The organism is Agrobacterium tumefaciens (assembly GCF_031801495.1).
Taxonomy (GTDB): domain Bacteria; phylum Pseudomonadota; class Alphaproteobacteria; order Rhizobiales; family Rhizobiaceae; genus Agrobacterium; species Agrobacterium tumefaciens_K.
Map to the genome: position 1 here is coordinate 2,215,774 of NZ_JAOEGC010000002.1, position 55,188 is coordinate 2,270,961.

A 55,188-nucleotide genomic window follows, 5' to 3' on the forward strand; every position below is an offset into this window, starting at 1 on the left:
CATGGTCGAACTTCTTTTCCCGCCTCACCCACAGCCACCCCGGCCGCGTCGTCTGGCTGGTATTCAACGTGGCGATCGCGCTGCTTTTGATGGAACTCGGCATCTACCGGCTGCTGGAAGAAACACTCGGAATCTTCTCCATCATCGCCATGGCTTGGCTCTGCACCATTTCAGCCGATCTGTTCATCAACAAGCCGCTCGGCCTTGCCCCACCCGGCATCGAGTTCAAGCGCGCCCACCTTTACGATATCAATCCGGTCGGCGTCGGCTCCATGACGCTGTCGGCCACCATCGCGCTGATGGCGCATTTCGGTTCTTTCGGCGAACTGGCCGCCTCGCTCGCGCCCTATCTGACGCTGATCGTCGCCTTCATCGCCTCGCCGCTGATCGCATGGGGTACGAAAGGCAAATTCTATCTCGCCCGCAAGCCGCGCCAGAAGTGGCATGAGGAAAGTTCCATCACCTGCTCGATCTGCGAACACCCGTTCGAGCCGGAAGACATGGCGTGGTGCCCGGCCTATGCCGCCCCCATCTGTTCGCTCTGCTGTTCGCTGGACAGCCGCTGCCATGACATGTGCAAACCGAAGGCGAAGCTGAATTATCAGGTTGCCACCGTCGCCAGATCCTTCCTGCCGGATCAGCTGGTGGCGAGGCTTGCAACACGCCTTGGCCGATACGCCATGGCGGCGGCTGTTGCGATCACCATCATCGGCACCATTCTGGCGCTGATCGCCCATCAGGTCAGCAATGCCTCGCCTGAGACGGCGGATGTGGTGGATCGCACCATCCTCATCGTCTTTTTCGTGTTCGCCGTCATTGCCGGCATCGTCTGCTGGTTCCTCGTTCTAGCCCATGACAGCCGGGTGGTGGCGGAAGAGGAATCTTCCCGCCAGAACACGCTTTTGCTGAAAGAAATCGCCGCCCACAAGAAAACCGACGCCGCCCTTCAGGATGCCAAGGAAACCGCCGAAGCCGCCAACCGCGCCAAGAGCCGTTATGTGGTTGGCCTCAGCCACGAATTGCGCACGCCGCTCAACGCCGTTCTCGGTTATGCGCAGATTTTGGAACGCGACGAGACGATCCCGCCGCCCCGGCAATCGGCCATCAAGGTCATCCGCCGCTCGGCCGATCACCTGTCGGGCCTGATCGACGGGCTGCTGGATATTTCCAAGATCGAGGCGGGCCGGTTGCAGGTCTATTCCAACGAAATCAACATTCAGGATTTCCTCGACCAGATCGTCGACATGTTCCGACCGCAGGCACAGGCCAAGAGCCTGGAATTCCGGCATGAGCGTGCGCGCAGCCTGCCGCAATATGTCCGCACCGATGAAAAGCGCCTGCGCCAGATCCTCGTCAACCTGTTGTCCAACGCCATCAAGTTCACCGATACGGGCACCGTGTCCTTTGATGTCGCCTATCGCAACCAGGTTGCCACCTTCACGGTCGCTGATACCGGACGAGGCATCGCAGAAAAGGATCTCGCCCGCATCTACGAGCCCTTCCAGCGCGGTGAGGCGGACAGCATCCGCCCCATGCCGGGGCTTGGCCTTGGCCTCACCATCACCCAGCTTCTCACCAACACGCTGGGCGGCGAGATTTCCGTAGCCAGCGAAAAGGACAACGGCTCCACCTTCCGCGTCCGCCTCATGCTGTCTGCGGTCGACCGCCCAAGCACGGCACCGGCGGCGGAAAAGACCATCCGTTCCTATTCCGGCCCCCGCCGCACCATCGTCGTGGTGGACGACAACGAGGACCATCGCGAACTGATGCGGCAGGTGCTGGTTCCGCTGGATTTCGTGGTGCTGACCGCCCAGAGCGGCCCGGAATGTCTGACCCTTATAGAAGGTATCAAGCCGGACCTGTTCCTCATCGATATTTCCATGGCCGGCATGACCGGCTGGCAGCTGGTATCGAAACTGCGCGAAGCCGGACAGACTGCGCCACTCATCATGCTTTCGGCCAATATCGGTGATGGCGCGATCGCGGGCGCTGGCGAGGACAACCACAACGACGCCATCGCCAAGCCTGTCGATATTCGGCAGCTCTGCGACAAGCTTGCCGTCCATCTCGGCCTGAAATGGGTCTACGAAACGGACGCCCTGTCCGTGCGGGAAAAACCGGAGAATGCCCCGGTCCTCAACCCCGGCGCGATCCACATTCAGGATTTGCAGCGCCTCGGTGAAATCGGCTACATACGCGGCATCGAAGCAAAGCTTGCCGATCTTGCCCGCAACGAAGACAACCGGCCCTTCACCGAGGAGCTTGGAGCCTATGTGCAGGCGTTCGATCTGGCCGGATATGCGGAATTCCTCAGCGGCTTCGAGGACGCGGACATGAACAGGAAAGAACGCGAGGCATGAGCGGACCGCAGGCGGCGCCCCCCAGAGATATCGTGCTTCTGGTCGATGACAGCCCGGAAGCGTTGGGTTTCCTGACCGAAGCGCTGGAACAGTCCGGTTTTTCGGCGCTGATTGCCACCTCGGGACAGGCGGCGCTGAACATCGCCGAGCGCATCACGCCCGATATAATTCTGCTTGATGCGGTCATGCCGAACATGGACGGGTTTGAGACCTGCCGTCGCCTGAAAGCCAATGCGTCCGTGGCGCAGGTGCCAGTCATCTTCATGACCGGCCTGACGGAAACCGAACATGTCGTGCGCGCCCTCGAATCCGGCGGCGTCGATTACCTGACCAAGCCCATCAACATCGATGAGCTGCGCGCCCGCATCCGCGTGCACCTTTCCAATGCCCGCTCGGCGCAAAGCGCCCGCGTGGCGCTGGATGTCGCAGGCCGCCATCTGCTGGCTGTGCGCGCCAGCGGTGCGATCCATTGGTCGACCCCGCAGGCGACTCGGCTCGTCAACGCCGCCACCGGCCGCGACGACGGCATGGAAATCGTCGTCAGCCATATTGCAGGCTGGCTTGCGGAAAAGGCAGCAAGCGATACCGGCCGTGATACGCCGCTGACGATCACGCAGGCCGGGCGCCCCGCCCTGCAACTGTCCTTCCTCGGCGCGATGGGACCGGACGAACACCTGTTTCGCCTGACCGCCGCCAACGAGAAATCCGGCGATCATCTGCTGAAGGAACACTTCGCCCTGACGGCCCGCGAATCGGAAGTGCTGTTATGGATCGCCAAGGGGAAATCCAACCGCGATATCGGCGATATCCTCGGCCTTTCGGCCCGCACCGTGAACAAGCATCTCGAACAGATCTACGTCAAGCTCGGCGTCGAAAACCGCGCTTCGGCCGCGGTCAAGGCCGCGCATATCCTGCATCAGGGGTAAATCAGCCGGATATCTTCAGGCGGTCATGCCCTCGGCGATGAAATCGGGGTTGGCAAGCGCGTCTTCCCCTTCGCCCTTCACCTCGTAAGCCAGCGGACGGCCGGAACAGTCCAGCGTCCTGCCGCCAGCCGCGCGCAGCACCGCGTCACCCGCCGCCGTATCCCACATCATGGTGCGGCTGAAACGCGGATAGATATCGGCCACACCTTCGGCCAGCATGCAGAATTTCAGCGACGAACCGACGGAAAGACAATCTTTCAGGCCATGCTCGGCCACGAAGGCTTGCGTTTTTTCCGTGCAATGTGAACGGCTTATCAGTGCAACGGGCGACGCGGCCCGCATACGGGCGCGAATGGCGCGGCGGGTTTCAATGACACCCTCCGCCGAAACCGTCAGCTTTTCGGCGCCGTCATCCTCGCCGGTCCACACCTGCCCGCGGCAGGGCGCGTAAACGACGCCAGCAACCGGCACACCGTTACGGATCAACGCAATGTTGACGGTGAAATCGTCCTTTCCGGCAATGAATTCCTTGGTGCCGTCCAGAGGATCGACAAGAAAAAACTCCTCGGCGGTTTCCGGCACCACGCCCTTCGACACCGCCTCCTCGGCGATCACCGGAATATCGGGAAAATGCCGCGCCAGCGCGTCCAGAATGATCGTTTCGGCCCGTTGATCGGCTTCCGTTACCGGCGAGGAGTCGTTTTTGTAAGAGACGTGCGGCCCGGCCCTGTGCACCGCCATGATGGCTTGCCCGGCATCCAGCGCGGCCTGCGTCAATATCTCGATCATTCCTGAGCCCTTGCCCGATACGCTCTTGCCGGTTCCTTGCGCGCAGAGGTCTGAAGCGGTCTGTACCGTCCGCCCATCGTTCATCACCCCTGACACTGCCACTTTCGCTACCCCTTTGCAGGCACCCCGTCAAATAACGGTATTGAAATTTAAATAAATAAGCATCTGCACGCCATTTTTTCAGCATTTCCTGCCGAAATCATGACCCTTTTGATCTGGAAGCAGGCAGACGGCGTGGAAATTCTAAATATTGTGCAGAAACGCGGGTTTTTGACTTCACATTTCCACCGAACACGATAAGGGTTTGAGTATGGGGGTGGCGAAATAAGTTCCCCTGTAAGTAACATAAACGAGGCGTGACCCAGTCGAGGTCATACCCGGGGGAAAGACATGGAGTACTTTATCCAGCAGCTCATAAACGGGCTGACTCTGGGATCGATTTACGGTCTCATTGCCATTGGCTATACGATGGTCTACGGCATCATCGGCATGATCAACTTCGCCCATGGCGACATCTTCATGCTCGGCGGCTTTGCTGCACTTATCGTTTTCCTGATCGTCACATCTTTCGTCGCCGGCATTCCGGTAGCGCTTCTGCTGCTGCTGATGATGGTCGTCGCCATGCTGATGACCGGATTGTGGAACTGGGCAATCGAACGGGTGGCCTATCGCCCGCTGCGCGGTTCGTTCCGCCTGGCGCCGCTGATTACCGCAATCGGCATGTCCATCGCGCTGTCCAACTTCATCCAGGTCACGCAGGGTCCGCGCAACAAGCCGATCCCGTCGCTTGTGACAGACAGCTATCATTTCGGTGCGATCACCATTTCGCTGAAGCAGCTTATCATCGTGGTCGTCACCTCGGTTCTGCTGTTTGCCTTCTGGTACATCGTCAACAAGACGCCGCTGGGCCGTGCGCAACGAGCGACCGAACAGGACCGCAAGATGGCGGCGCTGCTCGGCGTGGACGTTGACCGCACCATTTCGATCACCTTCATCATGGGTGCCGCACTCGCCGCCGTGGCTGGTACGATGTACCTGATGTACTATGGCGTGGCCTCGTTCAACGATGGCTTCATTCCAGGTGTCAAGGCGTTCACCGCAGCGGTTCTGGGTGGCATCGGCTCGCTGCCGGGCGCGGTTCTCGGTGGCCTGCTGATCGGCCTCATCGAGTCGCTCTGGTCGGCCTATTTCTCCATCGCCTACAAGGATGTCGCGGCATTCGCGATCCTTGCTTTCGTACTGATCTTCAAGCCGACCGGCATTCTGGGTCGTCCGGAAGTGGAGAAGGTTTAAGTCATGGCCAATACTGTTTCAGACAACGAAACGCCGAACGGCAGCGTCATGGCTGCGGCGGTGAGGGAAGGCATCTTCGCGGGCGTCGTGGCGCTCGGCATGTTCATCCTTTACGTCGGCATCGTCACCTATCAGGACATCAACAACCAGCTGATCTGGGGCACCCGCTGGGGGCTTCTGGCGATCTTCGTCGCCGTTGCCGCCGTCGGACGCTTCCTGATGGTAGGCTTCATTACGCCGCATCTGGACCGCCGCAAGCTGGCCAAGGCAAAGAAGGGCGTTCTGGAAATCTCCGAGGACAAGGGCTTCTTCCACAAGCACTTCCTCAAGATAGCCCTCGTTCTCCTGCTGCTTTACCCGATCATCGCCGTCCAGCTCTTCGGCTTTCAGGGTTCGCTGAAATTCGTCGACAACTTCGGCATCCAGATCCTCATCTACGTGATGCTGGCCTGGGGACTGAACATCGTCGTCGGCCTCGCCGGCCTGCTCGACCTCGGTTACGTGGCCTTCTACGCGGTTGGCGCCTATTCCTACGCGCTGCTGTCCAGCTATTTCGGGCTTTCCTTCTGGGTGCTTCTGCCGATGGCGGGCATTCTGGCGGGCTTCTGGGGTATCATCCTCGGCTTCCCGGTCCTGCGCCTGCGCGGGGATTATCTCGCCATCGTGACGCTGGCTTTCGGTGAAATCATCCGACTTGTGTTATTGAACTGGACCGAAGTGACCAAGGGCACTTTCGGCATCTCGGGCATCGCCAAGGCTTCGGTCTTCGGCATCTGGTCCTTCGATGTCGGCGCTCCGAACAACTTCGCCAAGGCGTTCGGCCTGTCTATGTCCTCCGCCTACTACAAGATCTTCCTGTTCTACGTGATCCTGCTTCTGTGCATGCTGACCGCCTATGTGACGATCAAGCTGCGCCGCATGCCGATCGGCCGTGCCTGGGAAGCGCTGCGTGAAGACGAGATTGCCTGCCGCTCGCTCGGCATCAACACCGTCATCACCAAGCTCACCGCCTTTGCGACAGGCGCGATGTTCGGCGGTTTCGCAGGCTCGTTCTTCGCCGCACGCCAGGGTTTCGTATCGCCGGAAAGCTTCGTCTTCCTCGAATCCGCGGTCATCCTCGCCATCGTCGTTCTCGGCGGCATGGGGTCGCTGACGGGTATCGCGATTGCGGCTCTCGTCATGGTCGGCGGCACCGAGCTTCTGCGTGAAATGGAATTCCTGAAGCACGTTTTCGGTCCTGATTTCACGCCGGAGCTTTACCGCATGCTGCTGTTCGGCCTCGCCATGGTCATCGTCATGCTGTTCAAGCCACGCGGCTTTGTCGGCTCACGCGAACCCACCGCCTTCCTGAAGGAACGCAAGGCCGTCTCCGGCAGCTTCACCAAGGAAGGTCACGGCTGATGGCTTCCGGAAACACTGCAATGACATCCAATACCATGGGCAACACGACTGGCGACACGATCCTCAAGGTCGAGCATCTCTCGATGAAGTTCGGCGGCCTTATGGCCATCAACGACTTCTCCTTCGAGGCAAAGCGCGGCGACATCACCGCTCTGATCGGGCCGAACGGCGCGGGCAAGACCACGGTCTTCAACTGCGTCACCGGCTTCTACAAACCCACCATGGGCATGATCACCATGCGTCGCGCCAATGGCGAGACGCATCTTCTGGAGCGCCTGCCGGACTTCGAGATCACCAAGAAGGCCAAGGTTGCGCGCACGTTCCAGAACATCCGCCTGTTTTCCGGCCTCACGGTTCTGGAAAACCTTCTGGTGGCCCAGCACAACGCTCTGATGAAGGCGTCCGGTTACACGGTGCTCGGCCTTCTCGGCCTGCCCGCCTACCGGCGTGCGGCTGACGCAGCCATCGAAAAGGCAAAATACTGGCTGCAAAAGGCCGACCTGATCGAGCGCGCCGACGATCCGGCGGGAGACCTGCCTTACGGTGCGCAGCGCCGTCTGGAAATCGCCCGCGCCATGTGCACCGAACCGGAACTGCTCTGCCTCGATGAGCCTGCCGCCGGTCTGAACCCCAAGGAATCGCTGGCGCTCAACGCGCTTCTGCGCGGGATTCGCGATGAAGGCACATCGCTGCTCCTGATCGAGCACGACATGTCCGTGGTGATGGAGATTTCCGACCACGTCGTCGTTCTCGAATACGGCCAGAAGATTTCCGACGGCACGCCGGAGCATGTGAAGCACGACCCGAAGGTCATCGCCGCCTATCTCGGTGTCGAGGATGATGAAGTGGAAGAAGTGATTGCGGAAGAACTCGACGGGGGAGCGGCCTGATGACCGGTGAACCCCTTCTCAAAGTTCAGGGTGTTGAAACCTATTACGGCAACATCCGGGCGCTGGCTGGCGTCGATGTCGAGGTCAACAAGGGTGAGATCGTCAGCCTGATCGGCGCCAACGGTGCCGGCAAGTCGACGCTGATGATGACCATCTGCGGCAGCCCGCAGGCCCGCACCGGCCAGATCACCTTCGACGGTGAGGACATCACACGCGTCCCCACGCATCTGATCGCCCGCAAGCGTATCGCCCAGTCGCCGGAAGGCCGTCGCATCTTTCCACGCATGACCGTGCTGGAAAACCTGCAGATGGGCGCCAACCTCGACAACCTGAAATACTTCAAGGAAGACGTGGAGAAGATCTTCGTGATGTTCCCGCGCCTGAAGGAACGCCAGAGCCAGCGTGGCGGCACGCTTTCGGGAGGTGAGCAGCAGATGCTGTCCATCGGCCGCGCGCTGATGGCCCGGCCGAAACTGCTTCTGCTCGACGAGCCGTCGCTCGGTCTGGCGCCTCTGATCGTCAAGGGTATCTTCGAGGCAATCAAGAAACTGAACCAGGAAGAAGGCCTGACGGTCTTCCTCGTGGAGCAGAACGCGTTTGCCGCGCTCAAGCTGTCAGACCGCGCTTACGTGATGGTCAACGGCAAGGTGACGATGAGCGGTTCGGGCAAGGAACTGCTCGCCAATCCCGAAGTCCGCGCCGCCTATCTCGAAGGTGGCCGTCACTGAAAGATTTTACTTGCGCCGGAGATGCTGCGGCGCAAGACTGCAAACGGTGTCCTGCAAATCATCAACGGGCTGCGGGACGTAAACAACAAAAAAGCCTGCCGGAAAAACGGTGGGGCCGGGCGTCGTACCCGGTGCTGATGGGGAAAGAAATGCAGGGCCTTTTTTTCGAGACCGATAGCGGCGTCCGTTATGTTCTGCGCGCTCTGGTTGTCATCCTTGGTTTCTGGACGGCCTGGAGAACGGGCAAGTCCGTGGCCGACAGCTGGGGCAGTTACACACGGGTGGTCATCTACACGCTGGCGCTTGGCCTTGCCCTGCGCTTTCTGCACCACGCGCTGTTCAACGGGCCGTTCCTGAACGGCTTCTACTACGTATTTGACGTTGCTCTGTTGCTGGTCTTTTCCAGCGCCGGGTTCCGCGTCCGCCGGACGAGCCAGATGGTGAACAATTACTACTGGCTCTACGACAGAAGTTCGGCATTTTCCTACAAGAAGAAAGATTGACAGCCGGTTTTTTCTGGCTGCACAATACCCGTTAGAGTGGAACCGTTTCCTGTTCAGTTAAGGTGGGTACTGAACAGGTTCATGCGATCAACCCATCCAAAGGAACTGGGAGTACAGTAATGAAGAAGTCTCTTCTTTCCGCCGTTGCGCTGACCGCCATGGTCGCCTTCAGCGGTTCGGCCTGGGCCGATATCCTGATTGGTGTCGGCGGTCCTCTGACCGGCCCGAACGCTGCTTTCGGCGCTCAGCTTCAGAAGGGTGCAGAACAGGCTGCGGCAGATATCAACGCTGCTGGCGGCATCAACGGCGAACAGATCAAGATCGTGCTCGGCGACGACGTATCGGACCCCAAGCAGGGTATCTCTGTCGCCAACAAGTTCGTCGCTGACGGCGTAAAGTTCGTTGTCGGTCACTTCAACTCCGGCGTTTCCATTCCGGCGTCTGAAGTCTATGCCGAAAACGGCATTCTCGAAATCACCCCTGCCGCCACCAACCCGGTCTTCACCGAGCGTGGCCTGTGGAACACCTTCCGCACCTGCGGTCGTGACGACCAGCAGGGCGGCATCGCTGGCAAGTATCTGGCTGACAACTTCAAGGACGCCAAGATCGCCATCATCCACGACAAGACCCCGTATGGTCAGGGCCTTGCCGATGAAACCAAGAAGGCTGCAAACGCCGCTGGCGTCACCGAAGCCATCTACGAAGGCGTGAACGTCGGCGACAAGGACTTCTCCGCCCTCATCGCCAAGATGAAGGAAGCTGGCGTTTCCGTCATCTACTGGGGTGGTCTGCACACCGAAGCCGGCCTCATCATCCGTCAGGCTGCTGACCAGGGTCTGAAGGCGAAGCTCGTATCGGGCGACGGTATCGTTTCGAACGAACTCGCGTCCATCGCTGGCGACGCCGTTGAAGGCACGCTGAACACCTTCGGTCCTGATCCGACGCTCCGCCCGGAGAACAAGGAACTGGTCGAGAAATTCAAAGCTGCGGGCTTCAACCCTGAAGCGTACACGCTCTACTCCTATGCCGCCGTCCAGACGATTGCCGAAGCTGCCAAGGCAGCCGCTTCGCTGGAAGCGGAAAAGGTTGCCGAAGCGATGAAGGCTGGCAAGTTCTCGACCGTTCTCGGCGAAATCTCCTTCGACGAAAAGGGCGACCCGAAGCTTCCGGGCTACGTCATGTACGAATGGAAGAAAGGCCCGGACGGCAAGTACAGCTACTTCCAGCAGGGCAGCTAAGCCCTTTGGCCCCACACATCGAAGCCCGGTCGAAAGACCGGGCTTTTTTGTTGCCCGCGCCGGTTGTTTCCCTGACGACCGGGGAATGCGGACGCCGCCCTTCGGCGGCGGACTTCACGCTTGTCGCCGTTGCGCAATTATCCCAAAGCGTTTGAGAGAGCTCCCAGCACCAGATCCGCCCGCTCGCCAACGCTGGCCCTCGGCAAAACGACCGTCTCATACTCCAGCCGGGCATAATCGCGCAGCAGGCGCTCATACTCCGTGATGGCCGCATCGAAACCGTGCTGCCGTTCGCCGTCCGTGCGGTAGATTTCCGGCCAGGGCGGCGTGAGGAACACCAGCCGGTTATATCTATGGTCACGCCGCAGCCTTTCGATGAAGGCGTCACCGGTAACGTCGTGCAACACAGACGCGGCATCGATCAGCCCGCGATCGAAAAACACCGTGCCGCTTGAACTGGCATTCTGGCGATCCTCAAGTGAAAGCCTGACGGCACGTCGCGCAAAAGCCGCCATATCGACCCATGGCAGCGCCATCCCGCCACGTCGCATTTCCTGCGCCACGATGCGCCGTCCCGGCTCCTCGACGGTTGAAAAGCCGCGCCGCGCGAGTTCCTCGAGCAGCGTGGATTTACCACCGCCCGAACAGCCGGAAAGAATGACGAACCGATCCAATAACCTTCTCCACGTTTACAGTCTGATGAAAAATATGCGGCTGATGAAAGGTTCAAACCCATCTCAGTATCTGCGACACGAGAATATCTCATCCCCGCTCCTCCCCGCCTGACATCGCCGCCGCACAATCACCGGCAGCACACAGGCCACAGCGAGCGGGAGAGCCCCATGACAGACCGGACCACGAAGCTTCAACTTCCCTATATCCTGCCCTCACAGGCGCAGAAACACGTCACCCACAACGAGGCATTGCAAAGGCTGGATGCGGTCGTCCAGCTTGTGATTGCCGATGTGCCAGCGACGCCGCCGTCCAGCCCCGAGGAGGGTGATTGTTTTCTGATCGCTGAAAATGCCACCGGCGACTGGAGCGGAAACGCAGGCAAACTTGCGTTCCGTCAGGACGGCGCGTGGCTGATCATGCAGCCGAAACCGGGCTGGACGGCGTGGTTTGCCGAGGCCGGACGTTATCGCGTGCTGCAGGACGGTTCATGGCAGGATATGCCGCTTCCCGCAACCGGCCGGATGGATCGCCTCGGCATCGGCACGGATGCGGACGCCACCAACCGTTTCGCGCTGGCCTCACCCGCCAGCCTTTTCACCCACACGAATGGCGACCACCGCATGACCATCAACAAGGCGGGAAGCGCCGATACCGCTTCGCTTCTGTTCCAGTCCGGCTGGAGCGGGCGTGCGGAAATGGGTCTGGCGGGGAACGATGGCTTCTCGATCAAGACCAGCGCGGATGGCGCGACATGGCAGACGGCCCTCTCCTCAGCGGCAGCGGACACATCGACATGCCACATCGGCCATTGCTGCGGGCGGAACTGCCGGCTGGCAATCTTTCGCCCGTCAACGGGTCATCGTCCGGCTTTTCCGTGCTTGCGATCCAGCAGGGTGGCTTTGCGCTCGGCAACGATGTCGGCGCGGCACCCGGAAAAGAAATCGTCATCCCCGCAACCGGCCTTTATCTCGCTGCGCTATCGCTGGCCGTGGTGTCTTCATCCGGCCATCAGGTATCTCTCGCGGTCAATGGCGCCGCGGGCGACCTGTCGCTGATTGGCACAACCGCCAGTGCCGGGACGCTCCAGTCCGGTCTCTTCATGGTCGCGCTGAACGCCGGTGATCGCCTCAGCCTGCGCAACAATGGCTCGGCAACGTTCGCCCAAGGCCCCGGCAAGTCCATACTGCTGCTCGCAAAACCGTAAACACAGAAAAAAATCGCGTGAAGAAAGAATTTTTTCGCCCACGAAATAAGGCAACTCGAACAAATCAGGCGAAATCATTCAATTTCTTAATAAACTGTCACGAAGTGCTTAGGCAATTTTTAAAGGTACCGGGCTACAGTTCCCGTCATATGGTCTTGAGTTTGTATAGAGTGTCCAATGACCGAAATGATACGCCCACGAGTTAAATATGTCATCGGCCCCGATGGCAGCCCCCTGACGATTGCGGATCTTCCGCCTGCAAATACCCGACGTTGGGTCATTCGCAGAAAGGCAGAGGTTGTTGCCGCCGTGCGCGGAGGACTGCTGAGCCTCGAGGAAGCCTGCGAGCGTTATACGCTTACCGTTGAGGAATTCCTGTCCTGGCAGTCGTCGATTGCCGATCATGGCCTTGCTGGCCTGCGTACGACGCGGATCCAGCAGTACCGCCACTAAAGGTTCTTTTCGCCGCGTAACACCGGCAAAGATTTTTTCAAACGCCCTGTCGGATTTCACCGGCGGGGCGTTTGAATTTTGAGCGGTGCGGACGTTCCTCCCCCAACGCAGCAACAGGCAGCATTGTCGTCTTTTTGTGTCCACTGCGTTCGCCACCGCGGCGGTTTCCATTTTGGCCCGGCCCGTTAAAGTGGCGAACGAAAGAAACACAGGATCGAAGGGAGACACTTCATGGACATCGTGACCTCGGAAACCGGTTCGCACGGCGAGTATTCGGCGACGATCGAAGGCCACAAGGCGGAAATGACCTATTCCCGCACCTCCCCTTCCCTCATCATCATCGACCATACCGGCGTTCCGGATGCGTTGCGCGGCAAGGGTGTCGGCCAGGCGCTCGCCGCCCATGCCATCGAAGACGCCCGCAAGGGCGGCTGGAAGATCATTCCCCTCTGCCCCTTCTTCAAGGCGCAAACGCTTCGCCACCCTGAATGGGCGGATGTCATTCAGGGATAATCGGTGAAACGGGAAAAACACCCCGAGGAATCGATTTCTTCCGCAACACGAAGCCGCGTCACCCCGGACTCGGATACCGGGCCCAGCGCGCTCAAGCTCTTGATCGCAAACCACACTGCCCGTGGCGCAAAGGTGCAGCCACCAGCTGCCTCTCCAAGCCCGGCATGACGGAAAAAATCACGTCACCAGAAGTGTTCACGCCACCATCATCGGCGGCGTTCCCTGATGAATGCTCTTGCGGACTTCGTCGCGGAATTCCGGCGTGTCTTCGGCGCCATGCACCGTGATCGCATGCTGAACGGCCGCGTCGATCAGTTCATCGGCGGTATCGGCGGAGATGGCGATCGTGCACTTGCTTTCACTCGGAAATTCACGGCAATCGATATACTGGCGAGCCATTGTCTTCCTCCCTTTTTGGTCGCACGCACCCGATGCACGGCGCCGAAAAAATTCCGGTAGGCGAATGAGGACATCGGGGTGGCGAAACCTCGTCAGATTACTCCTTTCGCAGCACGCAAACAAATGCAAAAGGGGGACTGGCGTTTTGCAAGCGCACAAACAAAAACGGCCGCCAGACCGGCAGCCGTTTTTGAAAAAAGTCATGGCGTCCCATCATTGAAAGCCGCCACCTGATCCACCGGCAGCCGTCAATGAGGACCACGATCACCCGGTTGCTCCGGCCGATCAGGCTCGGGCGCGGATCGCACCGTCGCGGTTTTCAAGTGCCGCGGCCTTTTCGTATTCCGCCTGCACTTCTTCCAGCGCAGATTCCGCGGCTTCCTGCTGCATCTTCAGTTCACGAATGGAAACCTGAAGATTGTCTGCCCGCTGACGTGCGGCCTTCGCGAAGGTCGGATAGGCAAAATGCGTCGGATCGGTGATACCCGACTTGCTTTCCTCCAGCGAGATCTGGTGGACCAGTTCTTTTGCCATTCGTTCGAACTCCGACATCATCTGCTGCAACTGATGCAACTGCCGTCGTTTTTCGTTGACCTGAAATTCTTTCAGGCGAACTAGGCTGTCACGCGACTTCATACGCAATACTCCATGGATAGCGAGACCCAGGCCAAAAAAGGCATTACCGCCCGCATTCTTCCGGCTGTACCGGAATGATTCCGAAAAGTTACCCGGCGTTAATAAAAATCAGCCGCCGTTAACCTTTCGTTTACGGGCATCGTTAATGATAAGCATGATCATTTAAGGGTCGGTAAATGCCAAGTCCAAAAAATGGACACGACAATGTAAGAGTCGATTGAATCACTTAGCGGGAATCCCTCACGTTAAGCTTCAATATTGGCGATGATGGATTCACGTGCAAAAACAGCAGAATGTCAACTTTGCTTAATAAATTCGATACACCTTGCCAAAGGCAATTAGAATTTGTTAACCATTTGGTGGCAGCCTGCAAATCAGGCAACGTCTGGATCCGCATCGCGCGAGGCAATGATTTACCTCCCTGCGGGCGGCAAAGGGGATAATTATGCGGGTTCTACTTATTGAAGACGACAGCGCGACAGCGCAGAGCATCGAACTGATGCTCAAGTCGGAAAGTTTTAACGTCTACACGACCGACCTCGGTGAGGAAGGCGTGGATCTTGGCAAGCTGTACGATTACGACATCATTCTGCTCGACCTGAACCTGCCTGACATGTCGGGTTACGAAGTCTTGAGAACGTTGCGCCTCTCCAAGGTGAAGACGCCGATCCTCATCCTCTCCGGCATGGCCGGTATCGAGGACAAGGTTCGCGGCCTTGGCTTCGGCGCAGACGATTACATGACCAAGCCGTTCCACAAGGATGAGCTGGTTGCCCGCATCCATGCCATCGTGCGCCGTTCGAAGGGCCATGCCCAGTCGGTCATCGCCACCGGCGAGCTGATCGTCAACCTCGACGCCAAGACGGTTGAAGTCGGTGGACAGCGCGTCCACCTGACCGGCAAGGAATATCAGATGCTCGAGCTGCTTTCGCTGCGCAAGGGCACGACGCTGACCAAGGAAATGTTCCTCAACCACCTTTATGGCGGCATGGACGAGCCTGAACTGAAGATCATCGACGTGTTCATCTGCAAGCTGCGCAAGAAGCTCGCCAACGCCGCAGGCGGCGCGAACTACATCGAAACCGTCTGGGGCCGCGGCTACGTTCTGCGCGAGCCGGATGGCGCCACGGAATATCTCGAAACCGCCTGATCCGTTTCGAAACGCCCGTATAAAAAAATCCCGCCGCGCAACCGGCGGGTTTTTTGTTTTTGAAGAGTTAGAAATCCGGCTCGCCAAAAACATATTTTTCAAAGGCGCACATACGTGTCAGCGATGCTTCACCGCACGCAGATTCAACCTCTGCAATTTACGGAAAGATTTGGAAGTAAGTCACCAAGGCGGCCTTCAGGCTCAAGGCTTGGGGCAGCGCGCCCAAACATCCAGAGGAGTTTCCGGAGACTGAAGCACCAGAATGTCATCGTATGGCCGTACTATCGAAACAGTCCCGTTGTTATCGTGAAGTACCTTGTCAATCATTCTTGAATAGCCAGGATTGCTCGTTATATCCGTTCCGCCACCCATTCTTTCAAATAACACGGTAACATCGGTATAGGTGCCAAACTGGTTGCCAGCCCGCGAGGTATAGACGGTTGAAAGCGACATGCTTCCTCCCTTCGCGTTGACAGCTTCAAAAGCATAGTCATTCAGAACGTTGATCGTTATTGAAGCGAGTGCCTTTGGATCGCACATCCTGGCAAACTGCGCGGGATCATTTTTCTCAGGGGCAACCGCACTTATGCGGAACCAGTCGCCACTCAAATTATCAAGAATCATCTTCCGATAATTGGTTGGCTTGTCCACAGTGCCGATAATGGCTTCGACGGAACGGCTGTAGCGATCAAACAATGTTGTCGGCTGATCAGACCAAGATGATCCTCCAGCTGATAAAAATACCAGAATAACCAGCGGAACGGTTTTCAAACTCACTCTTGCGCCCTCACAGTTAGACCCCGAAGCAGCGATGAGATAAATTTGTTAAAATTCAGATTGCGATTTGCGTCGGATTTTTCGCTTTTCGTGATGGACAATCCCCACCACGCTCCGATCCTGCAGACCTCGTGTATCGTTATCTCCGTCAGACGTGCCTATCGCGGCGTCCTCAACAATCCCGAGGCCAAAGCGCTGAAGGCCTCGATGGCCTGCGGCAGCACCGTTAACGGTTTTGCGCTGGCTGCAACCCACAGCGCCGCGTTCAGGGCCGCGCCGCTGATAAGCCGGGCCACCGCCTCAGCGTCGAGCGGTTTCAGCACACCCGTTTCGATCAGCCGCTCCACCGCGCTCTTCGTCACCTGCAGGCAATTGTTCTGGCTCGGCCAGAGAGACGGATCACCGAGAACGGCGGGACCATCCAGAAGCACGATGCGTTGCACCTCCGGGTCGAGCGCCATCTCGATATAGGCCGCCCCTTCCGCAAGAAGACCTTCCCAGTCATCACCGCCGCGCGCACCGGCAGCCTTGGCTTTCATCGCCATTTCGGTGTCGATCTGCTCGACAACCGCAGCCAGAAGACCGCGTTTGTCACCAAAATTGTGATAGAGCGCACCGCGCGTCAGCCCCGCATCGGCGGTCAGTTCATCCATGGATGCAGCCGAATATCCCTTTTCCGCGAATGCTTTACGTCCCGCGGCAATCAGTTTCGCCCGGTTTTCCTGCATTGTCTCGAAACGCCGTCCAGCCATTTCCAACCCTCAAATTCACATACGTTGCGTATCTGGAATTGACATACGTCACGTATGTCACTATTTCACATACGCAACGTATATAATACGGCGACTGCCATTGTGAAGCGCCGTGACGTTCGACCGTTCCCCGCCCCACCGACGGGGCGTCAACACCATAAGGAGAATGACATGACCAAGCGTGAAGCTATTTTCCCCGCAGGCCGGCATGCACTCTACGAAAACCACCGTTACTCCGCTGCAATAAAATCCGGCGATCTTCTGTTCGTGTCCGGGCAGGTCGGCAGCCGCACGGATGGCAGCCCTGAACCGGATTTCGAGCGGCAGGTCCGGCTTGCCTTCGACAATCTCAAGGCAACGCTTGGCGCGGCAGGCTGCACCATCGACGATATCGTCGATGTCACCTCCTTCCATACCGACCCGGAAAGCCAGTTCGACACCATCATGAAGGTCAAGAACGAAATCTTCGACCAGCAACCCTATCCGAACTGGACCGCGCTCGGCGTCAACTGGCTGGCCGGGTTTGATTTCGAAATCAAGGTCATAGCCCGCATCCCGGCACAGGCGTAACGTTCCGGAACCCCAACAACAAAAAACCGGTGATTCGCATCACCGGTTTATCTCTCTGGAATATCGGTGGCGGCGGATCACTCCGCCGGTACGGTTACCGCGGTAAACACCACGCGGTCCTCGTGAACCTTGTATTCCACCTGCATTCCCGCCTCTTCCGCCAGAAGCAGCGTGTAATAGGGCTGAACCGAATGGGCATCGATCGCCTCTTCCAGCCTGCCCTCGTAGATTTCCACGAACTTGGCCGGAACGCGCATCATGCGGCCCTTGACGGTGATTTCGAACTTGGCGTCGCCATCCGGGCTTTCCAGCAGCACATCCACATTGCCGCCGCGCGGAATGGTGCCATAGGCAACCAGGAACAGGTTTAGCAGCAGCTTGACGCGGTTCTTGGCAACGATGGCACGCGGGCCGTTCCAGCTGACTTCCGCCTTCTTTTCAGCAGCGGCAAAATCCTTGGCGGCCTTCTCAGCCTCACCCGTGTCGATGGAAGCGCCGGCAGAACCGGAGGCGCCGAATGCAAGGCGGGCGAACTTAAGGCGCACCGATGCGTTAAGAGCGGACGTGCGGATGAGATCCATCGCATCCGCGTCCGCGCCACCCTCGTCCAGCAGTTCCAGACCATTGTTGATCGCACCGACCGGAGAAATCACGTCATGGCACACGCGGCTGCACAGGAGCGCCGCCAGATCGGGACCGGACAGCGTGATATTGAGTTTGGTCGTCATAAAATTTTCTCCTGCGCAAGGCTGCGCGGACGGTGTGAACATCTAAGGCCATAATGACACCATATTTGGTAAACCGATTGTTAATAGGATGGTTTCAAAATGCCAAATGCCTTAACACGGCGACCAAATGCCCTAAGCAGGGCAATTCGGAATTCAACAGACGGACGGACATGACGATGCGCTTCACGAAAACCCGCACCATTGCACGCCTCGGACTGGAAAAGATTCTTGTGCTGTTCGCGAGCCTTTTTCTGTCGGTCGCGCCTGCCGCGGCACAGAGCAGCGACCAGTACACGATCCAGGAGATCGTTGACGCAGGCCACGGCTTCTTCGGCGAAACGACCGGCGGACTGGCCAAGGTGGTCGAACGTGCCTTCCAGCAGTACGGCCTCCCGAACGGCTATATTCTCGGCCAGGAAGGCTCCGGCGCTTTCGTTGCCGGCCTGACCTACGGCGAAGGTACGCTCTATACCAAAAACGCAGGCCAGCACCCGGTCTTCTGGCAAGGCCCGTCGCTCGGCCTCGACTACGGCGGTCAGGGCACCCGCGCCATGATGCTGGTCTACAACCTTCCCGCCGTCGACGCGCTTTATCGCCGTTACGGTGGTGTCAGCGGTTCCGCCTTCATCGTGGCGGGCGTCGGCATGACCTATCTGAAAAGCTCCGACGTGACCATTGCTCCGATCCGCACCGGCATCGGCGCGCGGCTTGGCATCAATGTGGGTTATCTGAAGCTCACCCAGCAGCCGACCTGGAACCCCTTCTGATTCGGTAGAGGCTGCTGTCCGATCCGGGGAACGGCAAAAACCTGCCTTCCCGCCGGCGGCATCAACGGCGTAACATGCCTCCAAATTGCCATTTGCGCGCACAAAGCTGTTTGTCTGGGCAAGATGGCCGCACTCCACCCGGAAATGCGTGGAAACACGGGAATGAAGCATTGAAGGCAAACGCGTTTTCACCGAGAAAAATGCTCTGTAGTGTCGGAGATCCTCGCGCGTGATAGAATATGCCATTCTTTTCGGACTGGGTTTTCTGACCGCAACCTTGCTTGCCCTGCTGATCGCGCCCGCGATCCATCGCCGCATCGTCGCCTATACGGAAAACCGCCTGCGTGCGACCATGCCCATCAGCCCGCAGGAAGTCCGCGCCCAGAAGGACATGGCGCGCGCGCTTTACGCGGCTGAGAACGCAAGGGTGAAGCAGGAACTGGACACAGAACGCGAAAAGAACACCTCGCTGCGCCTGGCCAACGAAGCCGCATCCAGCGATGCCTATCGGCTGGGCGAGCAGAATCGCAATCTTCTGGTCAAGTTCGAGGAACTGACGCTCGAAATCGGCGAACTGCGCTCGGCTCTGGATGCAAGCGAGGCGAATGCCGCCCGCCTTCAATCCGCCCTTTCCGAGCAGCTTGAAGCGGCCACCAGCCGCGCCACCCAGATGTCGGAACTCACCAGGCGACTGACCAGCCTCACCCGCGAACTGGATGATTCGAAGGTTCTCGCCGCCACCCGTGATCTTGAGGCCGAACAGGCAAGGCAGAGCGCCTCGCGTATCCGCAAGGAAGGCGAAACCGCGGCCCGCGAGCTGAAGGATGTGAGTGACCGCAACCGTGAGGCGATGACCGCCGTTGCCCGGGAAAGCCGCAAGGTCACACGTCTTGAGGAAAAGCTGGCGGCGGAAATCGCCAAAAATGCCGATCTCGATACGGCCCTGACGATGCGGACGCAGGAAGTCGCCCGCCTCAAGGAACAGCTTGCGGCCACCGGCGGCAAGTCGAACGATATGGTCATTCGCCTTCCGAACCCGGCAGGCAGGCAGCAGCCGGCAGTCGAACCCGAAAAACCGCAGGTGGCTGACGTCGCTTCCGATCCTGTCCCGCCCGTTTCCAACGCGGCGGCAGAGCCTGCCGTTCAGCTTCAGCCGGATGCCCTTGCCCAGCAGATCGAGGATATCCGCAATCAGGGAACCGCGCTGACCGAGCGGCTTCTCAACGTTCGCGGAACATCGAACGACGAGGCGATCCGCCGCGAGATCGCCCGCATCGCCGCCCAGATGATTGCGCTTACCGCCGCACAGGAAGGCGAGACATCGCCCATCCCCGTCCTTCTCGCCAAATCGGAAGGCAATTCCGGTCGCGACAGCCTGGCAAAAAGGGCCGCAGCACTGATGGAAAAGTCCACGTCACCCCGGACCTGATCCCGGCTCCACGAATGACGGAGGAGAGCATCGGAAAACGCTGCAGAGCGTTTCCGATTAAATGGAACCTCTCTAGATCCGACCGATCGCCGCCGCCATCTGGTACAGCGCCAGCCCCGAAGCCGTTCCGGCGTTCAGACTGTCGAGCTGTGGCGACTGCGCGATGCGGGCCGTGTGGAAGCGCGACAGCACCGATTGCGGCAATCCCTCGCCTTCCGTACCGATGACCAGCGCCATACGCTCGGAACGCGGGATCTGCCTTATCTCGGTTTCGCCGTTGGGCGACAGGCTCCAGATCGCAAATCCTGCCGCAGACAGCCGCTCCAGCATCTCCACCGCGCCGCCGCCGCGATGGTAAGGTACAGCCAGCACCGATCCGACGGAAACACGCAGCGCCTTGCGGTAAAGCGGATCGCAAGATGTAGCATCCAGAAAAACGGCATCGGCATGGAAAGCCGCCGCATTGCGGAACATCGCGCCCATATTGTCGTGATTGGAAATGCCGCACCCCACCAGCACCAGCGACGAGGCAGGCAGCCGGCCGATCTGATCGTCCAGCGAAGCATCGCCGACGCGACGACCAAGCGCCAGAATGCCGCGATGCAGATGGAAACCGGCGATGGCATCCAGCACCGGCGCTTCCGCAACATAGACCGGAACATCCTCAGGGAACTCGGCAAGAATGTCGGCAACACCGGAAAGCCGGTTCTTGAGGATCAGGATGCTTTCCGCCGCAAAGGCGCCGCCCGTCTTATGGGCGGTAGCGAGCATGCGCAGCACCACGGTCCCTTCGGCGATGAACCGTCCCTGCCTACCCGTCAGGTCACGCTCGCGGATATCGCGAAACGCCGCGATACGCGGATCGTCCGCATCCTCGACCGGGATCAGGACACGGCCCTCCAGGAGTTCCGGTGTCTTACTGGCCATCGACCGTGACATCGGCGACGAAGCGCCCGGCAGCAACGTTGAACACCAGCGCCTTGCGGGTGCCGTTGGCAAGCCTGCCGTAAAACAGCATGTCGCCGCCCGAATAGCTGACGTTTTCGATCACGAAGCCCTGCGGCAGGCTGGCCGTCGCGGCAATCGGTGCGTCGGAAGGAACCGTCATCGTCTGCGTCTGCGTCGTGGCAGCCGTTTTCGACGGCCCCATCGCCTTGTAGACAACCGCGCCGAAGACAGCCATAAGGCTGATAAACATCACGGAGCCCGACACGATCTGCAAACGGATCATCTTGCGGCGAACTTTTTCCATGGCCGGGTCTAGCGGCTTGTCTTCCTGTTCGTCTGGCTCGATCTGCGTCATCGGGTTCCCTGAAATGCTGATGGATCGGAAAAATAAGAATGAACGACCCCTTTAAACAAGGCGAAGACGCAAGGAAAGTCCTGATTGCCGGGGAAGACGCCGAAGGCCGCCTTGATTCCTGGCTGGCGGGCGAAGTTGGCGGCGATCTGTCGCGCAGCCGCCTCAAGGCGCTGATCGAACAGGGCGCTGTTTCCGTGAACGGCAAACCCGTCACCGAACCGAAAAAGAAGGTGCACCCCGGCGACCGCATCGAGATTTCCATGCCAGAGCCGGAAGACCCCGAACCCAAGGGCGAGGATATTCCGCTGACCGTGGAATACGAGGACGACGACCTGATCGTGCTCGTCAAGCCCGCCGGTCTGGTCGTGCATCCGGGTGCGGGCAACTGGACGGGAACGCTGGTCAACGCGCTGATCCACCATTGCGGCGACAGCCTGTCGGGCATCGGTGGCGTGAAACGCCCCGGGATCGTGCACCGGCTGGACAAGGAAACCTCCGGCGTCATGGTCGTCGCCAAGAACGACAATGCCCACCGCCATCTGGCCGCGCAGTTTGCCGACCACGGCCGCACCGGCCCGCTGGAACGCGCCTACAAGGCCATCGTCTGGGGTCGTCCGAAAACGTTGCGCGGCACCATCGACGCCGCATTGGGGCGCGGTAACGACCGCACCAAGCGTGCGGTCAAGCATGAGGATTCCTTCGATGCCCGCGAAGCGATCACCCACTACGAAGTGATCGAGCGTTACCACGAAAAGCCGGATGCCACCTGCCTCGCCTCCATGGTGGAATGCCGTCTGGAAACCGGCCGCACCCACCAGATCCGCGTGCACATGGCCCATATCGGCCACCCGCTGATCGGCGACCCGGAATATGGCGCGGCCTACCGCACCAAGGCGAACCTTCTGGATGAACCGGCAAGAAGCCTTGTCGGCCGCTTCCCGCGTCAGGCGCTGCACGCCTATCTTCTGGCCTTCGAGCACCCCCGCACCGGCGAGGTGATGGAGTTCGAAACCGATATGCCGGACGACATGGCAGAGCTGGTGACGGCGCTTCGCGGACCGCAACATTCGTAATCCGCGATCCAAGACGGGCCAGAAAACATAAAACCGCGCGGCGGGAACGGAAAAAATATCGTTCCCGCCGCATTCGCGAAGTCTTGGATAACACAACAGGATTAGCGACTTCTCCATGTTTTCCAGTCGGTCTTGATTCCGGACCGCCAAAATTTCGCTTCAATCGTCCAACGTCATTCCTCGCGCGTCCATGAACCGGGCGTCAGCATGACGACGGAAACGGGAAACGATTGCATATGAACAGCGATGAACGCCGCTTCATATTTCAGGATCTGCGCACGGTGGAGGGTTACATCGATCCACCCGATGCGCTGGTCTTCAAGGCGCTGCTGGAGGCACAGACAAGAGGCGGCCTCGACGGTGGCATGGCGGAAATCGGCGTGTTTTACGGTCGCTCCTATTTCCTGCTGCAGAAGTTCGCGGCAGAGGGCGAAAAGGTGCTCGGCATCGACCTGTTCGACCTCGATCCACCGGCGGATGGCAGCCTCGACCAGTATCAGTGCTTTCTGGAAAACGGCAGGCGTCTCGGCATGAACGTGGACGAGGATCTCGTCATTCGCGGCGACAGCACCCGGCTGGAGGCCAGTGACATCGTGGAACGCGTCGGCCCAGTCCGCTTTTTCAGCATCGATGGCGGCCACCACCTGCATCACGTCATGGCGGACGCAAAACTCGCCATGGAGGCAATCGCCGACCACGGCGTCATCGTCTTCGACGACACCTTCAACCCCGCTTGGCCGGAAGTGACCGTCGGTATGGCCGATTTCCTGCGCACCCATGGGCACAATCTCGTCTGCTTCTGCATGACGAAATACAAGACCTATGTCTGCCGCCGCGAATTCCATGCCCATTACGAGAACATCATCGCCAATGCGCCGGACCTGCGCACGCTTCATCATGCACAGACCGAGTTTCTCGGATCTCAGATCATGCGCCTGCACAATCCCATGCGCCGACGGCTGATGTATGAGCTGATGGTGCGCTCCGGCCTTGGAAATTTTTCGGAACGAATCTACCGCGGCAAGGTTAAACAGGGGATGGAAGATATTGGGTCACGCGTCACACACGTGTGATTGACGTCAGCGCTTGAAATATCGCCAACGCGTACATATCTGACATCTGGGTTCGTGCGGGGTCAATAATGACCCGCCACGACGGCATGCCTGACGTGGGACGTAGAAGCGTCAAAAAGGGTGCCGCCACAGACCATAGATAAGGGGGTGCTATATGGCCCGCAACAGTTTGCCTAGCATTACAGCCGGTGAAGCCGGTCTAAACAGATATCTCGACGAAATTCGCAAGTTCCCGATGCTGGAGCCGCAGGAAGAGTACATGCTCGGCAAGCGTTATGCCGAACATGGCGACCGCGACGCCGCCCACAAGCTTGTGACCAGCCACCTGCGTCTCGTTGCAAAGATCGCCATGGGTTATCGCGGCTACGGCCTGCCGATCGGCGAAGTCGTGTCCGAAGGCAATGTCGGCCTCATGCAGGCGGTCAAGAAGTTCGATCCGGAACGCGGTTTCCGCTTGGCCACCTACGCCATGTGGTGGATCAAGGCTTCGATCCAGGAATATATCCTGCGGTCGTGGTCGCTGGTGAAGATGGGTACGACGGCTAACCAGAAGCGCCTGTTCTTCAATCTGCGCCGCCTCAAGGGCCGCATCCAGGCGATCGACGACGGCGATCTGAAGCCGGAGCACGTAAAGGAAATCGCGACGAAACTTCAGGTTTCTGAAGAAGAAGTCATCTCGATGAACCGCCGTCTCCATGGCGACGCATCGCTGAATGCGCCCATCAAGGCGTCCGAAGGTGAATCCGGTCAGTGGCAGGATTGGCTGGTGGATGACCATGACAGCCAGGAAGACGTGCTGATCGAACAGGACGAACTGGACACCCGCCGCCGCATGCTGGCGAAGGCAATGGGCGTGCTGAACGACCGTGAACGCCGCATCTTCGAGGCCCGCCGCCTTGCCGAAGAACCGGTGACGCTGGAAGAACTCTCTTCCGAGTTCGACATCAGCCGCGAGCGCGTGCGCCAGATCGAGGTTCGCGCCTTCGAGAAGGTTCAGGAAGCCGTTCAGAAGGAAGCACTGGAAGCCGCCCGCGCCCTTCGCGTGGTGGATGCATAAGCCCGGCTGCCCGACTCGAACGAAATAGAAAAAGCCCGCGAACCGAAAGGTTCGCGGGCTTTTCGTTCTAAATAGAGTAGGAACCTGCCCCCTAGCTGGTTCACAACCCCTCTTTACTGCCCGGTCGCTGGTGTCGCAGCAGCCCAGTCGCGCAGCGCCGCGTCGAAGGCGGCGATGCCTTCCGGACCCTTCTGCAGGGTCAGAAGCGCACGGCGGCCATTGCGGTACGACACCGGAATGTCGATCCAGTTACGCGTCTTCAGCAGCTCGAGGTTTGTCTTCATCGCATCCGGAAAGTCGTTCAGCGCGATCATGTGGAAATCGTCGGTGATCTTGGCCGGAACCGCGATCAGCGCGTTGCCGCGATCCTGCTCAGTGCTCTTCATCGCAATGCGCTGAACGCTGTCGATCGCCCCACCCTCGAAGCCGGGAGCAACCGAGAAGACGATCTCGATCAGATGGCTGGCGGGCAGCGACGGATCGGTGTTGCGCTTGAAGGTGATGAGCGCGCTCAAGCCGCGGCCCGGAACCGTAAGCTGGCCCTGAACCGTCGGAGACGGACGGCCTTCACTGTCGTTTTCCTGCTGCAACGTCCAGGAAACGGAGCCCTGGATCGCCGTCGGCACCGTCTGGCCAAGCACCTCTTCGTAAAGGAACATGCGCTCGCCGGAAGCGGCGGGAGCCTGTGCCTGCTGTGCGGGCGGCGTCGTTCCGGCAGGTGCGGCGCCATTTGCGGCAGGCGCATCGGTGACCGCGGGCGGCGCAACGTTCTGCTCGTAGACGGACTGGCCTTCCGCCGTCATCGGCTGGCCGTTTGCACCCGCAGCCGGCCCTTCGTCACGCTCGGTCCCGTCCGCCAGAAGGCGCTGGGTGAACTTCGTGCCGGTTACGGAGCCATCGTCGCCGTTGTCGGGCCTCTGGTTTGGCGGCTGCTGTCCTGCAGGCGGCTGCTGCGCAGCCGGAGGCGTCGTTGCCGGTGTCTGGCTCTGGGCGGTATCGGTGGAAGGCTGAGCCGTCTGCCCGTCACCATTGCCTGCCGATTGCACCAGACCGCCAACCATGTCGTTCAGCGCATCGCGGTTTGCCCACATCGCGTAACCGCCACCGACCAGAAGCGCGGCGCCGGCAACGGCAAGCAGAACCGACGCGTAGCTTCGGCGCGGCTTCTTTTTGACCATGTAGGCGGGCGTTGTCGCAGCGCCTGCGCCAACCGCAGGAGCATCGTCCGAAGCCGCACGGTTCGAAGGCGACGCACCGTCATAACCGATCAGATCGTCCAGATCGTCCCAGGGCGTGCGCTCCTTGGCGTCCTTGGCGTCTTTCGGCGTTTCGAACGGATCGTTGCTCGCACGCGGCATGGAGGAACCGCGTCCGGCCGGAAGGTCGATGTCCGTGTCCTGGAAATAGGTGGAGAAATCCTCCACCACGGCTGCCTTTTTCGGCGGCGCTTCCTCGTCATGGCGCGGCGCGGCAAAATCGTCGCGTCCACCGAAAACCGGATCGTGATCGACATCGGCGCGATGATCGGCAAAACCGTATTCGTCGCGTTTTTCGGGTTCGAAGGCAACGACGGGAGCCGCCGCATAAGGTCGGTGTCCGGCTTCGTTGCGATCATCGAACCCGTTTTCGGGAAGCTGTTCGCCGTCCTGACGCTGTTCGTCGGCGGCCGCTTCATCCAGCCTGCGCCAGTCGTCCTCGTCAACGGGCTGAGCCCAATGGGCCGGAACGGATTCGTCAGCCTGCGCGGTTACTGGTTGAACCTCTACGGCATGATCGCCTTCATCCGCGTAGAGTTCCTCGTGCCGCTGATGGGCCGGTTCCTCGTGCGCGCTGGTGAAATAGGTGCCGATTTCCTCGCGCTGCGGCTCTTGCCGCTCGACAGCATGGACAGGCTCAGGTGCGTCGTAAAGCTCTTCCGGCTCTTCGTACCGCACCTCGTGGGAAGCGTCGGCGCGGGCGGGTTCTTCTTCGTGAACCGGCTCTTCATAGGCTGGCTCTTCATGAACGGGTTCGGCTGGCGCAACCGGTTCTTCGTAGCGTGTCTCATGGGCCGGTTCTTCGTAAACCGGCTCGCTCCGTTCTTCTTCGTAATCCGCAGCCTCGGCGACGTGATGCTCCGGCTCTGCGGCAACCTCTTCAGGCTCGTGGTAGGAAGGCGCTGCCGCCTCCACAGCCTCGGGCGCTACGCCACCATCGTCCTCTTCCAGCGCCGGCAGGGCTTCGGCGAATTCGCTTTCCACCTCTGCAATGGCGCTGTCGAGTTTGGTGATCTGCCGGCGCAGCAATTCTTCCGGCGGGCGCGGCTTCATGTTTTCAAGCTGGCGCACGACTGCGCCGCGCGCCTTCTCGTAAACCTTCGCCCGGTTTTCGGGAGTATTGTTCGCCAAGCCATCCACGGCTTTGCGAATGACCGCTACAAAATCCGCCATAAGCACTTTCTCGTCGCGGCCGGCGACGTACCGGCCCGATATGGTTTATGAAACTTGATCGCCGAGGACATTAATCCTCAAACGGATCAGTCACAAGTATGGTGTCGTCACGCTCGGGGCTTGTGGACAGAAGCGCAACCGGCGCTCCGATCAGTTCTTCCACCTGACGAACGTACTTGATTGCCTGAGCAGGCAAATCCGCCCATTTTCGGGCGCCGACGGTGGATTCTTTCCAGCCTTCCAGCGTGATGTAGATCGGCTCGACGCGGGCCTGGGCGCCCTGGCTTGCCGGCAGATGGTCGATCTCCTGGCCGTCGAGCTTGTAGCCGACGCAGATCTTCAGCTCATCCAGACCGTCGAGAACGTCGAGCTTGGTGAGCGCGATGCCCGTGATGCCGTTGGTGGCGACCGACTGGCGCACAAGCGCGGCATCGAACCAGCCGCAGCGACGCTTGCGGCCCGTGACGGTGCCGAACTCATGACCCTTTTCGCCAAGGAACTGGCCGATCTCGTCGTTCAGCTCGGTCGGGAACGGGCCTTCGCCAACGCGGGTGGTGTAGGCCTTGGTGATGCCGAGGATGTAACCGAGCGAACCCGGCCCCATGCCCGAACCGGCGGCGGCCTGACCGGCAACCGTGTTGGAAGACGTAACGTAAGGATACGTGCCGTGGTCGATATCGAGCAGCGAGCCCTGCGCGCCTTCGAACAGGATGCGCGCACCGGCGCGGCGCTTCTTGTCGAGCAGCAGCCAGACGGTTTCGCTGAACGGCAGGATCTTGTCGGCGATCGATGTCAGTTCTTCCATGATCGTTTCATGGGAGATTTCAGCCGCACCGAAACCGCGACGCAGCGCGTTGTGGTGGGTCAGGATACGTTCGACCTTGAGCGAAAGCGCCTCGAGATCGGCGAGGTCCATCACGCGGATGGCGCGGCGGCCAACCTTGTCCTCATAGGCCGGGCCGATGCCGCGGCGGGTGGTGCCGATCTTCGTGCCGCTGTTGGAGGCGGCGTCTTCGCGCATGCCGTCCAGTTCGCGGTGCAGGGAAAGAATGAGCGTGGCATTGTCGGCGATACGCAGATTGTCGGTCGTGACCTTGACGCCCTGCACTTCGAGACGGCCGATTTCGGCGATCAGCGCGTGCGGGTCGACAACGACACCGTTGCCGATCACGGCCAGTTTGCCGGGACGCACGACGCCGGAAGGCAGAAGAGAAAGCTTGTAGCTCACGCCGTCGATGACAAGCGTATGACCGGCATTGTGACCGCCCTGATAACGCACGACGACATCTGCCCGCTCGGACAGCCAGTCTACAATCTTGCCTTTACCTTCATCGCCCCACTGCGAGCCGACCACCACAACATTCGTCATTTCTTGCTTTCCTGCTGATGGCGCTTTCGCGCCCCGGTAATTCGATGGGAAACCCAAACCCGCGAATGTATACTGTGTTGTCTTGCGGAAAGCGACCCTGTTTCTTGCGGGGAAATTTGCTTTTTCCGTGACAAAATGCCGTTTTCGGCTTTATCTCCGCCTCCGGGAAAGACGCTTTCGATGCAACCGCAGCTGTGTGGCGTCCTGTTTCCGCGCCTTCCACAGCCCCATCCGAAAGATCAGCGTGACCTCGAAAGCCTATATCGCACTCATCATCGCCACGCTTTGCTGGGGCGGCAACGCCGTCGCCGGAAAGCTGGCCGTCGGCCATATCAGCCCCATGGCTTTCACCTTCCTGCGCTGGGTCTTCGCGGTCGCGCTGATCTTCGCCATTTCGCTGCCGCAGCTGATACGCGACTGGCCGGTGGTGAAAAAACGCCTGCCCTATTTCTTCGTGCTGGGCAGCATCGGCTATACCGCCTTCAACGTCTTTCTCTATACGGCGCTGAAATATACCTCCGCCATCAATGCCGCCGTCATTCAGGCGGGCATTCCCATGGTCATTTTCGTGCTGAACTTCCTGCTGTTCAGGACCCGCGTCTTCATGGGCCAGGTTGCCGGTTTCGCCTTGACCATCGCAGGCGTCGGCCTTCTCGCCTCGCATGGCGACCCGGCATCGTTGCTGCAGCTGGAAATGAATGTCGGTGACGCCATCATGCTGCTCGCCGTTCTGGCCTATGCGATCTATACCGTCATCCTGCGATGGAAACCGGTAGTGGACTGGCGCACCCTGATGGCCATTCCGGCATTTTTCGCGCTCGTCAGTTCCGTTCCGCTGATTGGCTGGGAAGTGTCGCAGAACACCGTGCAATGGCCGGACCAGACCGGCTGGATGCTGGTATTTTACGCCGCCATCTTCGCATCGCTGGTGGCACAGATCCTGTTCATCCGCGCCGTCGAACAGATCGGCGCCAACCGTGCGGGCCTGTTCATCAACCTCGTCCCGGTGTTCGGCACGCTTCTTTCCGTCGTGGTTCTGGGCGAAACCCTGCACCCCTACCAGCTGATCGCACTGCTTCTGACGCTTGCCGGAATAGCCGTGGCCGAACGAAAAAAATCGCCGGCTTCCTGATCCTTTGGAGATCGGGAAAACCGGCGCAGTCTGGCAGGCATAAAAAGAATGATGTCAGAGCGCGGTTTCGCGCTCCTGTGCGGCAAAGGCGGCGTTGCCGAGAACGATCTCGCCCTTGTCGGTCGTGACGATCAGCACCTTTTCGAGCGATCCGTCATTGCCGAGCGCGAAGGCGATGTGCAGCGCATTGGACGCCCAGCCTGCACCGACCAGCGCCGAGCGCTTGATCGTAGCGCAATCGCCGCAACTGTCTGCGCCCACAGGCCGTGTGGCCGGAATGTCGTTTCCGAAACTGGAGAAATAGTCATCGAGCGCGCCCATGGTGGCGTTGACGTCGCGGTTGACGTTGAGCAACTCGTTACGGCGCTTTTCCGTCAGACGCGCCGATTTAAAGGAGAGGCACTGGCCAGCGACAAGCGTGCAGCTGTCAGAGCCGGCGGTGGCGGAAATGTCGATTTTCCCAAGCGCCGACTTTTCAGCCGAAGCGAAACCGCGCGCAAAACCGGCTGCACCGGCTGCGTCCGCATGGGTGGACATGGAAGCAACGACAATGCCGCAGATTGCGGCAGCAATGATCTTTTTCAGCATTTCAGTACCCTGCCTTTTTATCCGCCAGCTTCTGCCGGTCTTGATGTGTGTCTTGTCGGAAAGGGCCGCCCTTCTTCTTTTCCGGAGCGCTCCTTCGTCTGTAGTCCCACAATGGCACAGCACTCTTTTCGGCCGCTTTAAGCCGATAGCTACAATTTTATCTGTTTTCGCTTTTTCGGCGTGAGCTGCATTTTTCTTTATCCGGAGACATCTGCGCGCACTGAAAAAGAGAGCGGCATGCGCGCAAATTGATGCTTTTCGCGTTCCGCCGAAACGCTTAACTCCGATAGGGAACACGACAACGGAGCGGAAAAACCATGGCGACGGCTTTCTACTGGAACGAACTGAACACGCTGGATTTCGCGACCCTCGACCCGGAAAAGACCGTCGCGATCCTGCCGATCGCCTCCACCGAACAACACGGCCCGCACCTGCCGGTCGCCACCGACGTCGCCATCGCCGAAGGCATGCTGGCCGAGTTCCGCAACCAGAAACCGGATGATCTGAAGACGCTGGTTCTGCCGACACAGCAGATCGGCAAGGCGAACGAACATATCTTTGGTCCAGGCACACTGTCCTTCGACGCCGACCTGCTGATCCGCATGTGGACCGCCATCGGTCAGAAGGTGTCCGAAGCGGGCGTGAAGAAGATGGTCATCGTCAATTCCCACGGCGGCAATGTCGATATCATGAGCATCGTCGGACGTGAGCTGCGTGTGCGATACGGCATGGCGGTGATCGGCACGCAATGGGGCCGCTTCGGCCACCCCGAAGGGCTGATCGGCGAGCATGAAATGAAGTTCGGCATCCATGGCGGCGAGGTGGAGACGTCACTGATGCTGCATTTCCGCCCGGAGCTGGTGCGCATGGAGAAGGCTGAGAATTTTATCTCGAAGGCCGAATGGATGAAGGAACGCTCCCGCTTCATCCAGCCGCTGCCGCCGCATGCGCTGGCCTGGATCGCCCATGACCTGAACGACAACGGCGTCGTCGGTGATGCCTCAAAGGGAACGGCGGCGAAGGGCGAGGCGATCTGCAAATATCAGGTCGCAGGTTTCATAGAGCTACTGCGCGACCTTGCCGATTATCCACTGTCGGCACTCTATTCTCGGTAAACCAGAAACTTTATGCCGACTGCTCCCGCGGCTTGTCCTGAAGCGGCACATGGCCCTGCGCCTGCAGGTCCGCAACCAGCGCCGAAAGCTCCGACAGCAGGAACTCCACGAAAAGGCTCGCCGCCGTATCGAGCGCCGAACGCGAACGGGCAAACAGCTTCATCGGCTGATGCCGCATGTGCGGCGGCGAAAACGGCCGGAACAGCAATTCGCCGCGTCTGCATTCCAGATAGACGTCCAGCGGATTGAGCAGCGTCAGCCCCGAACCGGAGCGCACGAGCTGCTTCATCAGCTCTACGGAATTGGTTTCGAGCGATGGCTCCACCTGCACCGGCAGCGGCGCCAGCACCAGATTGATGATGTTGCGCAGGCTCGTTCCCGGCTGCGACAGCACCATTTTTTCATGCACGATATCTGTCAGGTCGAGGCTCTCGCGATCCGCCAGAGGATGACCGGGCGGCAGCACCACACCCACAGGCACATCGAAAAGCGCAAGCGTGCGTAGGCCGGGTGCGGCCGGAATGTTGAAGCCAAGGCCGATATCCGCCTCCCCGGTCAGCACCGGATTGACGGTCGGCGTGCCGCTGTCATGCTGCAACAGCACCCTGACACGCGGATGTTTTTCGAGGAAACTGTGCAGGATCGTCGTCAACGGCCCGGCGGCAAGGCCGGTCGTCGCCACCATCGTCACCTTGCCCGCCTGCGGCATCTTCAGGCCGCGAATGCGGGTTTCCAGCCGCTCGTAATCCTTGAGCACCTCGCGGATGTGCTCGATGCAAAGCTCACCCGCCGCCGTCAGTTTCAGGCCGCGCGGCAAGCGTTCGAAGATCGGCGCGCCGAACTCCTCCTCGATGGCCAGAATCTGCCGGTTGACGGCCGACGAAGCGACGTTCAGCCGGGCCGCCGCCTTGCGGATGGAACCGCAGCGCACGATCTCGTCGATATATTGCAGCTTGCGTGAATGGAGCACGAAGGAACAACCCTGCATAAATTTTGATCGTATCGCATCATTTGTGCGCTCACACTCAAACGATGCCTTTAAGGCATCAATGTGCACGAATTTTGATGCTTTTCAATGCGCGATACGCACGATCAAATGCGGACAACAAAACCGGCCGCCGCATCCTTGAACGAGGAAAAGGCGAGTCGCAGGGTTCAACAGGGGAACGAAAAAACATGACCGGTGGATTGACGAAAAACGTGCTTCTGGCTGGCCTCGCGCTCTGTGCCTCGTTCGCCGCAAGCGCCCCGGCGCTGGCGCTGGACGAGGTTTCCTACGGCACGAACTGGCTGGCGCAGGCCGAACATGGCGGCTTCTATCAGGCGGTTGCCGATGGCACCTATGAAAAACACGGCCTGAAGGTCACCATCGTGCAGGGCGGCCCGAACGCCGCCAACCGCTCGCTGCTGATCGCCGGCAAGGTGACGTTCTACATGGGCGGCCAGCTCGGCGACATGGACGCTGTGAAGGAAGGCATTCCGCTGACCAGCGTCGCCTCGATCTTCCAGAAGGATCCGCAGGTGCTTCTCGCCCACCCGGATGCGGGCATCGAAAAATTCGAGGATCTCGCCAAGCTCGACACCATCTTCATGGGCAAGGAAGGCTACGCCACCTATTTCGAGTGGATGAAGAAGAATTTCGCCGGGTTCAAGGACGAGCAGTACAAGCCCTATACCTTCAACCCCGGCCCGTTCATCACCAACAAGGCTTCCGCCCAGCAGGGTTACCTGACCTCCGAGCCGCACGAGATCGAAAAACAGGCCGGATGGGCGCCGAAGGTCTTCCTGCTGGCCGACGCCGGTTTCACACCCTATTCCACGATGATTACCGCCCAGACCAAGACCGTCGAGGAAAAGCCTGAGATGGTGCAGCGCTTCGTCGATGCGACGCTCGAAGGCTGGTACAACTACCTCTACGGCGACAACAAGGCTGCCAACGATCTCATCAAGAAAGACAATCCGGAGATGACGGACGAGCAGATCGCCTTCTCCATTGCCAAGATGAAAGAATACGGCATCCTCGAATCCGGTGACGCCGCGACCAAGGGCATCGGCTGCATCACTGACGAGCGCTACAAGGCCTTTTTTGATGCCGTGGTGAAGATCGGTCTGGAGCCTGCCGACCTCGACTACAAGAAAGCCTACACAACCAAATTCGTCTGCAAGGGCGTCGGCATGGCGCTGAAGAAATAAGACACGCCTGACCCGCCGCGTTTCACGCGTGGCGGGTCTGTCCCGCATTACAATTCCAGAGTGAAGATGAGCGTCTTGTCCCCAGCGGCCACCACTGGCCTTCCGGCAGAATCCCGCAAGCGGCCTCTGGTCGTCATGAAATCCGTCTCGAAGACCTTCTCTTCCGGCACGGTCGCGCTCTCCAACATGGATCTGACGGTGGAAGGCGGCGAGTTCGTCAGCCTGCTCGGCCCCTCCGGCTGCGGCAAATCCACCGCGCTACGCATCATCGCCGGTCTGGGCGACGTCACCACCGGCTCCATCGACTGGCCAAGCTCACGCATCAATTCGAAAGGACTGCCGGAAGGCGATATCAGCTTCGTGTTTCAGGAACCGACGCTGATGCCGTGGCAGACCGTGTTCGGCAATGTCTATCTGCCGCTGAAACTGCGCGGCGTCTCCAAGGCTGCTGCCCGCGACGACATCATGAAGACGCTGGCAACGGTCGGCCTTGCCGATTTTGCCGATGCCTATCCTCGCGAACTTTCCGGCGGCATGAAGATGCGCGTCTCCATCGCCCGCGCGCTGGTAACGAAACCCAAGCTGCTGTTGATGGACGAACCATTTGCGGCGCTGGACGAAATCACCCGCCAGAAGCTGAACGACGACGTGCTGCGGCTGTGGCGCGAAACCGGCATCACGGTCATCTTCGTCACCCACTCGGTTTATGAATCGGCCTATCTTTCCAACCGCATCGTGGTGATGAAGGCGCGCCCCGGCCGGGTGCATGCCGATTTTCCGCTGGTCACGGCGATGGAGCGCGATGCGCATTACCGCACCTCGGAAGATTACCGCCTCGCCTGCGAAAAGGTGTCCACCATGCTTCTCGAAGCCATCGGCAACGGAGAACACTGATGTCCGCGACACTGGAAACCACCTTGCCGAAGGCACGGGAAAAGACCTTCCTTGAAAAGCGTGGCGAACTCATTCTGCGCACGCTCGTTCCCATCGGCGTCGTCGCTGTGCTGGTGCTGATCTGGTATATCGGCGTGAGGGTCAGCGGCGTGCCGCCCTATATCCTGCCCGGCCCGGCCGCCGTGGTCGCCTCACTGTTCAACGACTGGGGAACGCTCGCTCCGGCCTTCTGGGTCACCACCAAGATCACCATGGCCTCGCTGGCGCTGGCGCTTCTCGGCGGCGTCGGCATCGCCGTTTTCCTCGTTCAGTCGCGCTGGATCGAGATCGCCTTTTATCCGATTACCGTCATCCTTCAGGTGACACCCATCGTCGCGATCGCACCACTGATCCTGATTTACGCGCCGAGCACGCAGGTGGCGCTGTTGATCTGCGCCTTTCTCGTGGCGTTTTTCCCGATCCTGTCCAACATGGTGCAGGGCCTGAAAAGCGTCGATCACAACCTGCTGAACCTCTTCGATCTCTACGGTGCCTCCCGCTGGCAGACGCTGCTCTACCTCAAGCTTCCCGCCTCGCTGCCCTATTTCATGACCGGCCTGCGCATCGGCGGCGGGCTGGCGCTGATCGCCGCCGTGGTCGCGGAGTTCGCAGCCGGTTCCGCGGGCGCGGGGTCGGGCCTTGCGTTCCGCCTGCTGGAATCGCAATACCGCATGAACATTCCGCGCCTGTTCGCCGCCCTTCTGTTGCTGTCCTGTCTCGGCGTGGCGATCTTCGCCATCACCTCCTTCATCTCATGGCTTTCGCTGCACCGCTGGCATGAAAGCAGCCTGAAACGGGAAAACTGATGACTGCCGCATTCATAACATTGCCGGACGCTGCCACCTTCGTTCTGGCCAACGCCACCCTGCCCGCCATTACGGTGGAAGGTTTCGACGCACCCGCTCGTGAGGGGCTGACAAGCGCCGATCTCGTCATCGACAACGGCAAGATCGCCGCCATCCTGCCGCAAGGCGAAGCGCCTGCCGGCCTGCCGAAAGCCGATCTGCGTGACGGTATGGTCTGGCCCTGCTTTGTCGACATGCACACCCATATCGATAAGGGCCACATCTGGGACCGCCGCCGCAACCCGGACGGCACCTTCATGGGCGCGCTGGACAATGTGCGCGCCGACCGCGAGGCCAACTGGTCTGCCGAAGACGTGCGCGCCCGCATGGAATTTTCGCTGCAAAGCGCCTATGCCCACGGCACCAAGCTGCTGCGCACCCATCTCGACAGCATCGCCCCACAGCATCACACCTCCTTCGAGGTCTTTGCCGAAGTCCGCGAGGACTGGAAAGACAAGATCGCGCTTCAGGCCGTCGCGCTGTTTCCGACCGACCAGATTTTCGACGAAGCCTATTTTGCCGATCTGGTGTCGGTGGTGAAACGCCATGGCGGTCTGCTCGGCGGTGTGCCGCAGATGTTTCACGATCTCGACGCCCGCCTCGATCTTCTGTTCCGCACCGCCGCCGACAACGGCCTCGATGTCGACTTCCATGTGGATGAAACGGAAGACAAGCAGGTATTGGCCCTTAAAGCCGTCGCCGAAGCCAAGATCCGCAACCGTTTCGAAGGCTCTGTCACCGTCGGCCATTGCTGCTCTCTGGCACGGCAGGACGACGAGGTGGCGAAGGCCGTGATCGACAAGGTGGCGGAAGCGGGCCTCAACGTCGTGTCGCTGCCCATGTGCAACATGTATCTTCAGGACCGGCACGAAGGCCGCACGCCCCGCTGGCGCGGCGTGACGCTGTTCAAGGAACTGGCGGCTGCCGGTGTGCGGACCGCCGTGTCTTCCGACAACACCCGCGATCCGTTCTACGCTTATGGCGACCTCGACCCGGTGGAGGTGTTCCGTGAATCGGTGCGCATCCTGCACCTCGATCATCCGCTCGACGATGCGGCGCGCATCGTCACCACCTCGCCCGCCGATAGCCTCGGCCGCGCCGATATCGGCCGCATCCGCGTCGGCGGCCCGGCCGATCTGGTGCTGTTTTCGGCACGACGCTGGAGCGAGTTTCTTTCCCGTCCGCAGGCCGACCGCATCGTGATGCGGAATGGCATGGGCATCGACCGTCGCCTGCCGGATTACCGTGACCTTGACCCTGTACTGGACCGATAAGATGGTGGATTACGCGAAAATCAAGCAGGAACTGGAAGGCATCGCCGTTGAGGACAATCCCGCACTGGTGCGCCAGAAAAGCCGCGATTTCTACTGGTACTCGCCGGTGCTGAAAGCCCAGCTGGACAACGTGATCGGCGATCTGATCGTCACGCCCACGAGCGAAGAAGAGGTGATCCGCACCTTGAAGGTCGCGTTCGCCCACGGCGCGCCGGTCACACCACGCGGCACGGGCACGGGCAATTACGGCCAGGCCATGCCGCTCTCCGGCGGCATCGTGCTGAACATGGCGGGCATGAACAAGGTGAAGGAGATCAGGCCGGGCCGCGTCGTGTGCGAGCCGGGCATCGTGATTGCCGAACTGGACAGGCAGACCAAGGCCCATTCCGGTCAGGAGCTGCGCTTCCACCCCTCCACCAAGCAGACGGCGACCATCGGCGGTTTCATCGCCGGCGGTTCGGGCGGCGTCGGCTCCATCACCTGGGGCGGGCTGCGCGACCTCGGTAACATCCTGCGACTGCGGGTCGTGACCATGGAGGCGGAACCCCGCGTTCTCGACCTCACCGCATGGGACTTGCAGAAGGTCAGCCACGCCTATGGCACCAACGGCATCATTACCGAAGTCGAAATGCCGCTTGCCACCGCTTACGACTGGGTGGACGTGATCGTCGGTTACGACGACTACATGGATGCGGTGAAATTCGCCGATGCGCTGGCCCACAAGAACGGCATTCTCCTGAAGGAAGTGGCACCCATCGCAGCCCCCATTCCCTTCGACTACTTCAACCGCCACAAGCCATGGCTGAAGGAAGGCCAGTCGGTGGTGGTGCTGATGGTCGCGCCGCACTCCATCGAACCCTTCGTCGCCTTCACCGAACGCATGAAGGGCGATATCCGCTTCCGTTCCGATACGGTGGAAAGCATGAAGGGCATTCCGCATGCCTATGAGCTGGCGTGGAACCACACGACGTTGCGCGCCCTGAAGGTCGACCCTTACTGGACCTATCTACAGGTGCAATATCCCGGCCCCGACCATGTGGAAAAGGTCCGCAGGATGACGGAAATCTTCGGCGACGAAGTGGTCGGCCATCTGGAGTTCATCAAGTTCGACGGCCACATCCAGTGCTCCGGCCTGCCGCTGGTACGCTATACCACCGAGGAACGGCTGGAAGAGATCATCCGCATTCATGAAGAAAACGGCTGCCCGATCTTCAATCCGCACCGCTACACGCTGGAAGAAGGCGGCATGAAGCAGACGGACAAGGTGCAGCTGGCCTTCAAGAAGGAAACCGACCCCAGAGGCTTGCTCAACCCCGGAAAAATGATCGCCTGGGAAAATCCCGACTTTGATTTCAAGGCCGGGACCAATTACCTTTTCCCCGGACTGTCCGCTTTCGCGGAAGCACAGGAGGCGTAAAGACCCGAACATAACAACCGCCACAGACATCATTCCGAAGGTACTCCCGAACCCTGCCATGAGCGGCAGGGTTCCATGCCCCGGCAGAGGGCGTGGTGAATGGCGATCCGAGAAAAGCAGCACTGCTTTGGGCGGCGGATCGCCTTTCGCTAGGACAACGGCGCGGAAAAGTTTTCAACCTCATGTCGGGGCGGTGCGCCTGCGGCTGATATGGAGCTTTGACATGCGCGTTCTCGTGCTGCACTCGCACCCGCTGGAAGAAAGTTACGGCCGGGCACTTTTTAAACAGACCTGCGAAAGCCTGAAAAAAGCGGGCCACGAGGTCGATGCCTGCAATCTTTACGAAGAAGGCTTCGATCCCGTTCTCTCGGCCCATGACCGGCGCGTCTATCACGACATTCCGCACAATGCCGATCTGGTGCGCTCCTATTGCGAACGGCTGCTGGCCGCCGAAGGGCTGGTGATCTGCACGCCGGTCTGGAATTTCGGCTTTCCCGCCATGCTGAAAGGTTATTTCGACCGGGTGTGGCTTCCGGGCGTTTCCTTTGCGCTTCAGGACGGCAAGCTGACGCCGACGCTGCGGCATATCCGCAAGCTGACTGCCGTCATGACCTATGGCGCAACGCCGATGCGCGCCTTTCTGGCCGGCAACCCACCGAAGAAGATCGTCAAGCGCGTGCTGCGCGGCCAGATCAAGCTCGGCGCGCCGGTGAAATTTCTCGCTCACTACGACATGAACAATTGCACGACGGAAACCCGTGCCGCTTTCATGGACAAGGTGAAACGGGAAATGGAGCGGTTCTGAAAAACCCACGCAGCTTTGGCCGCACCTTCAAGAAAGGCACGGTTCAAAGGCAGGAAGGGCCGCATCGCTGCGGGGCATTGGACGATGAGTATAGGGAGGTGCAGACAATGCGGCCCCTTTATTCCAACAATCCCTCTCCCAACCTCTGACTTTGGAAAAGAGCATTCCGGCGGCCCAAAACCGTGACATGCGGGATAAAACCCCGGCTCCAGCCGCCTGCCGCCTCAACCGCCGCGCCGCGCGCACGCCTTGGCCTTGAGGACAGTACCGAGAATAAGGGGGTTTGGGGCGCCGGGGAAAAGCGGGGAAATAATGCATTGCACGGCGGGCGAAAAATGGCGTCAAAGACGCCATTGTAGAGCACCCGCAAGGCTCGCCCCGCATTCCCGTCATACCGTCCTTGGGTCTGTATCCAGTCAGCCCAAGTCCTTGGGCTGAAAGGTGTTTCTTCGACGCTCGAACGCGCGTCGGCTGGATTCCGGCACAAGGCCGGAATGACGGCAGAACGTGATGAAGCGCACATTCACTCCCCACTTTCGCCCTTTCCCCGACACAAGCATTTTCAGGTGGTTAACAAAGTCGTAACTGGCGGCATTTGAATTAACCTTGTCTTAAAACCCGGCGTTAATCCTTACGAATTTATAAACGGCGGAACGAAAGGGTTCCGCGATGCGTGGCGTATTTGCCGTTGTTCTACTGATGACTGTTCTGGCCGGTTGCGCGACAGCGCCCTCCCAGATCACTAATGCCTGTGCGATCTTCGAACAGCGCAATGGCATCTTTAACAACTGGCAGCGTGACGCCAAGGCAGCCGAGCGCGAATTCGGCGTACCGGTTCCGGTGATGATGGCGACGATCTACACCGAATCCAGTTTCCGGCCCTATGCCCGCCCGCCGCGCACCAAGCTGCTCGGTTTCATTCCGTGGAAACGCCAGTCGACGGCCTATGGTTACGCGCAGGCGCTGGACGGCACATGGGAAGTCTACAAGCGCGAAACGGGCCGCTGGTCCGCAAGCCGTACCGACTTTACCGACGCCATCCATTTCGTCGGCTGGTATCACGCCAAGAGCCGCCGCGAAAACGGCATCGCCCTGAACGACCCCTACAACCTCTACCTCGCCTATTATTCCGGCCATGCCGGTTATGCGAAAGGAAGCTGGCGCAACAATGCCGGTGTGCAGAGAGCTGCCCGCCGGTCCGCCAACATGGCCCAACGTTATGAGGCACAGTTGCAGCAGTGCGGGTATCGGTAAGCGAAATCAGGCCGCCTTCGCGGCCGTGACCTCCACCTCGACCAAAAATTCCGGCCGGGTGAAACCCGACACGATGATAAGCGTGGAAACCGGCTTGGGATCGAGCGTATAGCGATCCCGCACCGCCATGTAGGGCGCGAAATCCTCACGCTTCGTGACGAAACCGGAAATGCGGATGACATCCGCAAACGTCATGCCGGCGTCTTCGAGAATTGCCTTGATCGCCTCGAAACACAGTTCCGCCTGCGCGGTGACGTCGGCCGGGATGGTATCATCCAGCCCGATGCCAAGCTGACCGGAGGTGACAAGCAGCGATGCGCCCGGCGGCACGAGGAGGCCGTGATTGTAGTTGCCGAAGGGCTTTCGCACGGACGGCGGATTGAAAATCGTTTTGCTCATGAAAAACTACCGGAACAGGGGGACGAACTGTCCCGGCAGTATCGGCAAGCGGAAAGATCGCCGCAAGCCGAATATGACCGTCAGGGCCAAAACCAGCGTCGGTTTTCGATTTTATGCCGCATAAGGCGCGAGGAAATCGCGGATCGCGTCAATCTCGTTCGAGCGGATTTCGTGTCCTCCCGGATGCCAGACGGTTTTGACCGAACCGCCCTGCGCTTCGAGCCAGGTTTCAAATGCCTGTGTGAGCGGCACGGGGCAGATCGGATCGCGCTCGCCCGCTGTCACCAGCACGCGCCGCGATGGTTTAGCCGCGGCCGGTTTCGGCTGGAACGGGATCAGAGGATGCATCAGCACCGCCGCGTCGAAGAGGTCCGGGTACTCGATCAGCACATTGGCGAGAATGTTCGCGCCATTTGAAAAACCAAGCCCGATGACCGGCCCGGCCTCGTAATGATCGCGGTTCGCTCTGACGAACTCGGCCATCTTGTCCGTTGCCCGCTTCAGGTCGGCCATATCGTAGACACCCTCGCCGGTCCGCCGGAAGAAACGCGCCGCGCCGTGTTCGGCAACGTCGCCCAGCGGCGAAACGATAGTGGCCTGCGGCAACAGCCGGCCGCCGAAATCGAAAAACTGGTTTTCATCGCCGCCGGTACCATGAAGCACGACGAACAGCGGCTGACCCGGCGCACCGGCACGGGCCTTGTGGAAATATGTGTCCTTGGTCATGGGGAGTTCCTTTCGTTCCCCGTCATGTTCGGTCCCCGGTTCATGTCCGAGGATGCCCCGACCATCCATGCCGATGGCGTATGGACCCTCGGGTCAAGCCCGAGGGTGACGGTCGTTGTATTGCACAGAAAGTCCGGTATGGCGGAGAGAGGCGAAGCACTGCCCCTCTCCGCTCGCCATCACGAATTACGCCGCCTTTTCGTCACCGAGCGGTTCGAGATGCTCTTCCAGCACGGAGCGCAGATGCGCGTGCTGGGTTGGCAGCTTCAGCGCTTCGCCCAGATGCGCGGTGTCTTCGTCGCGGTCGAAACCGGGTTCGTTGGTGGCGATCTCGAACAGGACGCCGCCCGGCGTGCGGAAGTAAATCGCCCAGAAGTAATCGCGGTCGATGACGGGCGTTACCTGATAACCGGTATCCATCAACGCTTTGCGCACTTCCAGCTGCTTTTCGCGGTTTTCGACCGCAAAGGCGATGTGGTGCACCGAACCTGCACCAAGCCGTGCACCTGAAATGTTCGGCATGGTTTCGATGTCGATGAAATCGGCACCGTTACCGCCGGGGATACCGAGACGCAGAACGCCGTCCTGACGGTCGACTTCCTGATAACCCATGAACTTCAGAAGTTCCGCCGTCGCACCTTCATCGCGAAGGCGAAGCGACGCTCCCTGAAAACCGCGGATCGCCTGATCCTCGCCGACACCGTTTCCGATCCATTGCGGGCGCGCATCGTCACGCACCTCGACCAGCGCAAAGCCGTCGCCATCGGGACCGGCGAAATGCAGGCGCTTGTTGCCGAACGCCTCATCGGCCTTCAGGCCATCGACGCCCGCCCTGGAAAGACGATCCTGCCAGTAACCGAGCGAGCCTTCCGGAACGGAAAACAGTGTGGTGCCGACCTCGCCGGTGCCGGGACGGCCACGGGCAATGTGCGGGAACGGAAAATAGGTCATGACGGAGCCGGGCGTGCCGACCTCATCGCCATAATAGAGATGGTAGACATCCGGTGCGTCGAAGTTGACGGTCTTCTTGACGCGACGCAGGCCGAGCGTATCGGTGAAGAAGCTGTTGTTCTGGCGCGCACTCGCAGCCATCGATGTGACGTGGTGCAGGCCCTTGATCTGGTCAATCATGATAAACCCCTTTTGGCTCACCGGGCTCCCGAAACGAAGCCCTTCCGTGTTTCATGAGCAGAAGATGGGGCAAGAAAGCTGGATCGCATAGAGAGAACAATCCGAACGGATCGTTCACAAAACGGCGACGCAGAAACGGGTGAAGCAAAGCTACACGAGGATTGGACGAAGCCTTGCATGCCAACACCGTCACGCCGGATTAGTCCGGGGCCAGAGCGATCAGCTCCGTCATGATGCTGAGGTGTTCAGTGGTCGTCGGCGCTGCCCATCGCCCAGTAGCCGACTGACCGTAGAGATGCCTTCGGAACCCCAACCTCGTCTATGAGGTACGATTTCGCAGCACGGGCCTCGTTTTTCTCGCAGGCGACGAAGACATGCAGGCCTCCATGGTCACGGCCGAAGGCATGGCCGCGTAGCGCCTGTTCGATAAGGCCGGACGTGCCTGCGGGCTTGCCGCGACGATAGAGCCATGTCCACTCGACATCGGCGGCACACACGACCTCCTGTCGTTCCGCCTCGTCGTCGATTTCCGCGTAAACGCTGAGCTTTTTGCCGGCCGGCATTTCCGCTGCCATGCGCAGCATCACCGGCAGGGCCGTCTCGTCACCGGCAAACACGTAAGCGTCTGCTTCCGGGCAAACGCCGCTCGCACCAATGATGCCGACGACATCGCCGGGCTTGGCTGTCGCGCCGAACCGGGCGCCAGGCATATGGTCGCCCTCATGCATGACGAAATCGATGTGGACCTCGTGGCGCGCGATATCGGCGGAGCGGATGGTGTAGATGCGACGCGTCAGTTCGTCCTCACCTTCCGGCCAGACGATTGCGCCGGTTGCGGCAAGATAGGGCCAGACCGGCGCACGCGCCTGATCGGGAACCAGCAGAAGCCGCACATGCATGCCGCTGGTAACAAGCTTTTCGATGCCGCTTCCGACGGAAATTACCAGGCGGCGCATATGGGGCGTCAGATTGTAGGCCCGCGCCACCTTGCCGACGAACAGGTTCGGCAATTCGCTCTGCTCCGCACCGTGACCGGTCCAGCGGAAATCAAGCCCCGTCTCGCCGGAGAACTCGACGATATGCTCGGCGACCATCGACTTCACCGACATCAGCACGTTTTCTGAAACACAGCTGACCCGCGCGGCAAAACGCCCGCCTTCGGCGCTGAAGCTGCCATGGCCGTAATCCGCCTTGAAACGAACCGTTGCACCTTCCCGGCTCATATCCATATGCTCGGAAAAATGCCCCTCGAAGGCATCAACGAGGGCAACGGGATCAACGAGGGCAACAGAGGTTTCGGCAGACAGAAGAGACAAGGCCATAAATCCTTCGGTTTGTAGTCCGGTTATCTTTAATGCCGGCAACCACAAAGCGCAAAGATATTATGACTGGTCAAAGAAGGTTTTTCGCACCTTCCGGCACATCCGGCAGCTGCCAGTCTATCGGTGAACGCCCGTGCGAGGCGAGAAACTCGTTGGCTCTGGAAAAATGCCGATTGCCGAAAAAGCCATTGTGGGCCGAAAGCGGCGAGGGATGCGGCGAGCGCAGCACCAGATGTTTGGACTGATCCACGAAGGACGCCTTTTTCTGGGCGTAGGAACCCCACAGAAGGAAAACGACATGCTCGCATTCGTCATTGACGGCCCGGATGACGGCATCGGTGAACTTTTCCCAGCCCTGCCCCTGATGCGAGGCGGCGCGCGCCTCCTCCACCGTCAGCACGCTATTGAGCAGCAGCACGCCCTGTTTCGCCCAGCTCTCCAGAAAGCCGTGACCAACCGGGCGAATACCGAGATCACTCTGTAGTTCCTTGTAGATATTGACGAGTGACGGCGGGATGCGAATGCCGGGCTTTACCGAAAAACAAAGCCCGTGCGCCTGACCCTGCCCGTGATAGGGATCTTGCCCCAGAATAACGACTTTGACCTCGCCAAGCGGCGTCAGGTCGAGCGCCCGGAAATATTCAGGCCCCTTGGGGAAGATGTGCTTGCCGGCATTTTTTTCGGCAAGCAGGAAATCTTTCAGCTTCTGCATGTAGGGGCTGGCGAACTCTGCGGAAAGAACGCGCTTCCAGCTGTCTTCCAGTTTCACGCCTGCCTCTGCCATGAAATCCACCTGCTGTTTACTTGAACCGGTTGCCGCGCTGCAGCACTTCGATCTTGTATCCATCCGGATCGCAGATGAAGAAATATTTCGCGAAAGCCGCACCCTTGTATTCGGCCTCGATGATCTTGCCCGGTGACAGGCCAAGTGCGAGGAAGCGAGCATGCTCGGCATCGACATCCGCAACGCTGACGGCGAGATGGCCGTAGCCGTCACCCAGCGCGTAGGGAACCTCGCGGCCGCGGTTGACGGTCAGCTCAAGCTCGAAATCACCTTCGGCATTGCTGAGATAGATGAGCGTGAAATTTTCGAACTCGGCCCGCTGTGCGATCTCCAGTCCGAAAGCCTGCTTGTAAAACTCCACCGAACGTTTCTCATCCAGCACCCGGACCATCGAGTGGATCAGCTTGGCCATGGCGTTTTCCTTCTTCTTCTCTGTCTTGTCGTGGCCCGGTTATGCTCCGGCCATCGCTGCAACGGGATAAAGACAGAGTGACAAGCTTTCAACCCTTAAAGGCATGCCGGCCGGACGCTTACCGTTAAATCCGTTCACGCAAACGCCACCGATTCCCACTATCATGAGTAGAGAACTCATGATACCGGCATAGGCCATGCGCCTTCTCTATCTCTGTCTCGGCTGGCTTATGCTCGCAACCGGCATCGTCGGTGCATTCCTTCCCATATTGCCGACGACACCCTTTCTGCTGCTGGCCGTATGGTTTTTCTCTCGCTCCTCACCCAAGCTGGAAGCGTGGCTGCTGAACCACCCGAAATTCGGGCCGCCGCTGCGGCAGTGGCGGGAAAAGGGCGCCATTGCCAGAAACGCAAAAATCGCAGCAATATCAGCGATTTCGGTCAGTTATGCGGCGTTCTGGTTTTTCAGCGACCCACCGCCCTTGCGCGCAATCCTGGTGGCCTCGATCATGCTGGCGTCCGGTCTTTTCATCGTGACCCGACCGGACCCCAACGCCTGACCCGCAGGCCTGGAGAGCGACAGCCGCTCAACGATGCCGCGATTGCGGCAGCACGTAGGGAATGTGCGCGGCGGGCAGACGCCCGACCACACCGCCAATGCCATAGACACGGGCGATCGTATCGTCACTGATCGTCTCGAAAGACGGCCCGCTGGCCGTGACCCGGCCCTGATGCATGACGATAAGTTGATCGGCAAATTCCGCAGCCAGATTGAGATCGTGCAGGATGGCGAGCACAAGCCCGCCGCCTGAGGCAAAATCACGTGCCGTTTCCAGCACGGCGATCTGGTGGCCGATGTCGAGACTGGCCGTCGGCTCGTCCAGAAACAGCGCCCGTACCTCACCGTTTTCGACCGGGTCTGGAACCTGCGCCAGTGCGCGGGCAAACTGCACGCGCTGCTGCTCGCCACCGGACAGAACGTTGTAGGAGCGCTGTTCGAAACCACGAAGCCCGGCCTTTGCAAGGGCTTGACGGGCCTGCTGCTCCGGCTTCAGCGCGCCTTGTGCCACCGCTCCCATGCGCACGATTTCCAGCGCGGTGAACGGAAAGGCAAGCTGCGTATTCTGCGGCAGAACCGCCCTTACCCGCGCAAGCTGTGCGGGCTTGTAAAGGGAAAGGTCGATATCATGATAGGTCGTAGCACCCTGATCGGGTTTCATTTCGCCCGAGAGAACCTTCATCAGCGTGGACTTGCCAGCACCGTTGGGGCCGATGATGACATTGACCTTGCCGGGTTTGAGATCAACGCTGACATCGTGCAGCAGGTGTCGCCCGAACCGCGTGACCGTGATGTTTTCAGCCCGGATCATCACGTGCCTCTCATGAAGCTTCCGCCGCGACCAAGCAGCAGGAACAGGAAGACGGGCGCGCCGATGAGCGCCGTCACGACGCCGATCGGCAGTTCCGCAGGGGCGGCAACGGTACGGGCAAAGCTGTCTGCCAGAAGCAGAAGCGCCGCACCGCCGAGCGCCGAGGCAGGCAGAAGAAAGCGATGTGACGGCCCGATGGCCAGCCGCAGAAGATGTGGCACGACGATACCGACGAAACCGATGGACCCGGCAGCGGCAACGCTCGCCCCGCAGGCCGCAGCGACGGCCAGAATGACAACGCGTTTCAGCTTCTGCACCGGAATACCCATGTGAAAGGCGGCAGCGTCACCGAGGATCAGCGCATCCAGCCCTCTGGCAACGAAGGGAATGATGCCCAGCACGACGATGATGAAAGGCAACGTTGCCAGCACCTTTGCCGGTGTCGAGCCGCTGAGCGAACCGAGCGACCAGAAGGTGATGTCGCGCAGCGCCCGGTCATCAGCCACGAAGATCATCAGCCCGGTCAAGGCACCGCTGATCGCCGCGACGGCAATACCGGCCAGAATGAGCGTGGTGGTCGAGGTCGCGCCGTCCTTGGTGGCGATGCGGTACAGCAGCCACGTATTCAGAAGCCCGCCGAAGAAGGCCATGAGCGGCAGGAAATGCGGACCGAAAAACACCGCGACCGTCGCCAGAACGCCTTCACCGAGCGAAATCGCGGCAACGGCGAACAGCGCCGCGCCGGATGTCACGCCGACAATGCCAGGATCGGCCAGCGGATTGCGGAACAGCCCCTGCATCATCGCACCCGACACGGCAAGGCCCGCGCCGATCAAGAGACCGAGCGCCGTGCGGGGCAACCGAACCGCCTCTAGGATGACTTTTTCGCGCAAATCCAGTTGTGCTGCCCCGCCCGTCAGATAGGTCCAGAGCTGGCTGATGCCGACGCCTGTTGGCCCGCTGACGAGCGACACGGCACAGGAAAACAGCAGAAGACAGACGAGCAGGCCAAGGACGACGACCGCCCGTCGCGATCTGTCGCCCGGAACATGCGTGTCAGTCGACCCCAAAGCGGCGACGCTCACGGTTTGACGACCTCCGGATAAAGCTTAGTTGCCAGCTCGCGACCGGCAGCCGGTGTACGCGGGCCAAAACCAATGAGATAGAGGCCGTCCATGCTGATGAGGGTCTTGCTGGCTGCGGCCGGTGTCGACTGGAAGGCAGGAAGCGAAAATATCTCCTCAGCCGTGCCCGCATGGTCGCCGCGCGACATCACCAGCACCACATCGGGGGCCGCGGAAATCACTGCCTCATCCGTCAGCGGCTTGTAGCCGGTGATGCTTTGCACCGCATTGACGCCGCCCGCCAGCTCGATGATCGCGCCTGCCTCGGTATCCTTGCCAGCCGCCATCACCCGGCCGTTGGAGGCGGAAAGAACGAAGAGCACGCGCTTCTTGTCCTTTTCCGGCACGGCGGAAACATCCTTGGCAAGCAGCCCGAGCGCGGCCTTCGTCTCGGCGGCAAGCGCCTTTGCCTTGTCCTGCAGGCCAACGGCGGCGCCGACATCCTCGATCTTCTTCGGAATGGCATCACCCGTCGGCGGCGTATCGATGGTAACGAAAGGCACTTCGCTCGCCTTCAGGATCGAGATCACATCTGTCGGACCGGACCCGTCTTCGGACAGGATGAGATCGGGCTGCTGCGACAGGATGCCTTCCGAAGACAGAGCACGCATGTAACCGACATCAGGTTTCGACGTGACGTCAGCCGGATAGGTGCTGGTGCTGTCACGCGCCACGATTCGATCCTGCGCGCCAAGCGCATAAAGGATTTCCGTAACCGTGCCGCCCACCGCGACGATGCGCCTGGCATCCGGATTTCCCTTGTCGGATGCGTGCGCGAAAGGCGTGGCAGCCGCGATTACGGCAGGCATCAGGGCGGCGAAGACGAGCGGGCGAAGGCGGAAGGTCAGCATGGCAATATCCCGAAACACGATATGGCGCAGCTTCCACCACGCCTTTAACTTGAGTTATTTGCACATGTTTAATGCGGGCGCAATCATTTAAGTGGAGTAAATTTGTTACCTTTGCAATCTGCCCCTTTTCAACGCGGGTGCCGCCCGATATCCTGACTGTAACAGGAAACTTAAAGGGAGACTTTCATGTATATCGCAATGAACCGGTTCCGTGTCGTCCCGGGCTACGAGGACACGTTTGAATCGATCTGGCGCGAGCGCAAATCGCATCTCGGCGAACTGCAGGGCTACATCGAATTTCACATGCTGAAAGGCCCGAAGTCTGACGACCACACGCTCTACGCATCGCACACCGTCTGGGCGACGAAGGAGGACTTCCTGAACTGGACGAAATCCGAGCAGTTCCGCGCCGCCCACGCCAAGGCTGGCGAGAACCGCGGCAAGGTGGAATACCTCTCCGGCCCGCACTTCGAGGGCTTCGACGTCATCATTCACGAAGACAAGAATGGCGAACGCCGTTTGAGCGCCGCGTGAGATGACAACGATGAGTGCTCTTGCCCAAACAGCCGACAGCGCAACGACCGAGGACCGCAAGTCCCGCGCCGCAGCCGCGCTTGCCGAAAAGCCCGATGGCATCGTGGAAGCGATTGCCGCCAAGGCCGAGGTGACGCCTGCGGAAATTCTGGCGATCCTGCCGGAAGGTGCCGCCGTTTCCGCCACCGCCGAGAAATTCAACGACATCTGGGACGAAATCCGCGGCTGGGGCGAAGTCCTGATGATCGTACAGACGCAGGACGTGGTTCTTGAAGTACCCGGACACCTGCCGGAAGGTACCGAAGGCCACGGCTGGTTCAACATCCACGGCGACAGCCCCATCGGCGGACACATCAAGAAGGACGCCTGTGCGACGATCACCTTCGTCGATCGCGGTTTCCATGGACGCCGATCATGTTCCGTCTGGTTCATGAATGCCGAAGGCAAGGTCATGTTCAAGATTTTCGTCCGCCGCGACGAAAACAAGGAACTGCTGGCCGGTCAGCTTGCGAAATTCGAGGCGATCCGCGACAGCTTCCGTGGTTGATTGGTGATAGCACTCCTCCACCCTCGGCGTCATCCTCGCCCTTAGGCGAGGATCCAGGTGCGTTTGGAGAGATGGGTTGTCCGGGCGGCCCGAGGATGGCAGAGGACAGATCCCGATCTTTTTTAGAGTCGAACCGCCGGAAACAACCGGCGGTTTTCTCTTGCCGGTTCATCGCCCGTTCAGTGCCGTTTTTTATCATCCGGTGAGATTCGTGTCCCATCGATCGAACGGAGCAGACAGATGACCGACCGCGCACCCCTTCTCTCCCGCCGCAGTTTCACGGCACTCGCCGCGCTTGCGCCGCTGTTTGCCGCAGGCGGTGTTGCCGCTGCTCCATCCAGCCTGCGTGGTACGGTTTTCTATAGGGAACGCATCGCCCTGCCGCCGGGCGCGACGGTGACCGTCCGTCTGCTCGACGTTTCGCTGGCGGACGCGCCATCCCGCACCATTGCCGAAACGACGATCCGCCCGCGCGGACAAGTTCCCGTGCCCTTCGTGCTGCGTTACGACGACCGCGATATCCGCCCGCGCCGTTCCTATGCGCTGAGTGCCGAGATCCGTGATCGCGACCGGGTGCTGTTTACCACCACCACCCGCTATTCCGTGCTGACCGGCGGGCGCGACAACACCGATCTCCTGCTGCAACGCGTGGCAGGCGGGCCGGACCGGCCGGAACCGGAGGCCGGTATCCAGGGACGCTGGCTGGTCGAGGATATAAAGGGCGAACGGGTTCGCGGCAGCAAGCAGGCGACGCTCGAAATCTCCCGCGATGGCCGCGTCTCCGGCAACGCCGGTTGCAACGGCATCGGCGGCGAGGCAAGGATCAACGGCAACCGCATCGATTTCGGCCGGATGATCTCCACACAGATGGCCTGCGCACCCGATATCATGCGCCAGGAACGGCAATTCATCGATGCGCTGGAAGCAACCCGCTCATTCCGTCTGGAGGCCCGGCGCGGCACGCTCGAACTCATCGACGGCCGTGGCCGCCGCACCATGCGCCTGCGCCGCGCCTGACGGCAGGATACGCCCCTGCCACCGTGCTGGTCATGAGACATCGCATGTCGTTTCCGGCACGGTGCGCCTTGCATTCGCACCTTATGAATTTGCTCAGCGGCACCGCTGCGAAAGAGCGTTTCCCTTTGAACGGGAAACATTCTATGGAACGCGCCGAACCCTTCCGTCCCTTGCGGACAGCGAAGCCTTTGAGGAAAGAAGCGAATGACGACCTATGTTCTGACCGTAGCCTGCAAATCGACCCGCGGCATCGTGGCCGCGATTTCTGGTTATCTGGCGGACAAGGGTTGCAATATTGTCGACAGTTCGCAGTTCGACGATCTTCAGACCGGCAAGTTCTTCATGCGCGTTTCCTTCATTTCCGAAGCGGGAGCGACCCTGGAGGAAATTACCGATGGTTTCGCCCCGGTTGCGGAAAAATTCGAGATGGATGCTCGCATTTACAGCGATGGCCAGCGCATGAAGACACTGCTGATGGTATCGCGTTTCGGCCATTGCCTCAACGACCTGCTCTACCGCTGGAAGATCGGCGCCCTGCCGATCGATATCGTAGGCGTCGTCTCGAACCACTTCGATTACCAGAAGGTCGTCGTCAATCACGACATTCCCTTCCACCACATCAAGGTTACGAAGGAAAACAAGCCTCGGGCCGAAGCACAGCTGATGGAGCTGATTGAAACCAGCGGAACGGAACTCGTCGTGCTGGCGCGTTACATGCAGGTATTGTCCGATGACATGTGCCGCAAGATGTCCGGCCAGATCATCAACATCCACCATTCCTTCCTGCCGTCCTTCAAGGGTGCGAACCCTTACAAGCAAGCCTATGAACGCGGCGTGAAGCTTATCGGCGCAACGGCGCACTACGTCACCGCCGACCTCGACGAAGGCCCGATCATCGAGCAGGACACCGTGCGCATCACCCACGCGCAATCGGCGGAAGACTACGTGTCGCTCGGCCGCGATGTGGAAAGCCAGGTGCTGGCACGCGCCATCCACGCTCACATTCACCACCGCACCTTCATCAACGGCAACCGCACCGTGGTCTTCCCGCCAAGCCCCGGCTCCTATGCCTCCGAGCGGATGGGGTGAGACGTACCTTCCCGCTAAAGGAAAACCTCAAACTTTATTTCTGATGACCAGCAACCGAGCGCCTCTCGCCCCCGTTTCTGCTTGGTCGTTAAAACGAAGAGGTTATCCTCATGAAAAAACTGGTTATTGCTGGAGCCGCGCTCCTTATCGCGGCAACGTCCACTTTTGCCCAACAACCCCCACCGCCGCCTCCGCCCGGTCCTGCCGATGCGGCTCCGAGGGCGGATGCGCCGCCACCTCCTCCACCGCCGCCCGGTCCGGGTGGTCCGAGAGAGGCAGGCTGGAGAGAGGGCGGTCCGCACGGCAAGAGAATGCCACCGCCGCCGCCCTCAAAGGCTGCCCATTTCCGCCTCGAGGACGGTGAGCGGAAGATCGACGTCAAATGCGCCGACGATGAACCGATGAAGGCTTGCGCCGATATTGTCATTCAGCTCATCGACAAGCTGAACGAATAGCGGGAATTTCGATGCTTCGGCGCGATCGTCGCAAGAGACTGTCGCGCCGTTTGGCATGATCGGCAGTCGTGCCTAGCCGAATTGCACGCGTACCTTCAGGCCGCGCCCGCCTGCGCCGTCGCACAGCTCCAGCCGCCCTTGGAACAGCCCCGCAATCTCCTCCACGATGGCGAGGCCAAGACCGGCACCCGGCGCGACATTGCCGTCGCCCCGCGCAAAGCGCTGGCGCACCACGGCACGTTTTTCGGGCGGAATGCCGGGGCCGTTATCCTCGACTTCGAGCCAGACGGTATCCGCCGACTGGCCCACGCGGACGGTTACTTCCGCGCCGCGCCCTGCATAATTGATGGCATTGGTGATCAGGTTGCCCATAAGCTCGCCGAGCAGCAGCGGCTCGGCGGCGATCATGGCGGCTCCCTCGCCTTCGAAGCCAAGATCGATGCCCGCTTCGGCGGCACGCGGCACGAAATCCGCCGTCACCTCCTGCGCCAAAGCCACAAGATCGATGTTCGCAAACTGCTGCTTCTCGCCCGAACCAGCGGCATCGATATTGGCCATACGCAGAAGCTGCGCCAGAATATGCTCGGCATGGGCGACCGAGGCATCGCCCTTGCGGGCCGCAGCCTGCGCCTCGTCCAGACTGCCCGCGCGTGCCGAAAGCGCAAGCTGGGTGCGGATGATGGCAAGCGGCGTGCGAAGCTGATGGCTGGCATTTCCGGTGAAGTGCCTGAGCGCATCCAGCGCCGATTGCAGCCGCACCATGAAGGAATTGACGGTTTCGACAAGGCTTTCCACCTCAACCGGCACGGACTGTTCGATAGGATGCAGGTCGTTGGGACTGCGCTCTGCAATCGCCTCGCCGAGCCGGTAGAGCGGGCGAAGCGAAATCGTCACCGCAACCCAGACGATGGCCGCCGCACCGACGATCATCAAAAAAAGGCGCAGCGCCGAGCGCAGGATGATGGCGTTGGCAAGCTGGCTGCGGGCAATCGTCGTTTCGGCAACCGTCACGGAAAACGGCACGGAATTGATGCCGGTCGACGCGAACCGCTGGATAGCGGCGATCCGGATACGCTCGTTGCGGAAAACCGCATCCATGTAGACAGGTGTATCGCCGGTGAGCTTTTCGACCAGGGGCAACGCCTGATAGCCGGTCAGGAACTGACCGTTGGGACCGTCGACACGGTAGAAAACCCGGTCCTGCGCGGCGGACGTCAGCATTTCCAGAGCCACATAGGGAATGTCGACTTCCAGCGAGCCGTCTTCGGCCACCACCACGCGCTCGGCGATCGCCAACGCCGACCCGGACAGCACCCGGTCCGAGACGACGTTGGCGGTGTTGACCGCCTCGCGCCAGGTATCGGCAAGCGCGATACAGCCTATGATGGCCGTGGAAATGAGAAGCCAGCCGAGAAGCCGTCGCCGGAGCGAATAGGCGGCCTGCTTCATTCAGCCATCTCCGGCAGCTTGTCGAGATAATAGCCGATGCCGCGCGCCGTCTTCACCGTCAGGCCGTGTGGCCCGAGCCTTTTGCGCAGGCGGCTGACATATTGTTCGATGGCGTTGCCGGAAAGCTCGTCATCGAAGCCGGTGAGCGACTGCACGATCGCCTCCTTGGCAACCACCTTGCCGGCGCGGAGAAACAGCACTTCCAGGAGCGCCACCTCACGGGCCGGAATATCGAGCGGACGCCCCTCGGCCGAAAAGGTGCGCGAGATCAGGTCGAAAGACACCCTGCCAAAGCTGACAGACGAGGAGCGCAAACCCGCATTGCGGCGCAGCAGCACACGCACCCGCGCCTCGAACTCGGCAATATCGAAGGGTTTTATCATGTAGTCGTCGGCGCCAAGGTCCAGACCCTTGACCTTTTCCTCCGGTGTGCCGCGCGCGGTGAGTATCAGCACCGCCGCCTTGTCCTGTCGCGCCCTCATGGCGCGCAGAACCTCGATGCCATCCATTTCGGGAAGATTGAGATCGAGAATGACGAGATCGAAACTTTCCACCGCAATCGCCGCATCGGCGGACGCACCGTCGGACACCACATCCACGGCATAACCGCTGCCACGCAGAAGCGCGGACAGCCCTTCCGACAGAACCTGATTGTCCTCGACCAGCAATATGCGCAAATCTTATCCCTCGCAGCGTCGCCTGAACTTAACCAACCGCCCGGCGCTTGTGAATGGCAAGCGCGTGCGGCATGATCTTTTCCATGCGTATCGTTCTTCCCTTATGTCTCTGTCTTGGCCTCAACCTGCCCGCGATGGCGGAACCCGTTCTTTTCCCCGCACTTTCCGCCAATGCGGAGACACAGACACTGGTGGTCTATTCCTCGCTGGACGAACCGCTTGCAACACCGATGATCAAGGGATTTCAGGAGGCCAACCCGAACATTGCCGTGTCCTACGAGGACATGCTGACGGGAGAGATTTACGACCGGATCGTCAAGGAAACCGATGCGGGTGAAAAGACCGCAGACTTCGCCTTTTCATCCGCCATGGATCTTCAGGTGAAACTGAGCAATGACGGCTATGCGCAGCGTTCCGACCTGCCGATGAGTTCGCGCTGGCCCGCCTGGGCAAACTGGCGCAACACGGCCTATGCGCTGACCTTCGAGCCTGCCGTTTTCGTCTACCACAAACCGAGCTTCAGGCATGAGAAACCACCAGCCACGCGCGCCGAATTCGTCGATTATCTGGAACGCCACGCCAAAGAAGTTCATGGTCGTATCGCCACTTACGACATCGAACGCTCCGGCGTCGGTTTCCTGTTCATGTCACGCGATCAGGAACAGTTCGGCGATATCTGGAGCGTCATCAAGCGCATGGGTGCTGCCGGCGTGAAGGTCTATTCCACCTCGTCGGCCATTCTGGAGCGCGTGTCCGATGGCCGTTTCGTGCTGGCCTACAACATCCTCGGCTCCTACGCCGCCGACTGGGCATCACGCCATCCGGACGTCGGCATCGTTCTGCCGAAGGACTATACCGTGGTCATGTCGCGCATCGGACTTGTACCGGAAGCAGCCGCCAACCCCGAGCTTGGCCGCCGGTATCTGGAATTCTTCATGTCGAAGGAAGGCCAGACGATCATGGCAAGGCAGTTGCAGATCCCGGCGGTCAGCCCGGAAGTGGCGGGCGAAAACACCGCCAACACCATGCAGGCCATTCACGGCGCGCAATTGCGTCCGGTTCCCGTCAGCCCCGGCCTGATGGTCTATCTCGATCAGGTCAAGCGCAGCCGCCTGATCGAACGCTGGAACGAGGCTCTGCGCTCGCAGTAGTCTCGGCGGCGGCGCTCCTCATTCCTGTGCGCATCGAAGGAATGAAGAGATTGAAAGCGCTGCCAAGCACGCTCCAGTGGACGCCCGGCGGAAATTAATAGAGAGTAAAC

At 60.1% G+C, this 55,188-nt stretch carries 59 protein-coding genes (1 of these 59 only partly in view); 33 read left to right on the forward strand and 26 right to left on the reverse strand.

Annotated features, from left to right (window positions below; translation table 11 throughout):
- Both N7578_RS20205 and N7578_RS20210 read left to right on the forward strand, forming a co-directional pair.
- Positions 1–2,360, forward strand: the 3' portion of a protein-coding gene (locus N7578_RS20205; RefSeq protein WP_311112010.1) for an ATP-binding protein. Its footprint begins 1,042 nt before the window's first position; only the last 2,360 of its 3,402 coding nucleotides appear in the window; its start codon lies off the left edge, out of view; it ends in the stop codon at positions 2,358–2,360.
- The gene (locus N7578_RS20210; RefSeq protein WP_311112011.1) at positions 2,357–3,286 is read left to right on the forward strand and encodes a response regulator; all 930 of its coding nucleotides are present in this window, start codon (positions 2,357–2,359) and stop codon (positions 3,284–3,286) included. The genes N7578_RS20205 and N7578_RS20210 overlap by 4 nt, the downstream gene beginning before the upstream one ends.
- A 15-nt stretch (positions 3,287–3,301) precedes the next feature.
- Here N7578_RS20210 and cysQ read toward each other — a convergent pair whose 3' ends face one another.
- Positions 3,302–4,075 carry a 3'(2'),5'-bisphosphate nucleotidase CysQ gene (gene cysQ, locus N7578_RS20215; RefSeq protein WP_311112571.1) on the reverse strand — a complete coding sequence of 258 codons (774 nt, stop codon included), beginning with the start codon at positions 4,073–4,075 and terminating at the stop codon, positions 3,302–3,304.
- A 390-nt stretch (positions 4,076–4,465) separates the two neighbouring features.
- On the opposite strand from cysQ, the gene N7578_RS20220 reads away from it, so the two are divergent.
- The 6 genes from N7578_RS20220 to N7578_RS20245 all read left to right on the forward strand — a co-directional run bounded on the left by N7578_RS20220 (position 4,466) and on the right by N7578_RS20245 (position 10,128).
- Positions 4,466–5,368, forward strand: a complete 903-nt coding sequence (locus N7578_RS20220) for an ABC transporter permease subunit (protein ID WP_311112012.1) — start codon at positions 4,466–4,468, stop codon at positions 5,366–5,368.
- A gap of 48 nt (positions 5,369–5,416) precedes the next feature.
- Positions 5,417–6,769, forward strand: coding sequence for a high-affinity branched-chain amino acid ABC transporter permease LivM (gene livM, locus N7578_RS20225; RefSeq protein WP_422646736.1), 1,353 nt, complete (start codon positions 5,417–5,419; stop codon positions 6,767–6,769).
- Entirely contained in the window at positions 6,769–7,659 is an 891-nt protein-coding gene (locus N7578_RS20230; protein WP_311112014.1) for an ABC transporter ATP-binding protein, read from the forward strand. The genes livM and N7578_RS20230 overlap by 1 nt, the downstream gene beginning before the upstream one ends.
- Positions 7,659–8,387: an ABC transporter ATP-binding protein gene (locus N7578_RS20235; protein WP_311112015.1), complete on the forward strand. Its 729-nt coding sequence runs from the start codon at positions 7,659–7,661 to the stop codon at positions 8,385–8,387. Before N7578_RS20230 ends, N7578_RS20235 begins: the two co-directional genes overlap by 1 nt.
- Before the next feature lie 149 nt (positions 8,388–8,536).
- Entirely contained in the window at positions 8,537–8,890 is a 354-nt protein-coding gene (locus tag N7578_RS20240; RefSeq protein ID WP_311112016.1) for a DUF6867 family protein, read from the forward strand.
- A gap of 119 nt (positions 8,891–9,009) precedes the next feature.
- Entirely contained in the window at positions 9,010–10,128 is a 1,119-nt protein-coding gene (locus tag N7578_RS20245; RefSeq protein WP_311112017.1) for a branched-chain amino acid ABC transporter substrate-binding protein, read from the forward strand.
- Between the two features lie 137 nt (positions 10,129–10,265).
- On the opposite strand, the gene N7578_RS20250 is transcribed toward N7578_RS20245, so the two are convergent.
- Positions 10,266–10,802: an AAA family ATPase gene (locus tag N7578_RS20250; RefSeq protein ID WP_311112018.1), complete on the reverse strand. Its 537-nt coding sequence runs from the start codon at positions 10,800–10,802 to the stop codon at positions 10,266–10,268.
- A 168-nt stretch (positions 10,803–10,970) separates the two neighbouring features.
- On the opposite strand from N7578_RS20250, the gene N7578_RS20255 reads away from it, so the two are divergent.
- Entirely contained in the window at positions 10,971–11,858 is an 888-nt protein-coding gene (locus N7578_RS20255; RefSeq protein ID WP_311112019.1) for a DUF2793 domain-containing protein, read from the forward strand.
- On the opposite strand, the gene N7578_RS20260 is transcribed toward N7578_RS20255, so the two are convergent.
- Positions 11,801–12,085 carry a hypothetical protein gene (locus tag N7578_RS20260; protein WP_311112020.1) on the reverse strand — a complete coding sequence of 95 codons (285 nt, stop codon included), beginning with the start codon at positions 12,083–12,085 and terminating at the stop codon, positions 11,801–11,803. The two genes, N7578_RS20255 and N7578_RS20260, sit on opposite strands and share 58 nt — an antisense overlap.
- Positions 12,086–12,184: 99 nt before the next feature.
- Between N7578_RS20260 and N7578_RS20265 the strand changes: the two genes are divergently transcribed.
- On the forward strand, positions 12,185–12,460 hold the full coding sequence (locus tag N7578_RS20265) for a DUF1153 domain-containing protein (protein WP_003491799.1): 276 nt from the start codon (positions 12,185–12,187) through the stop codon (positions 12,458–12,460).
- Between the two features lie 231 nt (positions 12,461–12,691).
- The gene (locus N7578_RS20270) at positions 12,692–12,973 is read left to right on the forward strand and encodes a GNAT family N-acetyltransferase (RefSeq protein ID WP_311112021.1); all 282 of its coding nucleotides are present in this window, start codon (positions 12,692–12,694) and stop codon (positions 12,971–12,973) included.
- A 195-nt stretch (positions 12,974–13,168) separates the two neighbouring features.
- Here the strand turns inward: N7578_RS20270 and N7578_RS20275 are convergent, their stop codons facing one another.
- Both N7578_RS20275 and N7578_RS20280 read right to left on the reverse strand, forming a co-directional pair.
- A complete protein-coding gene (locus N7578_RS20275; protein ID WP_311112022.1) occupies positions 13,169–13,372 on the reverse strand; it encodes a DUF1059 domain-containing protein in 204 nt (67 codons plus the stop codon).
- Between the two features lie 285 nt (positions 13,373–13,657).
- Positions 13,658–14,008, reverse strand: a complete 351-nt coding sequence (locus N7578_RS20280) for a flagellar export protein FliJ (RefSeq protein ID WP_311112023.1) — start codon at positions 14,006–14,008, stop codon at positions 13,658–13,660.
- A gap of 445 nt (positions 14,009–14,453) precedes the next feature.
- On the opposite strand from N7578_RS20280, the gene ctrA reads away from it, so the two are divergent.
- Positions 14,454–15,158 carry a response regulator transcription factor CtrA gene (gene ctrA, locus N7578_RS20285; RefSeq protein ID WP_027675781.1) on the forward strand — a complete coding sequence of 235 codons (705 nt, stop codon included), beginning with the start codon at positions 14,454–14,456 and terminating at the stop codon, positions 15,156–15,158.
- Positions 15,159–15,359: 201 nt separating this feature from the next.
- On the opposite strand, the gene N7578_RS20290 is transcribed toward ctrA, so the two are convergent.
- Both N7578_RS20290 and N7578_RS20295 read right to left on the reverse strand, forming a co-directional pair.
- Entirely contained in the window at positions 15,360–15,935 is a 576-nt protein-coding gene (locus tag N7578_RS20290) for a hypothetical protein (protein WP_311112024.1), read from the reverse strand.
- A 158-nt stretch (positions 15,936–16,093) separates the two neighbouring features.
- Complete coding sequence (locus N7578_RS20295; RefSeq protein ID WP_311112025.1) at positions 16,094–16,687, reverse strand: TetR/AcrR family transcriptional regulator; 594 nt, start codon at positions 16,685–16,687, stop codon at positions 16,094–16,096.
- A 171-nt stretch (positions 16,688–16,858) separates the two neighbouring features.
- Between N7578_RS20295 and N7578_RS20300 the strand changes: the two genes are divergently transcribed.
- The gene (locus N7578_RS20300; protein WP_311112026.1) at positions 16,859–17,257 is read left to right on the forward strand and encodes a RidA family protein; all 399 of its coding nucleotides are present in this window, start codon (positions 16,859–16,861) and stop codon (positions 17,255–17,257) included.
- A 77-nt stretch (positions 17,258–17,334) separates the two neighbouring features.
- Here the strand turns inward: N7578_RS20300 and chpT are convergent, their stop codons facing one another.
- Positions 17,335–17,985, reverse strand: a complete 651-nt coding sequence (gene chpT / locus N7578_RS20305; RefSeq protein ID WP_311112027.1) for a histidine phosphotransferase ChpT — start codon at positions 17,983–17,985, stop codon at positions 17,335–17,337.
- A gap of 170 nt (positions 17,986–18,155) precedes the next feature.
- Between chpT and N7578_RS20310 the strand changes: the two genes are divergently transcribed.
- Both N7578_RS20310 and N7578_RS20315 read left to right on the forward strand, forming a co-directional pair.
- A complete protein-coding gene (locus tag N7578_RS20310) occupies positions 18,156–18,752 on the forward strand; it encodes a DUF1134 domain-containing protein (protein ID WP_311112028.1) in 597 nt (198 codons plus the stop codon).
- Between the two features lie 229 nt (positions 18,753–18,981).
- A complete protein-coding gene (locus N7578_RS20315; protein ID WP_311112029.1) occupies positions 18,982–20,181 on the forward strand; it encodes a hypothetical protein in 1,200 nt (399 codons plus the stop codon).
- Between the two features lie 72 nt (positions 20,182–20,253).
- On the opposite strand, the gene N7578_RS20320 is transcribed toward N7578_RS20315, so the two are convergent.
- On the reverse strand, positions 20,254–21,108 hold the full coding sequence (locus N7578_RS20320; protein ID WP_311112030.1) for an RNA methyltransferase: 855 nt from the start codon (positions 21,106–21,108) through the stop codon (positions 20,254–20,256).
- On the reverse strand, positions 21,098–21,484 hold the full coding sequence (locus N7578_RS20325) for a hypothetical protein (protein ID WP_311112031.1): 387 nt from the start codon (positions 21,482–21,484) through the stop codon (positions 21,098–21,100). The genes N7578_RS20320 and N7578_RS20325 overlap by 11 nt, the downstream gene beginning before the upstream one ends.
- 38 nt (positions 21,485–21,522) lie before the next feature.
- Between N7578_RS20325 and N7578_RS20330 the strand changes: the two genes are divergently transcribed.
- From N7578_RS20330 to rpoH, 3 genes are all read left to right on the forward strand, one after another.
- The gene (locus N7578_RS20330) at positions 21,523–22,557 is read left to right on the forward strand and encodes an RluA family pseudouridine synthase (RefSeq protein WP_311112032.1); all 1,035 of its coding nucleotides are present in this window, start codon (positions 21,523–21,525) and stop codon (positions 22,555–22,557) included.
- A 236-nt stretch (positions 22,558–22,793) separates the two neighbouring features.
- Entirely contained in the window at positions 22,794–23,630 is an 837-nt protein-coding gene (locus tag N7578_RS20335) for a class I SAM-dependent methyltransferase (RefSeq protein WP_311112033.1), read from the forward strand.
- A 154-nt stretch (positions 23,631–23,784) separates the two neighbouring features.
- Positions 23,785–24,687, forward strand: coding sequence for an RNA polymerase sigma factor RpoH (gene rpoH, locus N7578_RS20340; RefSeq protein ID WP_311112034.1), 903 nt, complete (start codon positions 23,785–23,787; stop codon positions 24,685–24,687).
- Between the two features lie 113 nt (positions 24,688–24,800).
- Here rpoH and N7578_RS20345 read toward each other — a convergent pair whose 3' ends face one another.
- Positions 24,801–27,116: a hypothetical protein gene (locus N7578_RS20345; RefSeq protein ID WP_311112035.1), complete on the reverse strand. Its 2,316-nt coding sequence runs from the start codon at positions 27,114–27,116 to the stop codon at positions 24,801–24,803.
- A gap of 70 nt (positions 27,117–27,186) precedes the next feature.
- Positions 27,187–28,485: an adenylosuccinate synthase gene (locus tag N7578_RS20350; protein ID WP_311112036.1), complete on the reverse strand. Its 1,299-nt coding sequence runs from the start codon at positions 28,483–28,485 to the stop codon at positions 27,187–27,189.
- A gap of 244 nt (positions 28,486–28,729) precedes the next feature.
- Here N7578_RS20350 and N7578_RS20355 point away from each other — a divergent pair, with 244 nt between their 5' ends.
- The gene (locus tag N7578_RS20355) at positions 28,730–29,617 is read left to right on the forward strand and encodes a DMT family transporter (RefSeq protein ID WP_311112037.1); all 888 of its coding nucleotides are present in this window, start codon (positions 28,730–28,732) and stop codon (positions 29,615–29,617) included.
- A gap of 54 nt (positions 29,618–29,671) precedes the next feature.
- Here the strand turns inward: N7578_RS20355 and N7578_RS20360 are convergent, their stop codons facing one another.
- Entirely contained in the window at positions 29,672–30,205 is a 534-nt protein-coding gene (locus N7578_RS20360) for a transglutaminase-like cysteine peptidase (RefSeq protein ID WP_311112038.1), read from the reverse strand.
- A 317-nt stretch (positions 30,206–30,522) separates the two neighbouring features.
- Between N7578_RS20360 and N7578_RS20365 the strand changes: the two genes are divergently transcribed.
- Positions 30,523–31,320, forward strand: coding sequence for a creatininase family protein (locus N7578_RS20365; protein ID WP_311112039.1), 798 nt, complete (start codon positions 30,523–30,525; stop codon positions 31,318–31,320).
- A 10-nt stretch (positions 31,321–31,330) separates the two neighbouring features.
- Here the strand turns inward: N7578_RS20365 and N7578_RS20370 are convergent, their stop codons facing one another.
- Entirely contained in the window at positions 31,331–32,290 is a 960-nt protein-coding gene (locus N7578_RS20370) for a LysR family transcriptional regulator (protein ID WP_311112040.1), read from the reverse strand.
- A gap of 206 nt (positions 32,291–32,496) precedes the next feature.
- Here N7578_RS20370 and N7578_RS20375 point away from each other — a divergent pair, with 206 nt between their 5' ends.
- The 7 genes from N7578_RS20375 to N7578_RS20405 all read left to right on the forward strand — a co-directional run bounded on the left by N7578_RS20375 (position 32,497) and on the right by N7578_RS20405 (position 40,041).
- On the forward strand, positions 32,497–33,513 hold the full coding sequence (locus N7578_RS20375) for an ABC transporter substrate-binding protein (protein WP_311112041.1): 1,017 nt from the start codon (positions 32,497–32,499) through the stop codon (positions 33,511–33,513).
- A 66-nt stretch (positions 33,514–33,579) separates the two neighbouring features.
- On the forward strand, positions 33,580–34,407 hold the full coding sequence (locus tag N7578_RS20380) for an ABC transporter ATP-binding protein (protein ID WP_311112042.1): 828 nt from the start codon (positions 33,580–33,582) through the stop codon (positions 34,405–34,407).
- Positions 34,407–35,252: an ABC transporter permease gene (locus N7578_RS20385; RefSeq protein WP_311112043.1), complete on the forward strand. Its 846-nt coding sequence runs from the start codon at positions 34,407–34,409 to the stop codon at positions 35,250–35,252. Before N7578_RS20380 ends, N7578_RS20385 begins: the two co-directional genes overlap by 1 nt.
- Complete coding sequence (locus N7578_RS20390; protein ID WP_311112044.1) at positions 35,252–36,565, forward strand: cytosine deaminase; 1,314 nt, start codon at positions 35,252–35,254, stop codon at positions 36,563–36,565. Before N7578_RS20385 ends, N7578_RS20390 begins: the two co-directional genes overlap by 1 nt.
- A 1-nt stretch (position 36,566) precedes the next feature.
- Positions 36,567–37,982: an FAD-binding oxidoreductase gene (locus N7578_RS20395; protein WP_311112572.1), complete on the forward strand. Its 1,416-nt coding sequence runs from the start codon at positions 36,567–36,569 to the stop codon at positions 37,980–37,982.
- A gap of 223 nt (positions 37,983–38,205) precedes the next feature.
- Positions 38,206–38,787 (forward strand): NAD(P)H-dependent oxidoreductase, encoded by a 582-nt coding sequence (locus N7578_RS20400; RefSeq protein WP_311112045.1) that lies wholly within the window; start codon positions 38,206–38,208, stop codon positions 38,785–38,787.
- Between the two features lie 669 nt (positions 38,788–39,456).
- Complete coding sequence (locus N7578_RS20405) at positions 39,457–40,041, forward strand: transglycosylase SLT domain-containing protein (RefSeq protein ID WP_311112046.1); 585 nt, start codon at positions 39,457–39,459, stop codon at positions 40,039–40,041.
- Between the two features lie 6 nt (positions 40,042–40,047).
- On the opposite strand, the gene N7578_RS20410 is transcribed toward N7578_RS20405, so the two are convergent.
- From N7578_RS20410 to N7578_RS20435, 6 genes are all read right to left on the reverse strand, one after another.
- On the reverse strand, positions 40,048–40,440 hold the full coding sequence (locus N7578_RS20410; protein ID WP_311112047.1) for a RidA family protein: 393 nt from the start codon (positions 40,438–40,440) through the stop codon (positions 40,048–40,050).
- 111 nt (positions 40,441–40,551) lie between these two features.
- Complete coding sequence (locus N7578_RS20415) at positions 40,552–41,166, reverse strand: alpha/beta hydrolase (protein ID WP_311112048.1); 615 nt, start codon at positions 41,164–41,166, stop codon at positions 40,552–40,554.
- A gap of 186 nt (positions 41,167–41,352) precedes the next feature.
- Positions 41,353–42,297 (reverse strand): VOC family protein, encoded by a 945-nt coding sequence (locus tag N7578_RS20420; RefSeq protein ID WP_311112049.1) that lies wholly within the window; start codon positions 42,295–42,297, stop codon positions 41,353–41,355.
- Between the two features lie 245 nt (positions 42,298–42,542).
- Entirely contained in the window at positions 42,543–43,619 is a 1,077-nt protein-coding gene (locus N7578_RS20425; protein ID WP_311112050.1) for a DUF2218 domain-containing protein, read from the reverse strand.
- A gap of 70 nt (positions 43,620–43,689) precedes the next feature.
- Entirely contained in the window at positions 43,690–44,403 is a 714-nt protein-coding gene (ung, locus tag N7578_RS20430; RefSeq protein WP_311112051.1) for a uracil-DNA glycosylase, read from the reverse strand.
- 16 nt (positions 44,404–44,419) lie between these two features.
- Entirely contained in the window at positions 44,420–44,815 is a 396-nt protein-coding gene (locus tag N7578_RS20435; protein ID WP_311112052.1) for a VOC family protein, read from the reverse strand.
- Between the two features lie 196 nt (positions 44,816–45,011).
- Here N7578_RS20435 and N7578_RS20440 point away from each other — a divergent pair, with 196 nt between their 5' ends.
- The gene (locus tag N7578_RS20440) at positions 45,012–45,374 is read left to right on the forward strand and encodes a YbaN family protein (protein WP_311112053.1); all 363 of its coding nucleotides are present in this window, start codon (positions 45,012–45,014) and stop codon (positions 45,372–45,374) included.
- A 27-nt stretch (positions 45,375–45,401) separates the two neighbouring features.
- Here N7578_RS20440 and N7578_RS20445 read toward each other — a convergent pair whose 3' ends face one another.
- From N7578_RS20445 to N7578_RS20455, 3 genes are read right to left on the reverse strand one after another with little or no spacing between them, the layout of a single operon-like run.
- Positions 45,402–46,184 (reverse strand): heme ABC transporter ATP-binding protein, encoded by a 783-nt coding sequence (locus N7578_RS20445; protein WP_311112054.1) that lies wholly within the window; start codon positions 46,182–46,184, stop codon positions 45,402–45,404.
- Entirely contained in the window at positions 46,184–47,269 is a 1,086-nt protein-coding gene (locus tag N7578_RS20450; RefSeq protein WP_311112055.1) for an iron ABC transporter permease, read from the reverse strand. The genes N7578_RS20445 and N7578_RS20450 overlap by 1 nt, the downstream gene beginning before the upstream one ends.
- Positions 47,266–48,159, reverse strand: a complete 894-nt coding sequence (locus tag N7578_RS20455) for a hemin ABC transporter substrate-binding protein (RefSeq protein WP_311112056.1) — start codon at positions 48,157–48,159, stop codon at positions 47,266–47,268. The genes N7578_RS20450 and N7578_RS20455 overlap by 4 nt, the downstream gene beginning before the upstream one ends.
- 186 nt (positions 48,160–48,345) lie before the next feature.
- Here N7578_RS20455 and N7578_RS20460 point away from each other — a divergent pair, with 186 nt between their 5' ends.
- The 4 genes from N7578_RS20460 (at position 48,346) to purU (ending at position 51,346) form a co-directional block, all read left to right on the forward strand.
- Positions 48,346–48,693: an antibiotic biosynthesis monooxygenase gene (locus N7578_RS20460; RefSeq protein ID WP_311112057.1), complete on the forward strand. Its 348-nt coding sequence runs from the start codon at positions 48,346–48,348 to the stop codon at positions 48,691–48,693.
- A 10-nt stretch (positions 48,694–48,703) separates the two neighbouring features.
- The gene (gene hutX, locus N7578_RS20465; protein WP_311112058.1) at positions 48,704–49,240 is read left to right on the forward strand and encodes a heme utilization cystosolic carrier protein HutX; all 537 of its coding nucleotides are present in this window, start codon (positions 48,704–48,706) and stop codon (positions 49,238–49,240) included.
- 240 nt (positions 49,241–49,480) lie between these two features.
- Positions 49,481–50,257 carry a YbaY family lipoprotein gene (locus N7578_RS20470; protein WP_311112059.1) on the forward strand — a complete coding sequence of 259 codons (777 nt, stop codon included), beginning with the start codon at positions 49,481–49,483 and terminating at the stop codon, positions 50,255–50,257.
- A 204-nt stretch (positions 50,258–50,461) separates the two neighbouring features.
- Positions 50,462–51,346 (forward strand): formyltetrahydrofolate deformylase, encoded by an 885-nt coding sequence (gene purU, locus N7578_RS20475; RefSeq protein ID WP_311112060.1) that lies wholly within the window; start codon positions 50,462–50,464, stop codon positions 51,344–51,346.
- Positions 51,347–51,675: 329 nt separating this feature from the next.
- On the opposite strand, the gene N7578_RS20480 is transcribed toward purU, so the two are convergent.
- The 3 genes from N7578_RS20480 to N7578_RS20490 are packed head-to-tail and all read right to left on the reverse strand — an operon-like array spanning position 51,676 to position 53,927.
- Positions 51,676–51,858 carry a hypothetical protein gene (locus N7578_RS20480; protein ID WP_311112061.1) on the reverse strand — a complete coding sequence of 61 codons (183 nt, stop codon included), beginning with the start codon at positions 51,856–51,858 and terminating at the stop codon, positions 51,676–51,678.
- A 15-nt stretch (positions 51,859–51,873) separates the two neighbouring features.
- The gene (locus tag N7578_RS20485) at positions 51,874–53,250 is read right to left on the reverse strand and encodes a sensor histidine kinase (RefSeq protein ID WP_311112062.1); all 1,377 of its coding nucleotides are present in this window, start codon (positions 53,248–53,250) and stop codon (positions 51,874–51,876) included.
- Entirely contained in the window at positions 53,247–53,927 is a 681-nt protein-coding gene (locus N7578_RS20490) for a response regulator transcription factor (protein ID WP_311112063.1), read from the reverse strand. The genes N7578_RS20485 and N7578_RS20490 overlap by 4 nt, the downstream gene beginning before the upstream one ends.
- 71 nt (positions 53,928–53,998) lie before the next feature.
- Here N7578_RS20490 and N7578_RS20495 point away from each other — a divergent pair, with 71 nt between their 5' ends.
- Complete coding sequence (locus tag N7578_RS20495; RefSeq protein WP_311112573.1) at positions 53,999–55,078, forward strand: ABC transporter substrate-binding protein; 1,080 nt, start codon at positions 53,999–54,001, stop codon at positions 55,076–55,078.
- The last annotated feature ends 110 nt before the right edge of the window (positions 55,079–55,188 follow it).

Excerpts from the sequence above, each read along its gene's own strand:
- N7578_RS20350 (WP_311112036.1), bottom strand. The coding sequence starts at position 28,485 with ATGACGAATGTTGTGGTGGTCGGCTCGCAGTGGGGCGATGAAGGTAAA.
- purU (WP_311112060.1), top strand. The coding sequence starts at position 50,462 with ATGACGACCTATGTTCTGACCGTAGCCTGCAAATCGACCCGCGGCATC.
- N7578_RS20310 (WP_311112028.1), top strand. The coding sequence starts at position 18,156 with ATGACGATGCGCTTCACGAAAACCCGCACCATTGCACGCCTCGGACTG.
- rpoH (WP_311112034.1), top strand. The coding sequence starts at position 23,785 with ATGGCCCGCAACAGTTTGCCTAGCATTACAGCCGGTGAAGCCGGTCTA.
- N7578_RS20345 (WP_311112035.1), bottom strand. The coding sequence starts at position 27,116 with ATGGCGGATTTTGTAGCGGTCATTCGCAAAGCCGTGGATGGCTTGGCG.
- N7578_RS20230 (WP_311112014.1), top strand. The coding sequence starts at position 6,769 with ATGGCTTCCGGAAACACTGCAATGACATCCAATACCATGGGCAACACG.
- N7578_RS20265 (WP_003491799.1), top strand. The coding sequence starts at position 12,185 with ATGACCGAAATGATACGCCCACGAGTTAAATATGTCATCGGCCCCGAT.
- N7578_RS20245 (WP_311112017.1), top strand. The coding sequence starts at position 9,010 with ATGAAGAAGTCTCTTCTTTCCGCCGTTGCGCTGACCGCCATGGTCGCC.
- N7578_RS20460 (WP_311112057.1), top strand. The coding sequence starts at position 48,346 with ATGTATATCGCAATGAACCGGTTCCGTGTCGTCCCGGGCTACGAGGAC.
- N7578_RS20420 (WP_311112049.1), bottom strand. The coding sequence starts at position 42,297 with ATGATTGACCAGATCAAGGGCCTGCACCACGTCACATCGATGGCTGCG.
- N7578_RS20435 (WP_311112052.1), bottom strand. The coding sequence starts at position 44,815 with ATGGCCAAGCTGATCCACTCGATGGTCCGGGTGCTGGATGAGAAACGT.
- N7578_RS20220 (WP_311112012.1), top strand. The coding sequence starts at position 4,466 with ATGGAGTACTTTATCCAGCAGCTCATAAACGGGCTGACTCTGGGATCG.
- N7578_RS20300 (WP_311112026.1), top strand. The coding sequence starts at position 16,859 with ATGACCAAGCGTGAAGCTATTTTCCCCGCAGGCCGGCATGCACTCTAC.
- N7578_RS20335 (WP_311112033.1), top strand. The coding sequence starts at position 22,794 with ATGAACAGCGATGAACGCCGCTTCATATTTCAGGATCTGCGCACGGTG.
- chpT (WP_311112027.1), bottom strand. The coding sequence starts at position 17,985 with ATGACGACCAAACTCAATATCACGCTGTCCGGTCCCGATCTGGCGGCG.
- N7578_RS20255 (WP_311112019.1), top strand. The coding sequence starts at position 10,971 with ATGACAGACCGGACCACGAAGCTTCAACTTCCCTATATCCTGCCCTCA.
- N7578_RS20455 (WP_311112056.1), bottom strand. The coding sequence starts at position 48,159 with ATGCTGACCTTCCGCCTTCGCCCGCTCGTCTTCGCCGCCCTGATGCCT.
- N7578_RS20415 (WP_311112048.1), bottom strand. The coding sequence starts at position 41,166 with ATGACCAAGGACACATATTTCCACAAGGCCCGTGCCGGTGCGCCGGGT.
- N7578_RS20385 (WP_311112043.1), top strand. The coding sequence starts at position 34,407 with ATGTCCGCGACACTGGAAACCACCTTGCCGAAGGCACGGGAAAAGACC.
- N7578_RS20495 (WP_311112573.1), top strand. The coding sequence starts at position 53,999 with ATGATCTTTTCCATGCGTATCGTTCTTCCCTTATGTCTCTGTCTTGGC.
- N7578_RS20400 (WP_311112045.1), top strand. The coding sequence starts at position 38,206 with ATGCGCGTTCTCGTGCTGCACTCGCACCCGCTGGAAGAAAGTTACGGC.
- N7578_RS20325 (WP_311112031.1), bottom strand. The coding sequence starts at position 21,484 with ATGACGCAGATCGAGCCAGACGAACAGGAAGACAAGCCGCTAGACCCG.
- N7578_RS20295 (WP_311112025.1), bottom strand. The coding sequence starts at position 16,687 with ATGGCTGGACGGCGTTTCGAGACAATGCAGGAAAACCGGGCGAAACTG.
- N7578_RS20405 (WP_311112046.1), top strand. The coding sequence starts at position 39,457 with ATGCGTGGCGTATTTGCCGTTGTTCTACTGATGACTGTTCTGGCCGGT.
- N7578_RS20470 (WP_311112059.1), top strand. The coding sequence starts at position 49,481 with ATGACCGACCGCGCACCCCTTCTCTCCCGCCGCAGTTTCACGGCACTC.
- N7578_RS20390 (WP_311112044.1), top strand. The coding sequence starts at position 35,252 with ATGACTGCCGCATTCATAACATTGCCGGACGCTGCCACCTTCGTTCTG.
- hutX (WP_311112058.1), top strand. The coding sequence starts at position 48,704 with ATGAGTGCTCTTGCCCAAACAGCCGACAGCGCAACGACCGAGGACCGC.
- N7578_RS20485 (WP_311112062.1), bottom strand. The coding sequence starts at position 53,250 with ATGAAGCAGGCCGCCTATTCGCTCCGGCGACGGCTTCTCGGCTGGCTT.
- N7578_RS20280 (WP_311112023.1), bottom strand. The coding sequence starts at position 14,008 with ATGAAGTCGCGTGACAGCCTAGTTCGCCTGAAAGAATTTCAGGTCAAC.
- N7578_RS20360 (WP_311112038.1), bottom strand. The coding sequence starts at position 30,205 with ATGCTGAAAAAGATCATTGCTGCCGCAATCTGCGGCATTGTCGTTGCT.
- N7578_RS20240 (WP_311112016.1), top strand. The coding sequence starts at position 8,537 with ATGCAGGGCCTTTTTTTCGAGACCGATAGCGGCGTCCGTTATGTTCTG.
- N7578_RS20410 (WP_311112047.1), bottom strand. The coding sequence starts at position 40,440 with ATGAGCAAAACGATTTTCAATCCGCCGTCCGTGCGAAAGCCCTTCGGC.
- ung (WP_311112051.1), bottom strand. The coding sequence starts at position 44,403 with ATGGCAGAGGCAGGCGTGAAACTGGAAGACAGCTGGAAGCGCGTTCTT.
- N7578_RS20365 (WP_311112039.1), top strand. The coding sequence starts at position 30,523 with ATGGCGACGGCTTTCTACTGGAACGAACTGAACACGCTGGATTTCGCG.
- N7578_RS20380 (WP_311112042.1), top strand. The coding sequence starts at position 33,580 with ATGAGCGTCTTGTCCCCAGCGGCCACCACTGGCCTTCCGGCAGAATCC.
- N7578_RS20440 (WP_311112053.1), top strand. The coding sequence starts at position 45,012 with ATGCGCCTTCTCTATCTCTGTCTCGGCTGGCTTATGCTCGCAACCGGC.
- N7578_RS20480 (WP_311112061.1), bottom strand. The coding sequence starts at position 51,858 with ATGCCAAACGGCGCGACAGTCTCTTGCGACGATCGCGCCGAAGCATCG.
- N7578_RS20210 (WP_311112011.1), top strand. The coding sequence starts at position 2,357 with ATGAGCGGACCGCAGGCGGCGCCCCCCAGAGATATCGTGCTTCTGGTC.
- N7578_RS20445 (WP_311112054.1), bottom strand. The coding sequence starts at position 46,184 with ATGATCCGGGCTGAAAACATCACGGTCACGCGGTTCGGGCGACACCTG.
- livM (WP_422646736.1), top strand. The coding sequence starts at position 5,417 with ATGGCTGCGGCGGTGAGGGAAGGCATCTTCGCGGGCGTCGTGGCGCTC.
- N7578_RS20260 (WP_311112020.1), bottom strand. The coding sequence starts at position 12,085 with ATGATTTCGCCTGATTTGTTCGAGTTGCCTTATTTCGTGGGCGAAAAA.
- N7578_RS20395 (WP_311112572.1), top strand. The coding sequence starts at position 36,567 with ATGGTGGATTACGCGAAAATCAAGCAGGAACTGGAAGGCATCGCCGTT.
- N7578_RS20270 (WP_311112021.1), top strand. The coding sequence starts at position 12,692 with ATGGACATCGTGACCTCGGAAACCGGTTCGCACGGCGAGTATTCGGCG.
- N7578_RS20330 (WP_311112032.1), top strand. The coding sequence starts at position 21,523 with ATGAACGACCCCTTTAAACAAGGCGAAGACGCAAGGAAAGTCCTGATT.
- ctrA (WP_027675781.1), top strand. The coding sequence starts at position 14,454 with ATGCGGGTTCTACTTATTGAAGACGACAGCGCGACAGCGCAGAGCATC.
- N7578_RS20275 (WP_311112022.1), bottom strand. The coding sequence starts at position 13,372 with ATGGCTCGCCAGTATATCGATTGCCGTGAATTTCCGAGTGAAAGCAAG.
- N7578_RS20375 (WP_311112041.1), top strand. The coding sequence starts at position 32,497 with ATGACCGGTGGATTGACGAAAAACGTGCTTCTGGCTGGCCTCGCGCTC.
- N7578_RS20425 (WP_311112050.1), bottom strand. The coding sequence starts at position 43,619 with ATGGCCTTGTCTCTTCTGTCTGCCGAAACCTCTGTTGCCCTCGTTGAT.
- N7578_RS20320 (WP_311112030.1), bottom strand. The coding sequence starts at position 21,108 with ATGGCCAGTAAGACACCGGAACTCCTGGAGGGCCGTGTCCTGATCCCG.
- cysQ (WP_311112571.1), bottom strand. The coding sequence starts at position 4,075 with ATGATCGAGATATTGACGCAGGCCGCGCTGGATGCCGGGCAAGCCATC.
- N7578_RS20235 (WP_311112015.1), top strand. The coding sequence starts at position 7,659 with ATGACCGGTGAACCCCTTCTCAAAGTTCAGGGTGTTGAAACCTATTAC.